The organism is Barnesiella sp. WM24 (genome assembly GCF_004570975.1).
Lineage (GTDB): Bacteria > Bacteroidota > Bacteroidia > Bacteroidales > Muribaculaceae > Muribaculum.
In genome coordinates, this window is sequence record NZ_SPPC01000013.1 from 1 (window position 1) to 57671 (window position 57671).

The 57671-nt window shown below is 44.8% G+C and carries 47 protein-coding genes (1 of these 47 running past the window's edge); 33 read left to right on the forward strand and 14 right to left on the reverse strand.

The features are described 5' to 3' along the window. The first annotated feature begins 643 nt into the window (after positions 1 to 643). A complete protein-coding gene (locus E4T81_RS13075; protein ID WP_123478313.1) occupies positions 644 to 892 on the forward strand; it encodes a hypothetical protein in 249 nt (82 codons plus the stop codon). 87 nt (positions 893 to 979) lie between these two features. Beyond that, complete coding sequence (locus E4T81_RS15790; RefSeq protein ID WP_209308202.1) at positions 980 to 1333, forward strand: hypothetical protein; 354 nt, start codon at positions 980 to 982, stop codon at positions 1331 to 1333. Between the two features lie 134 nt (positions 1334 to 1467). Here E4T81_RS15790 and E4T81_RS13085 read toward each other — a convergent pair whose 3' ends face one another. From E4T81_RS13085 to E4T81_RS13130, 10 genes are all read right to left on the reverse strand, one after another. After that, the gene (locus E4T81_RS13085) at positions 1468 to 1842 is read right to left on the reverse strand and encodes a hypothetical protein (protein ID WP_135045297.1); all 375 of its coding nucleotides are present in this window, start codon (positions 1840 to 1842) and stop codon (positions 1468 to 1470) included. A 62-nt stretch (positions 1843 to 1904) separates the two neighbouring features. Beyond that, complete coding sequence (locus E4T81_RS13090; protein ID WP_135045299.1) at positions 1905 to 2795, reverse strand: hypothetical protein; 891 nt, start codon at positions 2793 to 2795, stop codon at positions 1905 to 1907. Between the two features lie 84 nt (positions 2796 to 2879). After that, entirely contained in the window at positions 2880 to 3389 is a 510-nt protein-coding gene (locus E4T81_RS13095) for a hypothetical protein (RefSeq protein WP_135045301.1), read from the reverse strand. Positions 3390 to 3528: 139 nt separating this feature from the next. Beyond that, complete coding sequence (locus E4T81_RS13100; RefSeq protein ID WP_135045303.1) at positions 3529 to 3972, reverse strand: hypothetical protein; 444 nt, start codon at positions 3970 to 3972, stop codon at positions 3529 to 3531. Position 3973: 1 nt separating this feature from the next. Next, complete coding sequence (locus tag E4T81_RS13105; RefSeq protein ID WP_135045306.1) at positions 3974 to 4987, reverse strand: DUF4249 domain-containing protein; 1014 nt, start codon at positions 4985 to 4987, stop codon at positions 3974 to 3976. After that, positions 4975 to 7386 carry a TonB-dependent receptor domain-containing protein gene (locus E4T81_RS13110; protein ID WP_135045308.1) on the reverse strand — a complete coding sequence of 804 codons (2412 nt, stop codon included), beginning with the start codon at positions 7384 to 7386 and terminating at the stop codon, positions 4975 to 4977. The genes E4T81_RS13105 and E4T81_RS13110 overlap by 13 nt, the downstream gene beginning before the upstream one ends. Beyond that, entirely contained in the window at positions 7383 to 7826 is a 444-nt protein-coding gene (locus E4T81_RS13115; protein WP_135045310.1) for a hypothetical protein, read from the reverse strand. The genes E4T81_RS13110 and E4T81_RS13115 overlap by 4 nt, the downstream gene beginning before the upstream one ends. Positions 7827 to 7903: 77 nt before the next feature. Continuing rightward, on the reverse strand, positions 7904 to 8404 hold the full coding sequence (locus E4T81_RS13120) for an RNA polymerase sigma-70 factor (protein ID WP_135045312.1): 501 nt from the start codon (positions 8402 to 8404) through the stop codon (positions 7904 to 7906). Between the two features lie 60 nt (positions 8405 to 8464). Continuing rightward, the gene (locus tag E4T81_RS13125; protein WP_135045314.1) at positions 8465 to 9223 is read right to left on the reverse strand and encodes a LytTR family DNA-binding domain-containing protein; all 759 of its coding nucleotides are present in this window, start codon (positions 9221 to 9223) and stop codon (positions 8465 to 8467) included. A 13-nt stretch (positions 9224 to 9236) separates the two neighbouring features. Then, on the reverse strand, positions 9237 to 10358 hold the full coding sequence (locus tag E4T81_RS13130) for a sensor histidine kinase (RefSeq protein ID WP_371683051.1): 1122 nt from the start codon (positions 10356 to 10358) through the stop codon (positions 9237 to 9239). Between the two features lie 238 nt (positions 10359 to 10596). Between E4T81_RS13130 and E4T81_RS13135 the strand changes: the two genes are divergently transcribed. From E4T81_RS13135 to E4T81_RS13255, 24 genes are all read left to right on the forward strand, one after another. Then, a complete protein-coding gene (locus E4T81_RS13135) occupies positions 10597 to 11730 on the forward strand; it encodes an efflux RND transporter periplasmic adaptor subunit (protein WP_167761915.1) in 1134 nt (377 codons plus the stop codon). Further along, positions 11727 to 14909, forward strand: coding sequence for an efflux RND transporter permease subunit (locus E4T81_RS13140; RefSeq protein ID WP_135045316.1), 3183 nt, complete (start codon positions 11727 to 11729; stop codon positions 14907 to 14909). Before E4T81_RS13135 ends, E4T81_RS13140 begins: the two co-directional genes overlap by 4 nt. Continuing rightward, positions 14899 to 16257, forward strand: coding sequence for a TolC family protein (locus E4T81_RS13145; protein WP_135045318.1), 1359 nt, complete (start codon positions 14899 to 14901; stop codon positions 16255 to 16257). Before E4T81_RS13140 ends, E4T81_RS13145 begins: the two co-directional genes overlap by 11 nt. 70 nt (positions 16258 to 16327) lie before the next feature. Further along, the gene (locus E4T81_RS13150; protein ID WP_135045320.1) at positions 16328 to 16510 is read left to right on the forward strand and encodes a hypothetical protein; all 183 of its coding nucleotides are present in this window, start codon (positions 16328 to 16330) and stop codon (positions 16508 to 16510) included. Positions 16511 to 16521: 11 nt separating this feature from the next. Continuing rightward, entirely contained in the window at positions 16522 to 17466 is a 945-nt protein-coding gene (locus E4T81_RS13155) for a sigma 54-interacting transcriptional regulator (protein WP_135045322.1), read from the forward strand. Position 17467: 1 nt separating this feature from the next. Then, positions 17468 to 17608: a helix-turn-helix domain-containing protein gene (locus tag E4T81_RS15670; protein ID WP_256371518.1), complete on the forward strand. Its 141-nt coding sequence runs from the start codon at positions 17468 to 17470 to the stop codon at positions 17606 to 17608. Positions 17609 to 18086: 478 nt separating this feature from the next. Next, positions 18087 to 19334, forward strand: a complete 1248-nt coding sequence (locus E4T81_RS13165) for a sigma-54 dependent transcriptional regulator (protein ID WP_135045326.1) — start codon at positions 18087 to 18089, stop codon at positions 19332 to 19334. A 147-nt stretch (positions 19335 to 19481) separates the two neighbouring features. Further along, the gene (locus E4T81_RS13170; RefSeq protein WP_135045328.1) at positions 19482 to 20750 is read left to right on the forward strand and encodes an ATP-binding protein; all 1269 of its coding nucleotides are present in this window, start codon (positions 19482 to 19484) and stop codon (positions 20748 to 20750) included. Between the two features lie 564 nt (positions 20751 to 21314). Beyond that, complete coding sequence (locus tag E4T81_RS13175) at positions 21315 to 22556, forward strand: site-specific integrase (protein ID WP_135045330.1); 1242 nt, start codon at positions 21315 to 21317, stop codon at positions 22554 to 22556. 826 nt (positions 22557 to 23382) lie between these two features. Further along, complete coding sequence (gene mobC / locus E4T81_RS13180) at positions 23383 to 23754, forward strand: plasmid mobilization relaxosome protein MobC (RefSeq protein WP_135045333.1); 372 nt, start codon at positions 23383 to 23385, stop codon at positions 23752 to 23754. 3 nt (positions 23755 to 23757) lie between these two features. Next, positions 23758 to 24963 (forward strand): relaxase/mobilization nuclease domain-containing protein, encoded by a 1206-nt coding sequence (locus E4T81_RS13185; protein WP_135045335.1) that lies wholly within the window; start codon positions 23758 to 23760, stop codon positions 24961 to 24963. 155 nt (positions 24964 to 25118) lie between these two features. After that, positions 25119 to 26255, forward strand: coding sequence for a GyrI-like domain-containing protein (locus tag E4T81_RS13190; protein WP_135045337.1), 1137 nt, complete (start codon positions 25119 to 25121; stop codon positions 26253 to 26255). After that, positions 26252 to 26857, forward strand: a complete 606-nt coding sequence (locus tag E4T81_RS13195) for a hypothetical protein (RefSeq protein ID WP_135045339.1) — start codon at positions 26252 to 26254, stop codon at positions 26855 to 26857. Before E4T81_RS13190 ends, E4T81_RS13195 begins: the two co-directional genes overlap by 4 nt. 4 nt (positions 26858 to 26861) lie before the next feature. Beyond that, a complete protein-coding gene (locus tag E4T81_RS13200) occupies positions 26862 to 28112 on the forward strand; it encodes a sigma-54 dependent transcriptional regulator (RefSeq protein WP_135045341.1) in 1251 nt (416 codons plus the stop codon). A 150-nt stretch (positions 28113 to 28262) separates the two neighbouring features. Continuing rightward, a complete protein-coding gene (locus E4T81_RS13205; RefSeq protein WP_135045343.1) occupies positions 28263 to 29330 on the forward strand; it encodes a Fic family protein in 1068 nt (355 codons plus the stop codon). 109 nt (positions 29331 to 29439) lie between these two features. Continuing rightward, the gene (locus tag E4T81_RS13210; RefSeq protein ID WP_135045345.1) at positions 29440 to 30801 is read left to right on the forward strand and encodes a reverse transcriptase domain-containing protein; all 1362 of its coding nucleotides are present in this window, start codon (positions 29440 to 29442) and stop codon (positions 30799 to 30801) included. A 151-nt stretch (positions 30802 to 30952) separates the two neighbouring features. Further along, entirely contained in the window at positions 30953 to 31570 is a 618-nt protein-coding gene (locus E4T81_RS13215; protein WP_135045347.1) for an SLATT domain-containing protein, read from the forward strand. Between the two features lie 794 nt (positions 31571 to 32364). After that, positions 32365 to 33696 carry an ATP-binding protein gene (locus E4T81_RS13225; protein ID WP_135045349.1) on the forward strand — a complete coding sequence of 444 codons (1332 nt, stop codon included), beginning with the start codon at positions 32365 to 32367 and terminating at the stop codon, positions 33694 to 33696. A gap of 13 nt (positions 33697 to 33709) precedes the next feature. Further along, complete coding sequence (locus E4T81_RS13230) at positions 33710 to 34111, forward strand: hypothetical protein (RefSeq protein ID WP_135045351.1); 402 nt, start codon at positions 33710 to 33712, stop codon at positions 34109 to 34111. 295 nt (positions 34112 to 34406) lie between these two features. After that, positions 34407 to 35429, forward strand: coding sequence for a sensor histidine kinase (locus E4T81_RS13235; RefSeq protein ID WP_135045353.1), 1023 nt, complete (start codon positions 34407 to 34409; stop codon positions 35427 to 35429). 2 nt (positions 35430 to 35431) lie between these two features. Beyond that, entirely contained in the window at positions 35432 to 36178 is a 747-nt protein-coding gene (locus E4T81_RS13240) for a LytTR family DNA-binding domain-containing protein (protein ID WP_135045461.1), read from the forward strand. Between the two features lie 408 nt (positions 36179 to 36586). Next, complete coding sequence (locus tag E4T81_RS13245; RefSeq protein ID WP_135045355.1) at positions 36587 to 37537, forward strand: bifunctional helix-turn-helix transcriptional regulator/GNAT family N-acetyltransferase; 951 nt, start codon at positions 36587 to 36589, stop codon at positions 37535 to 37537. A gap of 17 nt (positions 37538 to 37554) precedes the next feature. Further along, entirely contained in the window at positions 37555 to 37890 is a 336-nt protein-coding gene (locus E4T81_RS13250; protein WP_135045357.1) for a cupin domain-containing protein, read from the forward strand. Between the two features lie 293 nt (positions 37891 to 38183). Continuing rightward, positions 38184 to 41267 (forward strand): efflux RND transporter permease subunit, encoded by a 3084-nt coding sequence (locus E4T81_RS13255; RefSeq protein ID WP_135045359.1) that lies wholly within the window; start codon positions 38184 to 38186, stop codon positions 41265 to 41267. 394 nt (positions 41268 to 41661) lie between these two features. On the opposite strand, the gene E4T81_RS13260 is transcribed toward E4T81_RS13255, so the two are convergent. From E4T81_RS13260 to E4T81_RS13270, 3 genes are read right to left on the reverse strand one after another with little or no spacing between them, the layout of a single operon-like run. Then, positions 41662 to 42132, reverse strand: a complete 471-nt coding sequence (locus E4T81_RS13260; protein WP_135045361.1) for a PepSY-like domain-containing protein — start codon at positions 42130 to 42132, stop codon at positions 41662 to 41664. Continuing rightward, positions 42129 to 42848, reverse strand: a complete 720-nt coding sequence (locus E4T81_RS13265; protein ID WP_135045364.1) for a LytTR family DNA-binding domain-containing protein — start codon at positions 42846 to 42848, stop codon at positions 42129 to 42131. Before E4T81_RS13265 ends, E4T81_RS13260 begins: the two co-directional genes overlap by 4 nt. Beyond that, complete coding sequence (locus E4T81_RS13270; RefSeq protein ID WP_135045366.1) at positions 42845 to 43858, reverse strand: sensor histidine kinase; 1014 nt, start codon at positions 43856 to 43858, stop codon at positions 42845 to 42847. The genes E4T81_RS13265 and E4T81_RS13270 overlap by 4 nt, the downstream gene beginning before the upstream one ends. A gap of 156 nt (positions 43859 to 44014) precedes the next feature. On the opposite strand from E4T81_RS13270, the gene E4T81_RS13275 reads away from it, so the two are divergent. The 4 genes from E4T81_RS13275 to E4T81_RS13290 all read left to right on the forward strand — a co-directional run bounded on the left by E4T81_RS13275 (position 44015) and on the right by E4T81_RS13290 (position 52363). Next, the gene (locus E4T81_RS13275) at positions 44015 to 47143 is read left to right on the forward strand and encodes an efflux RND transporter permease subunit (RefSeq protein WP_135045368.1); all 3129 of its coding nucleotides are present in this window, start codon (positions 44015 to 44017) and stop codon (positions 47141 to 47143) included. 248 nt (positions 47144 to 47391) lie between these two features. Then, positions 47392 to 49737, forward strand: a complete 2346-nt coding sequence (locus tag E4T81_RS13280) for a TonB-dependent receptor domain-containing protein (RefSeq protein ID WP_371683052.1) — start codon at positions 47392 to 47394, stop codon at positions 49735 to 49737. A gap of 16 nt (positions 49738 to 49753) precedes the next feature. Continuing rightward, complete coding sequence (locus E4T81_RS13285) at positions 49754 to 51148, forward strand: DUF4374 domain-containing protein (RefSeq protein WP_135045370.1); 1395 nt, start codon at positions 49754 to 49756, stop codon at positions 51146 to 51148. A 6-nt stretch (positions 51149 to 51154) separates the two neighbouring features. Then, positions 51155 to 52363, forward strand: coding sequence for a PepSY domain-containing protein (locus E4T81_RS13290; RefSeq protein WP_135045372.1), 1209 nt, complete (start codon positions 51155 to 51157; stop codon positions 52361 to 52363). Between the two features lie 91 nt (positions 52364 to 52454). Here the strand turns inward: E4T81_RS13290 and E4T81_RS13295 are convergent, their stop codons facing one another. Continuing rightward, a complete protein-coding gene (locus E4T81_RS13295) occupies positions 52455 to 53474 on the reverse strand; it encodes a PHB depolymerase family esterase (protein ID WP_135045374.1) in 1020 nt (339 codons plus the stop codon). A 380-nt stretch (positions 53475 to 53854) separates the two neighbouring features. Between E4T81_RS13295 and E4T81_RS13300 the strand changes: the two genes are divergently transcribed. The 3 genes in view from E4T81_RS13300 to E4T81_RS13310 are tightly spaced (at most 1 nt apart) and all read left to right on the forward strand, a layout consistent with a single transcriptional unit that may run on beyond the window. After that, positions 53855 to 55168 (forward strand): TolC family protein, encoded by a 1314-nt coding sequence (locus E4T81_RS13300; protein WP_135045376.1) that lies wholly within the window; start codon positions 53855 to 53857, stop codon positions 55166 to 55168. After that, a complete protein-coding gene (locus tag E4T81_RS13305; RefSeq protein WP_135045378.1) occupies positions 55165 to 56199 on the forward strand; it encodes an HlyD family secretion protein in 1035 nt (344 codons plus the stop codon). Before E4T81_RS13300 ends, E4T81_RS13305 begins: the two co-directional genes overlap by 4 nt. A gap of 1 nt (position 56200) precedes the next feature. Next, positions 56201 to 57671 carry the 5' portion of a hypothetical protein gene (locus tag E4T81_RS13310; protein WP_135045380.1) on the forward strand. The gene runs 161 nt beyond the window's last position, so the window shows 1471 of its 1632 coding nt (coding positions 1–1471); its start codon is at positions 56201 to 56203; its stop codon lies off the right edge, out of view.

The following is a 57671-nucleotide window of genomic DNA, read 5'->3' on the forward strand; positions in this document are numbered from 1 at the left end:
CACGCCTTATTCCATGCCTGCGGAGGGTGTTCAGCCCCTCGGTGCTTATATAAAGTTACGAAAATTTCTCGGCAATTACAAACAGCGAGAAAAAATTGAAGCGAAAATCCGATGCTTTATGCCGGATCTTGAGAGCCTATGACTGGCGATAAGAAAAAACTTTGCCCCGGAAATGTTAAAAAATCAGTCCAAAAATTCGGACATAGCCGGACATACTTGGACATAGCCGGACAGAGACTTTTTTCTGCCGACTACCAATCGAATTATATGCTAAACCATCTGGAAAATTATTTGTATCTTTATATAGAGGTTGAGTGACAGATCTATCTTCAAGGAGTTTTAATTACCGGGTTATTTATGAAACTGCCTTTTGAACTATAGATATGCCTATCAATCTGACAGACTTTCTTTATACTTGTCAACTTACAAATCTATTGATTCAGAAATATCATAGGTTAAAGTTCAAATTAATTATAAATCTATGGAACATTCTACCTACCTATTTCTACATTCATACATTTGTATGTTTATTGATAAGTAAATTGAAAAGTCTATATATAATTCAATCGTTCAACCGGTTGTAGCCCTGTGGCCACGTAGCCTAAGGCTATGATCCATCGTTTCACCACTTAAATCCATTTTTATGACTGACAACACCAATGTCAACCATTCCGACCAGACCCGTTTTCGGGAAGTCTATCTCCGTAAACGCGACACGAGCCAGTTCAACCGTCGTTTCTCTGAAATCGGCATAGAACCGCAGTTCGTTCAGGCAATACGCCGTATGCTTCTATCTGAACAATGCCAGCCCTGTTACGTCCGCGACGTGATCAACAACATCCTCGAAAATTTCTTCATGAGCAACAAGGATATTATCGACAGTATTAAGTAAGTATTATTTCAGATAAGCGATATTCTACGACCTTGCACCGCCAAGCTCGAAGCCATCATCGCCAAGACTTGGAACAAGGAGGACGAGTTGAAGCAACTCAAATCCGAACTTGCCGCCCTCGACCGCAAGATCACCGCCGAACTGGCACCCACCCACGAAGTGCCGGACGACCGCATGGGAGTCAACAAGGAGGAGCAGGACGGCGTTGAGAACAAGCAGCAGCCCGATACCCAAAGGGTGGAAGTAAGGGATAACCATGCTCAGGCAACCGGTCCGAAGGAAACAATGGTTGCAGAACCCATGAGTCCGGGATACCGTCAGCAACGTGAACCGATAAGTTCACTCATAATAATCGGAGGGTGCGGAGCCACTCCATCCAGCGGATTCTGCACCAATTCCAATTGGCAAAAAGACAACCGAAGTATTGAGCTGAAATTATAAGCTAAATACAAATAACTACGGATATATAGGAAAGTCTTTCTTTAAGAAATTGCCCCTGATACATTGAATCGTGTCAGGGGCAATTTCTTAAAGAAGAACATTTTGGAGTTGCTATATAAGCTGTTGTTTTAGAATTAGAAATTCGTGTTGAAATGGAAAAATCTATTGTCATCAAGATAGCACCCGGCACAATAGATTGGATAACCATAGCTCCCTTCTGTATAAGGTCTTTCTATAAAAGCATTTAGTGCTTCAAACGATGTCGATAAAGCCGCATTCTGGTCAATCGAAGAATTTGAGATAAGAATAATGGCAGATTTGGATAGTTTTTCTTTTGCATTATCCACAATAGATGGAGTTGACAAGAGCGTCTTTACTTCGTCATAAGGTAGATTGCTGCCCATTATAAAATAGGCGGTAGCTCCATAGGTCATACTTCTTAGATAAACCAACCCTTTCGTTTGGATATTACTGTTCTCAAACAGTCCCTTTTGTCCCGGAGCATCCATTGTTACTGAAAATCCCTTGAACACGACTTCACCAACAATCCAATTCTGAAAATGCTCCGCATTCACCTTCTGCCTTCCAAAGATTTTGCAAGTTTTCCATTATCAGGAAAAATCTTTGATAGGTTTTCAACAGAGCTTATATTTGCCAGTCTATACAAATGTAAATGGGGTTGCTTGTTGCTTTCATATTCCTCAGATTTAATCAAATCTTTCACAAAATGCTGATATGCTACTCCAGAAGGCTGTTTGATTGTCGATACAAACGGATTGCTGAAATCAGTATAGAGTGATATTGGTCTTTTAGCTTCATTCACTTCTTTGTCAAAAGACTTAGCAAAAGTTGTCTCTGGAAAAACCGCTGATGGGTAAATCTGAGGAGGATTGCCGATACAATCCCAATTTTGGATACCAAGATATTGGCTACCTATAAAAATTTCGTTTGCAGATAGCTGGTTGTAAACGATATTGTCCCATTTGATATCGTCTATAGGATTATCCGTGATAGTTCCTTTTTGAATTATCGTGACCCATGCAGTTGTATATACGCTTCCAAATCTAAGGACAAATTCGCGGTCTGAGGGTGATTTATTTTCTGATATTATAATCCTTGTTGTATAAGGATCAGATTTAATCAGTTCAATATGCCCCCATTTACCTGAAACAGCTATGCTTTGGTTGGGGTTTTCATACTCATCTTTATTGAAATAATAGAATTCATCTCCAATTTGAAACTCAGAAAGAAATCCCAGATTCGCATTTTTACCTACTGCAACAAATGTCAGTTCGTTTTCTGCGGGAGAAATTTCCCCATATAACGAAACAGCGTTATTCTGCAATTTCAGTGATACTCCTGTCGTTTCCAATTCAATCAGTTGGAACTGCTCTTCCTCATTACCGCAGGACTGAAATCCCAACAAGAACAAGAGTGTCATAATTACAATTAAAGATTTCATTATCGGGTTATTATTGAATATTGCAAAGTTTGTGATTTTGATTTAATTGGTTGATACTGGGTTATCAATGTTTGCTTTCAGATTTTACAGCTTGCCATCTCTGTTGAACTGTATCCTGAATGTCACAGAGCCTCCACTACGCTTGTAAGTCATGGCTTTGTACTCGACTTCTTCAAGAGAAATCGAGCCACCGGCTGTTGCAGGTGGACGATTGGCGATGTACTTCAGCATACATTTCAACGAAGCTTTTTGCTTCTCAAATCTTATTGTCATTTTAGTGATGCCAGTTGCTTCACGTCGGTCTTTCGACCATTTCATGTCGTTCTGGTCAGGAAGATCTGCTTCAAAGCAGAGCCGATTGTTTCTGATTGTATGTTTGACGATTGTATGGGAATTTTCACCCTCAATCTTGATTTTATCGGTGAATGTTTTATCCGCAAGAAGATTCTCTCCAGTAGCACCGACACACTCAATCTCTATGTTGCATGATTTTGAACTGACCTGCACCGGCAGGTACTCTTCTTTGTCGCACGAAGACAACAAGAAGGCTGAGATAAGCGCGATAACGCTTATCCCCCAAAAAGGAATTTTCATTTTATTATTCTGTTACTTTATTGTTTTGTCGAATGTTACGGTCACTTGCTCGGCTCTGTTGGATGAATCCAATCGTACTGTGGCACAAGAGGATGTCACCGACAGAACCAAGAAGATAACAATACAGGGTATAGCCGTTTTAATTTTGCTTTTCATTGATGATTCTTCCGACAGAGATATTGGTAGAATTCATGTTTTTGCCACTGATTCCTTCCACAATGAATGTGTCATAGATACCTTCTGCCCCGACATCTTCAATCGGAGTGAAAGATATTCTCAACGTATTGTCGTTGACTTTGGTGACAGTGCAACCGGTCGATACGCACTTGAAAGAGCCGTCTGCATTATTGCTCTTGAAAGAGAGTGAAGTGTAGTTAGTACACTTAAGCGTTATCTCCCCAGTATAATCAGGGGATGCGACAACCTGCACCTGATTGATATAATCCGGAGCATAGACAGCGGTTATCTTCTTGTTGTCGTAGTTTGAGAACTCCCAGATTAATTGTGAGGGAGCATCATCGCTGCATGAAGCGAATGAGAGAGCCGAGAAGATTACGGCTGCAATTAAAAGGATCTTGTTCATTTTAGTTGTTTTTTAATATTGTTTTCAAAAAATCTTTCAAATCAACGGTATATTTTGCTGATGACTGAGCTGCTACAACTCCTGCGCCAGTGGAAACATTGCTGTAGCCCCATTTGGATTCAGCAAGACCAATGTCGGACAGGTCGCCGGTTATACCTTCATCGACATTCCATTTATACACCGCCCAGTTATAGTAGCTTTCGGAAACGGTTGTCAGGTAAAGTGTCATCCCACATTCGAGCAACGAATCATCGTATGTCTCATTCTTGATGTTGAATGTATTGTCGGTGAAGTTCAAGTGCAGGGTGTAGGTTCTGCCCGGAAACTGCCTGTCTGTGAAAAACACGAAATCAGTATCTTCTCCGTTGCCCATAACCGTTTCAAAGACACCTACATGTTCCTTGAATATCGGTTCGGCATCGTATTCAAACGTGCCTATTGTAAACGGATCAGGACGAGATGCCTCAAGATTATCGCCCAAATCATCATGCCATGCTCCACTGAACCAATCATATCCGAATTGATAATAATTTTTCGTTCCGGGGGGGTCGTTGACATCCATCTCAATGTTGAGATTGAATGTTATGTCGGCAAGCATCTGATAGTGAAAGAAATCCTCATCGCCCTTCCATATATCTGTGACAGCCGGCGTGAAATTCACTTTTCCTATCGGAGTTGCGTATGGCACAACCACTTCCGCCATTGCATTGCCGTATGTCGGGCTCTCTGCCATGATTCGGATTTTATCTCCTTCTTTGGGGAGATAGTCGCTTCCCACAATTCTCTCATTGGCAAGTATGGTAATCCGGGCATCAGTCACCGCATGATTGTTTTTGCCTTTTTCGTCATTGAACATCCATGTATGCGATACCTTGACTTCTATCGGTTCTCCGGCTGTGATAAGAGAGTTCAGACATAGCACCGGTTTGGTGTCAATCTCCGGATTGAAATCCTCATAGCAGCCGGTAAGGAGGACTGCCGTTAATATGGGTATTATATATCTTAGAATTGCCATGTGTATGAAATGGAGGGGATTATCGGTAAAAGTTTAACTTTCTGGAACACTGGACGATTGGAGTTGGTGTAAGTACGCCTTATCGCCACAGTGTTCATGTGGCAGTATGCGTTGAACAGGCTGAATGTCCAATAGCCTCTTTTGTTCCTGACTGTGCATGAGAGGTCAAGGCGATGGTAGAACGGCAACTGATAGTTGTTTATCCGTGTCTTTAACGGAGATTCGTCATCGGTATAACTGTTGCCGAAGTCGGGGGAATCCCACACTTGTGGTAGCAAAGTGAACCGATTGCCGGAATGTCCTGTCCATGCTGCGTTTACACTGACCTTATCGCTGATGTTCCAGTTAAGCAGAATGTTTATTGTATGCCGGTTATCAAAACGTGCCGGAAAGGTTTCACCCCCGTTTTTATCAGGGAAGGTTCGGTCTGACCATGCAAGTGAGTATGATATATGACCGGTAAGTTTGCCATAAATCTTTTCAAATTTGAAGTCAATACCTTTGGATGTTCCTTTCCCGGAACACAACTGTGCATTCCACATCGCGGTCGGGGGTTGAAGATAATATTCCTCGCGATAATCAATGAGGTTGCGCATAATCTTGTGATACCCTTCGACAGATGCGGCAAACACTTTGTTGTCAGACTGCCAATAGACTCCAAGCGAAATTTTGTCTGCATTTTGGGGTTTGAATCCTCTTGTCACGGGAACCCATTGATCTGTAGGTAGAGACAGATATGTCTGGGACAGCTGATGCACATATTGATTGGTACGAGCATAGGCAGCCTTTATCGCCCAGTTCAAAACAGGACGGTAACTGAATGACAGCCTCGGTCCGAATCCGAAGTCTGTTTTGCCATCAATGTTGAACAGCGACATGTGTAATCCTGCATTCATTCTGAACTTTTCGCTTATGTGCCAGTCATCCTCAACATAGATATTAGCCTCGTTTGCGGTATATGCCCATGTCGAGTCTCTGCTTTGTACTTGCGTAGTCCCGACTGTATAATTCCGGTCGGTTCTTGCCGGTAGGAAAGAATGTAATATATAATTGCCACCGAAACGGACACGATTACTGTTATTAGGTCTCCAATCAAAATCCGCACGTAGTATCCAGTCATTTATGTCATTTTTTGTTTTGGAAACAGAATGGGTCTCCATTATATTTTCAGGTGTTATATCCTTTTGTCGGGTATCTGATTCCATTGTTGAAAAATAACGTGTATAAGCAGTTGTAAACTCTGCTGATAAGTCTGTATTGAACCGATAATTAAATCCGGTTTGGACAACGAGATTGCCCCAGTGGAAATCATACTTGCTTTCATCATACAAACCATAAGATGGTTCGTTCTTGTCGGAAGAACCTGTTTTAAGTATGTCATCACCAAAATATACCGAAGCAAAGGCAGACGCTTTATTAGAAAACCTGTGAGTCACTTTTGCATTCAGATCCATGAAGGCATAACGGAAACGTATTTTCTCCTCGTCATCGGATGAGTTTACCAATGCCAGCATAGGGATTGACAAGACATCAAACCACGACCGGCGCAAAGCCACAGAATATGTCGTTTTTTTACTTATGGGTCCATCAATATTGAATGCGCCGGAAGTAAGACCCAGCCTGAATGAACCGTGGTGACCTTCCAGAGAACCATTTTTAGTACGCACATCAAGATAAGATGACAAACGACCGTCATATTTTGCAGGGATGGAAGATTTGAAAAAATCGATATACCTTATCGCTTCAGGATTGAATGCCGAGAACAAGCCGGCAAAATGATTTACCTGATATAACGGCACATTATCAAGCATGTAAAGATTTTCATCTGATTCACCTCCATGCACGTGCATTCCTGCCATGCCTTCCTGCCCCTCGGAGATTCCGGGCTGCATCTGCAAAGCCTTTATTACATCGCTTTCGCCGAACATTACCGGAGTATTGATTATTTCCTGAGCGGTCAGTTTCTTAGCCCCTATTTCGGACGTCTCGACAGCCGGAGCCTCAAGACGTGACACAACAACGACTTCATCAAGCATTTTTGGTATTTCCAAAGAAGGCATGGCAACTGACAAAGAACTATCTCTCTTTGGTTTGAGTCCTGCATCTTGTTTGAGTGAACGACGTTTAAGGATAATATTCCTGCCTTTAATCTTGTATTCAATATCTGTATTCTTGAACATATCGTCGAGCACATTCTTCAATGGCTTTTTTTGTGCGTTTACCGATATGTGCATATCCTTCAACAATTCAGATGAATATACAAAATTTTTACCGGTCTGTTCTATAATCGACCTGAAGACCACTGCGGCAGGTTGGTTGACAGCCTTGATTGTCACATTCTGTGCAGCTCCGACTGTGTATAGACATACAGCTAAGAAGAATAAAAGAAGTTTTTTCATCTTTCAACTACTATCATTTGAGTGTCTAAAATATCGTTGATTACAGCGATAAGATCTGTTGGAGTTCCCTCATAATGCAACGATAGTTTGTATTCTTCGGGGGTATCGGGGAGATTCCTGACTTCCACGTTGTAAACAGTCTCAATTTTCTCCACTACTTCAGCCAACTGAGCATTTTCAAAGTCGATGACTTTTACCTCAGCCAACGGACTTACAACAGGAGTCGAAGTTTCCTGTCGAGAATTATCAACCATATGGTAATCCTTATATATGATTGTGGCTGTTGCCGAAAGTATTACAGTGGCAGCGATAGCAGCAGCTACCCTGTACCGCTTCCAAATTGACACTGAAGCCACTCCAAGACGTCGCCAGCCTGCATCGGCTGAAAAACGATTTTTTCGGTATCGTTGGGCTATGAAGTCTATATTATTTTGTTTCATGATGAATGAGTCTTTTACTCTAAAGACCCATCATCAGCAAAATAGTCCTATGCAGAAACAAGAAAAATATATACGTATTATAAAAAAGGCAGAAAGAAAGGTTTGTGACCATCTGAAAGAGCCTCCCTCAAGCGACTGAAAGCCTTGGTCATCTGGTTCTTTACGGTCTTAATAGAGATTCCCAGTTCATCTGCGATTTCCTCATTTGTAAGCCCGTCGCGCTTACTCATAAGAAATATCTCACGGCACTTTTCAGGCAGTTTATCAATGGCTTTCCAAATTCTGGCATCTCTGAATGAAGTGTCGATTTCTTCTTCTCCGACATCAGGAATAGAATCTTCACCAAGCAACACATGCCTGTCTCTAAGATATTTAAGACAGGTATTGCGGAGGGTAAAATATATAAACGATGTGAAATTATCTATCTCATTTCCATTCTCATTATATATCCATGCTTTCATGAAAGCATCCTGTACAAGATCTTCGGCAACATCCGCATCATCGACAAGACGAAGAGCATACATGCCAAGTGGCATGTATAATCTTCTGAAGCATATTTCAAATTCTCGTGTTGTCATTGTCTCAGATACACTTTAATATAGGAATTACTGAGATAGGCATCAAATACCACTACCTGCTTATCTGTCGAGCCATTGTTTGAGGCGGACTACTTTTTCCCTGCCCACAACAACCTCAATATCGGGATACTCGGCTACTATAATCTTTATTCTACGATTGAACCAGTTGGATACGCGACGTACAGAACTGATATTAACTATCTGCTGACGCGTGGCACGAAAGAACTGCGCCGGATCCAACTGCGCGTCAATATCATCAAGCGACATTTCTACGGTGTATTGTTGCCTGTCTTTCATAAACAGGCGCGCTATTCCGGACTCGGCGGAGATATAACTTACTTCCGAAACGGGAACAGTTATATAACCGTCGCGGTCAGCGATAAGGAATCGTTGCCTGTATGCTTCGGATTTATTCTGCAACAGCCGGTAAATCTCTGCTATTTCCTTTGTGGCTGAAGTCGGTGTGAACATCAGCCGGCTTTTCTCGATAGCCTCGACAAGCTCATCCTTTTCAATCGGTTTGAGCAGATAGGCGATACCATTATAATTAAATGCCTTCAAGGCATATTCGTCGTACGCCGTGGTGAAAATCACAGGCACATTGTCCGGGATGTCCTGTAATCCGTCAAAGCTCAGTCCGTCGGTAAGCCTGATGTCAGCGAGTATAAGGTCTATCGCAGGGGCTTTCCGAAAGAAACCGCGTGTTTCAGCAACACTTGCCAGAGGTCCATGCACACGCGCATCTTCAACAGTGTCTTCAAGCAGCCTTATCAGTCTGTCGGCATTATGTTTTTCGTCTTCTATGACAAGAATGTTCATATCTGTTTTGTGTTTATAACAATGGCAGACTTACCGAATAATAATGTTCGGCGTCCTCAATCTGTATTTCCTTATCGCTAAGCAAGGCATAGCGATTTATAATATTGGTCTGACCTATGCCTGTTGATTCCACCGGCGGGGACACCAGCGGATGCTTGATATTTCTTATCACCATACGGTCGTTGTCAAGCACTATATTTATCATAAGCGGTTTTTGTGGCGAAATGGCATTATGCTTTATTGCGTTCTCGACCAGCAGTTGCAGTGATGCCGGAGGTATTTTCCCGGTTGATTTCCGGAGATTCGGGTCGATGCTTATTGCAATGCCATCGCCATGCCGCAGTTTCATGAGATAGATGTAGGAATCAAGAAACTTCAATTCATCCCTGACATCAATCAGATTGACGTTGAGATTTCTGACAATATGCCTGTAAACCTTTGACAGATGCGACAAGAAATCGCAGGCGTTGTCGGCCTTACTTTCGATAAGTTCATACAGAGTACTGAAATTATTGAAAAGGAAATGCGGGTTTATCTGCATTTTCAGAGAATTCAGCTGCGACTGCAATGCAATCTCCTTCTCTTTCATCAAAGCCAGCTCAAGAGCCTGTTTTTCATTACGGGCCTCAATGATTGTCCTCATATAAAACGCATTGGCATATACGCTTGATATGAAAGTGGATATCATGGCGAATGTATAGCAACCTTTCATATTCATCAGTTCGTCAGTCAATGTGTTCCCGCTTCCGCCCCATATACAATCAAACAACTTCACCATACCGAATGCGACAAGATTGTTGAATAGCAGGATGCATCCGGCAAGTATAATCATCCAATGGTATGAGACTTTGAATGGAGAATAACGGAACAGCAGATAGCAGAATCCCAACGATGTATAGGTGAATACGAAACACAACAATATATCAAACAGGAAATCGCTTGCCATCATCGTGCATATCTGACTGAATGTATTGGTGTCAAGAAACATCCATATGAGCATATACATGACGTAAGAGACGGCAGACAGGATCATACCGTTTTTCCAGTTCAGTATTTTTGTGGTTTCAGTTATCATCTCAATGCGGTATATCAGATTTTCGTTTTGCAAAGTTACATCATAAAAGGTCGTTGTCATAGATAAAACGGCGCGAACCCGCCAAAACAAGGATTAAACCAGCCAAAACAGAGGTTGAACTGTACATGAGTGGCTACCGGTATATTGTAATCCTCCGAAAAGAGCTATGTACAGTTCAACCCCGAATATGTACAGTTCAACCCCCAATTTGCACGGTTCATTCAGAAAATTCTTTCCGTAGCTGAGGTGTCGAAGTATTTTTGCACCCTGAAAAGAACATATTGAACTAACTGATAAAATGAATTCATCAAATCACACGTGGACAAAAAGGCTTTGTCCACTGCTGGCCGCCGGCTGTATGTTTGCGGCTGTCGGATGCAAACAACAGACAATGCAGGAGGAAACGCGTGAACTGCCTGTAATGACGGTTTCCCATACTGATTCCGTCACAATCAATGAAAGCTATTCCGCCACAATAGAAGGGCGGCAGGATGTGGAGATCTATCCGCAGATTTCGGGTAAGATCACGCGTATATGCGTCAGGGAAGGACAGGAAGTGAATGCCGGGCAGCTTCTTTTCGTGATTGATCAGGTGCCCTATCAGGCTGCTGTGCGAATGGCGACTGCCAATGTCCATGCTGCCGAAAGTCAGGTTGCCACGGCGCGACTTGAAAGAGACAGCAAAAAGGCTCTGTTTGACGGTAAGGTGATTTCTGAATATGAGTTGCAGACGGCGCAGAACGCTCTCGCCACCGCCGAGGCGACGCTCGAACAGGCGAAAGCCTCGCTGGTCGATGCCGGCAACAATCTGTCATACACCGAAGTGCGGAGCCCGGTAAAGGGGGTGGTCGGCACCCTTCCTTACCGTGTCGGCACTCTCGTGTCGCCCCAGATGACACAGCCACTCACATCGGTGAGCGACAATGCCGAGATGTGGGTGTATTTCTCCGTTTCTGAAAAAGAATTGCAGGGGATGATGCGCAGGCACGGTTCCCGCGACAAGGTACTTGCCTCATTTCCTCCGGTTTCACTTACTCTTAGCGACGGAAGTGAATACCCGCACAGCGGACATGTCGAGACACTGAGCGGAGTGGTGAATCCCCGGACCGGGGCAGTACAGGTGAAAACGGTGTTCCAAAATCCCGACAGGCAGCTTCTGAGCGGAAGCGTTGGCAATGTAGTTATGCCACACAGCGAACGGAATGTTATCGTTATTCCCAAGAACGCCACATACGAGGTGCAGGACAAGGTATATGCCTACCGGGTGAAAGACAACACAGCAGAGTCAGTTGAAATAAAGGTAGCCGCGTTCAACGACGGCAATGAGTACATCGTGCTTTCCGGTCTGGAGAACGGAGATGTGATAGTGACAGAAGGTGTCGGCTCATTGCGCGACGGTCAGGCAATAAAGACAAGGGAGGATAAGAGATGAATCTGAAATTCTTTATCGACCGACCTGTGCTTTCAATAGTCATTTCGGTCACAATCGTGCTTCTCGGCTTTGTGGGACTTGCCACATTGCCGGTGGAACAATATCCCGACATCGCTCCTCCCACGGTAAACGTATGGGCGAACTATCCCGGAGCCAACGCCGAAACGGTGCAGAAAAGCGTTGTCATTCCGCTGGAGGAAGCCATCAACGGTGTGGAAGGCATGACATACGTGACATCGGAGGCTTCAAACGACGGAAGTGCATCCCTCATGATATATTTCAGACAGGGAACGGACCCCGACATGGCGGCGGTGAACGTGCAGAACCGTGTGGCTACGGCGCAGAGTCTTCTTCCAGCTGAGGTAGTGCAGATAGGCATAACAACCGAGAAACAGCAGAACGCCGAACTCAAGACATTTGCATTATATGACCCCGAAGGCCGCTATTCCAAGCAGTTTCTCAACAACTATATCAAGATCAATGTAGAGCCTCGTATCAAACGTGTGCAGGGTGTGGGCAAGGTGCAGCTCTTCGGTTCACAATACAGTATGCGCCTTTGGCTTAAACCCGACCGGATGGCTCAGTTCAAACTGATACCTGAGGACATAGCCACCCTTCTTGCCGGGCAGAACATCGAGGCGGCTACGGGCTCGTTTGGTGAGAACCACGACAACGCCAATGTGTACACCATGAAATACCGAGGACGGTTCACGACCGCCGAACAGTTCGGTGATATTGTCGTGAAATCACTTCCGAACGGCGATATTCTTCGGCTTAAAGATATTGCCGACATTGAGCTTGGCGACGAGGATTACAATTTTGAGAATATCATCAACGGCAAACCTGCGGCTATGATGACCATCTATCAGACTGCCGGATCCAATGCCTCGGCTGTCATAAATGAAATAGACCGGGTTTTGGAGGAATGTTCAAACGATTTGCCTAAAGGACTGGAGTTCGTGACCATGAGCGATACCAACCGCTTCCTCTATGCCTCGATACGCGAAGTGGGCTGGGCATTGGCTGTCTCGATATTGCTGGTGGTTCTTGTCGTATATCTTTTCCTTCAGGATTTCAAGGCGACATTGATTCCTACCGTTGCCATATTCGTGTCTGTCATAGGCACTTTCGGGTTTATGGCCGTTGCAGGATTTTCAGTAAACCTGCTGACACTGTTCGCCCTTGTTCTCGCCATCGGCACAGTGGTCGATAACGCCATCATCGTGGTAGAGGCCGTACAGTCGAAATTCGACTCAGGCTACAAATCGTCGTATATGGCTACAAACGATGCTATGGGTGGCATAACCTCTGCAATCGTTGTCTCGACAATAATATTCATGGCAGTCTTTATCCCTACCTCCATGATGGGCGGCACATCGGGCACTTTCTACAAACAGTTCGGTATAACTATGGCTGTCGCTGTGGGACTATCCGCGGTAAACGCACTTACATTGTCGCCGGCTTTATGCGCTCTTATGATGCGTCCGGCTGACGGTGACAAAGGATTCTCGGCAAAAGTGCGCAAAGCATACGATGCCGCATTCAAGGTATTGGTTGAACGGTATAAAAACGGAGTCCTGTTTTTCATCCGGCGTCCGGTAATGGCTTTTGCTGTTCTGGGTCTGGGTATCGGCCTGCTTGTATGGCTGATGCGGATAACTCCTTCCGGTTTTGTTCCCGATGAGGATACCGGCACTGTGATGGTGTCGCTCAATACCAAGCCCGGCACATCCGCCAAAAAGACATTGCAGATAATAAACGATTTTGACCGTCAGCTTTCCGGCATTCAGGGTGTGGACTATCGCGGCGGTGTAGGTGGCTTCTCTTTTTCAGGCTCAGGCCCGACTTCCGGCATATTCTTCCTGTCGCTGAAACACTGGGATGAACGTAAGGATCCATCCGAAAGCGCGGGAGCAATTATGGGACAGATATATGCACTTGCCGACTCTGTGCCCGATGTGGAGTTTTTTGTCACGACACCTCCCATGATTCCCGGATATGGCATGTCAAATGGTTTTGACCTTTATCTTCAGGATAAAGCCGGCGGAGACCTTAATTCCTTCAAGGCTGTTGCGGAAGAGTTTGTCGATGAACTTAACAGGCGTCCTGAGATTGAAAGGGCATATTCAGCATTTGACACACGTTATCCGCAATACTGGGTTGACATAGACGCCGCGCAGTGTGAGCGCGTCGGCATAACCCCGGCGCAGGTGTTGTCGACAATGGCGGGGTATTTCGGCGGCAACTACGCTTCTAATTTCAACCGCTTCAACAAGCTGTACCGCGTGATGTTGCAGGCTGACCCGGCAACCCGTGTCACCCCGGAGTCGGTAAAGCATTTCTATGTGCGCACCGGTAACGACGAGATGGCTCCGCTGTCGCAGTTTGTCACCCTCACCAAAACCTACGGACCTCAGTCGATTTCGCGCTTCAACCTCTACAACTCGATTGCGGTCAACGGTACACCTGCTGCCGGATACAGTTCCGGCGATGCGTTGCGTGCCGTAGCGGAGACTGCCGAAAAAGTGTTGCCGAGAAACTACGGTTACGAACTCGGAGGCATAAGCCGCGAGGAGTCTGCCACAGGAAACAATGCCATTATAATATTCGCAATCTGCGCGACGCTGGTGTTCCTTATTCTCGCCGGACTTTACGAGAGTCTGCTCCTGCCGTTGGTAGTCATAATCTCGATACCCTGCGGACTTATGGGCAGTTTCCTGTTTGCAAAACTGTTCGGGCTTGAAAACAACATTTATCTCCAGACCGGGCTTATCATGCTTATCGGTCTTCTTGCAAAGACCGCGATTCTCATCACGGAGTATGCCGGTGAGCGTCGCAAGAGCGGCATGTCGCTTAAACAGGCGGCTGTCGGTGCCGCAAAAGCACGTCTGCGCCCGATTCTGATGACGGCACTGACAATGATATTCGGCATGCTTCCGCTGATGTTCGCATCGGGCGTGGGTGCAAACGGCAACTCCACTCTCGGCACCGGTGCTGTCGGCGGTATGGTTGTCGGCACACTGACACTGCTTTTCCTCGTGCCGGCACTGTGGATGGTATTCCAGAAGATTCAGGAACGTTTCAGCCCTGTCGAACCTAAGAACCCTGACTGGGCACTGAGCGCGGAGCTTGAAAGGGTTGCCAATCTCAAAAATCAGAATAAAGAAGATGAAAAATAGATTGTTAATATGTATGGCTGTCGCAGGAGGTCTGCTCACCTCCTGCGGAGCTTACCGCAAATACCAGCCGGTATCATCCGTGCCCGACAACCTGTACGGAGTGGAGATTACGCAGACCGATACGGCATCCATAGCGTCATTGGACTGGAAAACGCTGTTCAACGACCCCTGTCTTCAGTCGCTTATCGACACAGCTCTTGTCCGAAATACCGATTATAATGTAGCCGGATTGCGCACCCGTCAGGCTCTTGCCTCTCTTGGCGCGGCTAAACTGGCATATTTCCCGTTACTGAATTTTGGTGCGGACGGCAATGTATCCAGCTATGACGGACTGACGACAAAGACATACAACATCGGAGTCAACGCGTCGTGGGAGATTGACATATTCGGCAAACTGACAGCCGCAAAACGCGAGGCTGCGGCTGCTGCGGTGTCGGCATCGGAACAGGCTCAGGCTGTAAGGACACAGCTCATAGCCACTGTAGCCACATCCTATTACTCTCTGCTGATGCTTGACCGTCAGGTGGAGATAGCAAAATCGACGCTCGCCAACTGGGACGAGACAATCCGTGTTATGGAACTGCTGAAAACCGCAGGCATGGCGAATGAGGCGGGCATACTTCAGACCAAAGCCAACAGGGCCGGGTTGCAAGCTGATATAGTGGCGATGGAGAAGAGCCGGAAGGAAGTGGAAAACTCTCTGTCGTCGCTGATAGCACAGACTCCCGGCGAAATCCGACGCGGCAGTATGGATGAGATCTTTTTCACCGATAATCTTTCGATCGGACTCCCTGTACAACTGCTTTCCAACCGTCCCGACGTAAGAGCCGCTGAAATGGAAGTGGCGAGGACGCACTATGGCATAGGCATGGCACGCGCATCGTTTTACCCTTCGCTGAAACTCGGCGGCACAGTGGGATTCACCAACAACGGCGGTGTCGTGGTAAATCCCGGACAATGGCTTCTCAACGCGGTCGGACAGCTCGTGCAACCGATATTCAACCGTGGGCAACTTCGGGCGAATTACAAAATAGCCGAGGCTGAACGAGAGATAGCGTTATTGCAGTTCAACCAGTCGCTTATCGATGCCGGAAACGAGGTGAACAACGCTCTGAGCGACATCTCGGCGGCAAGAGAGCGAAGCGTGCTGATAAAGGAACAAATCGGATTGCTGACCGATGCTGTAACCAAAACAGAACTCCTGATGCGTCATTCCCCGACAAACTACCTCGAAGTCCTGACAGCACAACAGGCATTACTCGCCGCCCGCCAGACAGAGGTGCAATGCCGATACGATGAGATTGCCGGAATCATCACTCTTTATCACGCTCTCGGAGGCGGCAGATGATATAACTTGAAACTGAAATTACAATAAAAATGTATACCCATGAACATACCCCAATATTAATAAATATTAGATGAACAAGGTGTTAATTGTAGATGCCTCCGAATCAGACCGTCGGCTTATGGTGGGCTTGCTTGTCAAGCACAGTTATGAGCCGATTGCCGTCGAGACGATGGAGGCAGCAAAGGACGAGGTGGCATTATCGCCTTGGCGCTCTCAGCGAAGCGTAGAGAGAAACTGCCACCCGGCGCAGTGATTGTCGCGGCGATGAAATTCGTCCGTGGCACAGCACAGGAGTTAATCAACTGGCAGAAGACAGAGGGATACGGATTTCCCGTAGTCGCCATAGTGGACAATCTCAACCCATTGGATATTGCCGATGTGATGAAAGACGGTGGTGCCGTCAACATCATTCAGCGTCCGGCAATGGACAAGCAGCTTGTCGAAACAGCGGGCAGGTATGCAAGACCGGGCAGAACAATGCTGTTGCTCCCTGATGAGCTTATCCCACGCCAAAGCGAGGCATTTGCCGTGATTGAACGGGCAATAAGAAATATTTCCGCAACGGATGTCAATGCCGTTATCTTCGGCGAATGCGGCTCAGGGAAAGAGCAGATTGCAAAAGAAATTTACAGGCTCAGTTCGCGGTCACAAAAACCATGCACCGTCATAGAAGCCGGCGGCGCGGCACTTGTCGGCAACCATGACCCTGCAAATTTGCGAAGTGAAGTGCTAAACCGTATGGAAGGGTACTTCAAAAAGGCTGACGGCGGTACAATCATCATCAAGAACGTGCAGTTGCTGAACTTCGAGAAACAATCGGTGCTTCTGCACATACTTGAAAACGAGCATCCGAATGTGAGGGTTATATGCACCGCAGATCCCGAACTGCGCCGTATGGTGTCTGAAAAGACATTCCGCCCTAATCTGTTCTACATTCTACGTCCGGTTGACGTAACAGTGCCGCCATTACGGGAGGTGACCGAAGACATCGTGCCGTTGTCAGACTATTTCCTGACACGTTTTTCCCATCGCAGAGAACAGCACAGGAAAAAGCTCGATGCCTCCGTTGAAGCTGCACCCGTGGCCCGGCAATGTAAGGGAATTGAAAGATACCGTCCTCTATGCTGCATTCCATTCAAAAACCGATGTAATATCGGCAGCCGACATCAATTTCAGCCAGTCGGAGCCGGATGCCGACAACGGATATGAGTTGCAAGATCCGGCAGTTGAAAAAAACAAAATAATGGCAGCATTGAAACAGGCTAATGGCAACAAGACAATGGCTGCCAAGCTGTTGAAAATCGACCGAAGCACACTCTATGTCAAGATGCGTCAATACGAGCTGACGTAAAGGGATGGCAAATCTCGCTGAAAATTGCTAACTTTGCATTTGAAATAGACATAATCGCGTTCGAAGAGTCGGACGTTTTGAACATACTACATAACATAACACCGCATTTAAGATTGGATAAAATCTGGTAAATTTTTGACTATTAGATTGAATGCGTGATGATTATGCTATGCACCTGCATAGCGTGCCGTCACGTTTCTAATAGAGGTCTTACCAGATACCTTACCAATAAGCGTGTTCGGCGCGCTTTTTATTTATGTCGGGCAATAAGATTACTCCTAATTTGTAGAAAAATCCGACAGGTATCTATTGTTTCTACAACCTTATATTTTTATCCGCTGCTAATACTGTCAGCATATTCCATTATCTGCAAGCGTATTACAAATTTATTTTATTCAAAATCATCCATTAAAAGTAAACATTCGGTTATAATATCGCACGGACTGACTCCGGCAATTCATTCAAAATATAACCGAAAATGGCACGACAAATAATCATAATTGATAATAACGTATCCGATTCCAATGAGATAAAACGCCTCTTATCCGGCTTCGGAGCCGACATAATTCAGGCTTTGCGTATCTGCTCAGCCAAAGAACTGCTGACGAAATTCAAGACAGGCGATATTGTAATCTGCGATTTCAAACTGGCAGACGGTAACGCAGTAGAATTGATGGAGTGGCTTGACCATAAGAATATCGGATGTAATGTATTCGTTATTACCGATGTTGAAACTGTTGCGGATGCCGTTACGTCGTTCCGTGCAGGGGCAAAGGACTACATCAACAAGCGTCTTATCCGCGAACTGCTTATACCGAAAATCAAGACATTAATCGGCAGAGATGATGATGACAATTTCCCGTTGTTGTTCTCCCGAAAAAGCGACGGATATCTGCGGGCTTACAGTGCAGCCAATGTTGTCGCACCCACCAATCTTAATGTGATGATAATCGGTGAAAGCGGTGTCGGGAAAGAGCCTCTGGCACATGAAATTTACGATATGAGCCAGCAGTGCGACAGACCGTGCGTGTTGATGGACTGCGGTACGCTCCATTATCTTGCGTTGAACAACAACACGAAACAACAGCCTACGCTATTGGATGCCGTTGCATCACAATTCCGTAAAGCTCAGGGTGGTACAGTGATACTCGACAATATTCAGCAACTCTCGACGGATATGCAGTCCATAATGCTCCATGTCATTGCCAACTGTAAACAGCCTCCGCGCATAATCGCTACCGCCTCTCCCGATATTTCAGAGATGGTGATTGGGGGCGGCTTTCTCTCGGCATTATTCTATAAAATAAAAGAGTTTACAATTGCCTTACCTCCTCTCCGGGATTGTCAGGACGACATCATGCTGCTCGCCGATTTTTACTTCCGGCATTATAACCAAGAATTTCACAAACAGGTAAAGCGTTTCGACGCTTCGGCACAAAAGGAGATGCGTGTACATTCATGGTCGGGAAATATCCGGGAACTGAAACACGTTGTCCGTGTCGCCGTACTGAAATCACGCGGAGAAATCATCACCCCGAAAGAGCTGGACTTCGACACGCCCAAAACCGGCGCACATATTCAGTTCAAACTAAAAATAGACGACGAAAAAAGCAAAATCACATCAGCCATAGTCCATGCCAACGGCAATCTCACCCAAGCAGCCAATCTCCTCGGCATATCACTCAGAACCCTTCTGGTGAAAAGGAAAAAGTACGGACTAAAATAAAGCAGCCGGACTTATATATTTCGAGGGAAGATATCCATCAACTCATTCATAGTCATAGCTTGGAAAAGCAAATTGCCGCCGTACAGTAATATCGCATTTGGCTGTATTCCGAAAATGTTGTAATTTTGCAGTAAATTCGGAATAGGAATGAGCAACGACAAATACATACAACGAGATTCTTATCTCAAAAAGCTGATTATCAGAAAAGACAACGGTGAAGTAAAAATTATAACCGGCCCCCGCCGGTGTGGCAAATCTTGGCTATTAAGTCATATATACCGGGATTATCTCACCGATCAAAGAGTACCCTCTGAAAATATCATTGCTTTGGACTTTGACAAGGATGACGACAAATATGATTTCGACATTCTTGATCCAAAAGCTGTAAAGAATCATATCTACTCACAGATAACGAGCGATACCGAGAACTACTATATCTTTCTTGACGAGATACAGGAACTTGAAAATTTTGAGCGACTTGTAAACGGTCTTAACGGTCACGACAATATAGATGTGTATGTGACCGGAAGCAACTCCCGTTTCCTGTCAAAAGACATACGGACTATATTCCGTGGCAGGGGTGATGAAATCAGGGTGTTCCCTTTGTCATTCAGGGAGTTCTATCAGGCATTACACTATGACGTTCGTGAAGCATGGAAAGTGTACTCAACTTTTGGTGGAATGCCGCGTCTTATCCACTACACTGATGATGAGCAGAAGATAAATTATCTTCAGAACTTGTGGGACAAGACTTATATTGATGATGTGGTAGAGAGAAACAAAGTAAGAAATGAACTTGCCGTTTCTCGACTTGCCACCTCGTTATGTAGTTCCATTGGCTCGCTTACCAATCCGGCACGCATAGCCAATACCCTCGAATCGGTGCAAAAGATGAAGATTGATTCCAAAACAGTATCGTCTTATATTGACTATCTTGAAAATGCCTTCCTGTTTGAAAGCGCGGAGAGATACGATGTCAAGGGCAGGCGTTATTATGAAACCAATAAGAAATACTACTGCATCGATATCGGTCTGAGAAACGCAAGGTTGAATTTTCGTCAGCAGGAGCCGACGCATATAATGGAGAATGTTCTATATAACCATCTGCGTGTTCTCGGTTATCTTGTTGATGTGGGCATAGTGGAAAGTCGTGAAATGAAAGACGGCAAAATGTCATATTCGCAGCGCGAAATAGACTTCATCGCTAACAAAGGAAGCCGGAAGTATTATATTCAGTCCGCTTACTCGATACCGTCCGAAGAAAAGCGAGAGCAGGAACTCGCATCTCTCCTGAAGATATCCGATTCATTCAAGAAGATTGTGGTTGTAGGCGACGAGATAATGCCTTATACCGATGACAATGGTATATACTTCACAGGCTTATTTGATTTCCTGTTGAAAGATGAATGGCTATAATGCAGCCAACAAATTTTAATAGGCATAATTAGGAATAACGCCTGAAAAACACTAATTTTGTATTGCCCTAATGGAATAATGGGTAAGAACATTGAAATAATGCCGTGTGCAATTCGTGAACAACGGAAAGTGTGGCATTACAATATTCTGAATACTACTTAGTTACAACGATAAACCTCGGCTTCTCCGGGGTCACTAGACAAAGCATCAAAATGCAGAAAACCTCTGAAATCCAGACGATTTCGGAGGTTTTTCGTTATCCCCAATCGGCGTTTCTACGCAGAATATTGAAGTGGCGGGGTGTCCCAAAAGGGTACATCGCCAGCAGGAGCGGAGATTGTACCCTCGCAAGAGTTCTGAAAGCTATCGTTCAAGAGTTTACACCGTTTCCAGACCTCTCAGATTATAGTGTCGAACCAGCCTTTGAGGGTACATCTTTTTCATCGGATACCCGATTGTACCCTCGAATACTCGTACTGATGTGTTTTTCAAATCGTTGCCTTGAAGTTTGCAAAACTGAGAATTTTTTTGTAACTTTAATGTAACACTAAACCACATCAAAGTATGAAGAATCAGCAATTCTTTAATGCGACCTTTATCGCACGAAAGGCGCGGGTGCTACGCAACGGCGAGGTGCCGATTATCCTGCGTATCTCAATCGCGGGTCAACGTGCGGAACTGAACATCAACCGGACTGTCAAACCCGATATGTGGGTTGCGGCAAAGGGTATGTCCAAAGGCAAAAGCCGAGCCGACATCGAACTTAACCGATATCTTGAAACCGTCAGGGCAAAGCTCCTTGCAATCCACACCCAAATGGTGGCAGAAGGAGCACTAATCAATCCGGACACTATGAAAAAACGCTTTCTCGGCGTTGACGAAAAAGTAAAAATCCGGATGTTTCTTGAAACTTTCCGCGAAAACAATGAGAAATATCGTAAGCGGCTGGAACTTGGCGACATCTCAGAGGGCACCGTTCTTCGCTGGGAGCGTTGTGTAACCTATCTAAAAGAATACCTCAAATCGCACAAGAAGGCCGAGGACATTCCCTTGCGTGATGTGACGCTCCCTCTGATTGACGATTTCGAGCTTTGGCTACGCACAGAGAAGAGGTGCGGGCACAACTGCGCGATTCGCTACATAAGCACCATAAGGAGCGTTATACGCGATGCAGTCAACTATAAATGGCTTGACGTCGATCCGTTCTACGGCAAGACCTATTCAAAAAAGAAGACCAATCGCGAGCATCTTAGCGAAGCGGAACTCAATGCAATCATGTCGCTCGACCTCAAAGTGCTCCCACGACTGGAGGCCGTGCGTGATTTGTTTGTGTTCTGCTGCTTCACCGGACTGGCATTCTCTGACGTATCAACACTTACCGCAGACAAGATTGTGACCGATGCCGACGGCGAACTCTGGATACGGAAGCACCGAGAGAAGACTGACGAACTCAGTTCGATACCACTGTTGGAAATCCCACGCCAGATTATCGAAAAATATTCCGACCACAAGAAAATAATCGGCACAGACAGACTGCTGCCCGTATTATCGAACCAACGATGCAACGGCTACCTGAAGGAAATCGCCGACCTTGCGGGTATCACCAAAAAGCTGACAACGCACGTCGCGCGCCACACTTTCGCCTGCCTTTCGCTTGACAACCATGTGTCGATAGAAACCATCTCGAAGATGCTCGGTCACTCGAATATAAAAACCACGCAGACCTACGCGAAAATGCAGGACAAGACCATTTCGGAGGATATGGTTAAAATGCGCCGCAAATTTGATGGTATAGTTATGGCATGACCGGATTATCGTACATTTAATTGTTAAAAATTCAGTTTCTCAAATCGGACATACTTGGACATAGCCGGACATATTCGGACAAAATGCTGAAATGCGGAATTATGAATCACCTGACGATTTGAAAAACTGGATTTTTATTTGTATATTTAAGTAAGGATTGACAATCTTGCCTGCCTTCAAGGAGTTCAAACCACTGTTGATATCCCGGAACAACCATTGAACTGCAAGTATGATTTTCAGTCAGTCATGAGAACACGAATATTATTGAAAGGCACATCTATTCATAGACAGATTTGTATCCTTCCTTACAGTTCAACTTATAGATATGGAAATGGAACTGCTTAATGAACGATAATGATATTGTCTTAAAGATTGATTTACCTACAATATTCTATATTGTTTGATTGACAAATCTATTTATCTATAGTTCAAGGCTTCATGACCTCATAACCTCAGGGCTATAGAGACATAGCTAACTACTTGGCTTCCACTATTAAAACAGAGATTAAAAATGAGCGACACATTTAGTTATCCAATCAGATTTGTTCCAGCCTTCCGGGCAAAGGAGGAGGAACGCTATCTCTGGCAACAATCGTGTGCCGAAACAGATGCCTACCATAGTATCTGAAGTATCTGACTTTGATTGGTTAGACTGTTTCAGCATTGCGAACCGCAGGATTTGCCGCCAAAGGGCGGCAACCACCGTAATGATAATGGAGGGGGAGCGAGTTTAGGCTAAGGTAATACCTAAGCCAATCGAGTACCTCGCCATCCCCCTCCATCATCACCCCAACCCACTTTATCCACTTAATCATTATAGCCATTTATGAGAAAGCAACTCGATTCACTCCCGCTGTCGGGATACAATAAGACGGACATCCTGGATATCCGCAATATAGTAAGGAGTATTAAGTTCTCCTGCAACGACCTCACTGCCGTGCGAGAACGAATGAGGAAAGCCGGTTATACCAGCATCTCCACATTCGGGCGAGACTGCATACTGAATACAGCAATCATCGAGCGTGTCTCCAGTGAACAGATGGCCACTCTCAACGAACTTATTCGCGAAAGAAACAATCTCAACCAGATTGCGAGAGCCTGTAATGCCGGACGATGCTGGAGCGTGGCTAATGAGGCATCGGCTCTAATCCGAAAATTGGATGCGGCAATCAGTCTGTTCAACGAAAATAAGCCCTAAAATATGATTGGCAAAATTAGTCACGGCAATTCTTTTAGCGATTGTCTGGATTACCTTACCCGCGTGAAACAGGACAGGCAACCGCCGGAAAAGCGAGTATGGAATATTATAGACAGCGACGGTGTAAGACTTAACATCGGCGAAGACGGTTGGCGTAAGATGGCAGCATCGGATGTGGAAAGGCCAACGCTCACAAGGTCTAAAATCAAAGACCCGTGCGGACACATTTCACTCGGTTTTTCTCCGAATGACAGCAACCGAATGACCGATGATTTCATGCTAAGAATTGCGCATGAATATATGGAGAAGATGGACATAACTGACACGCCGTATATCATCGTCAGGCATACGGATAAGGAACACCCACACTGTCATATCATGTTCAGTCGTGTCAACTACAATGGCAAAATCATCAAGCCTGTCACCAACCTATATCGCAACAAAGCGGTCTGCGCCGATATCACTAAGCGACATAATCTGACCATGGGGACAGACAGTCTTAGTCTCGACACCTCAAAACTTCGGGGGGCGGAACGCAGCCGCGTGGAGATTATCCAAGCTGCTACCGAAGTGTTGCGTGATGTTACTATCACCGACTGGCCTATGTTCAGAAAAGCCCTTGCTCGACGGGGTATCATCGCCAATGCTCTTTTCAGCGGAGAGGGCGATGAAAGAAAACTGAAGACCATCATCTATAAGAAAGGCCGTCATTCTTTCGTCGCTTCAAAAATCGGGAAGAGTTTCACTCCGTCTGCATTGGTTCGCGAGTTCAAATTCCGCAGTGAGCAAGCAGAACAGCAGAAAATGGCTAACACACCCGACCCAGCCAATAGATGGGTTCATATTGACGGAACTCCGATCGCCCCGACAGAATTCGGAGGAATTCAAATCACTCCCGAACAGCAGCAAGATTACATCAAGGGAAGGACAATCCGCGTAAACGACGCATACATCTGGTTTGACTACGAGACAAAGCAGCCGCAAGTGTCGCGGTTCAATCCCGATATGTTCTCCGACCGTGGATGTGGATTGCCTTTATCACCCGGAGCCGACCCAGAATATGCGGCATTTTACGGCGACCTGTCGGAACAGTTCCGGCAGGAGTTCCGACGCTTCCGTAAGCGTCACCCATCGCTGACCAACTCCGAGGCAATGCAGCTGTTCAAGGCTAATTACGGAAATTTCCGACATATAGGTCACCGACTGTAACTTTGCTTCCCAACATAAGGCAAAATGATTTATCATGATAATTGATACACTTGACAATGGCATTGAAAGTATTGTGTACATTTCAAAGATAGCTATTTATGGTAACTTTTTTAGTCGTAAATTGAATAACTTTGCTCTCATTAACAAACTCTACAATGGTATCAAATAAAGAAACCGAGTATTGCCAAAGTTGTGGTATACCATTAGGCCTTGAGGGTATTTCAGAATATGGTACAAATTCTGATAATACACTCAATCAGGAATTTTGTTCCTGTTGCTTAAAGGGCGGCCAATATCTTTTTGATTTCTCTAAGGAATACCTTATTTATCTTTGGGGACTTTTTCCAAATGCTTATAATCAAATTGCTGGTACTTATTACACAAGTGACGAACTGAGAGATGTGTTATTCGACAGATTATCTCAGTTAAAGCGATGGAAACAAAAAATAAACACCGCTCATGTACATTATTACCATATTATAAAAATTCAAGAATACATAAATCGGCATTTATTTGAGGACTTAAATTCCAACAATTTATCAAATATCGCCTGTATGTCGAGATACCACTTTCGCAGAGTATTTAAGGATGTTGTAGGTGAAAATGTCGGAGATTATATTCAAAGATTAAGGTTGGAATATATTGCTTTTAAGCTTATTTCAACAGACAAGAAAGTGTCAGAACTGCTTGAACATATAAATTTCCAAAATAAACACACTTTATCAAGAGCGTTTAAGAAATATTTCAAAATGTCCATTCCAATTTTCAGAAAGACATATTCAAATATAGCCCATGAAAACAAAACGATAAAACTCCCTGATTATTCAATCAAGAGGCTTGATGGGATTAAAGTTGCATATTTGAAATTTGAACGGACGCATTGGAATAAGGATGCATATTCTATCTTGTGGAGACAGATCATAGAATTTGCGACAAAACACCACCTGATCGATAAGGGCTTCAAATATATTAGTATAAGTTTAGACAGCCTTGATATTACAGAGATAAGCAAATGTAGATTCTTAATAGGGGTAACAGTTCCTATTTCAATGGAGATCCCTAAGGGCTTTGGAACTTTTGATATACAGTCTGGGCTATACTCGGTATTCACTATCAATGGTTCTTACAATGAATTAAACCAGATATATCGTTATATTTATCTTGATTGGCTCTCCAGCAGCAAGTATCGACTAAAAAGTCAAATGACATTTGAAATATACCCTGATACTCCAGATAGAACCAACATAAACAACTTGACAACAGAAATTTATATACCGATTGAAACAAAATGAAAGATGAAATAATTCAGTTTTTAGAAGATCATATATTTGGCAAATTATTGATTACAAGCACTCTCTATAAATTGGAGAATAACACTTTGGAAGGCGTATATAACGACAAAATGACATTCTCAAATTTAGTGAGAACTAACTCTGGCTTCAAGTTTGACATGACAACTGTAACCCAAGAATTGGTTTACAAGTTAAATAGTAGCGGAGCAAGAACCTCTATAGTCAAAAATTACACAGGAACCAGTGTGTTTCGATATGAGTTGGCCATGCGAAAAAGCACAAATCAACTCACTGGCTATATGCGCTGTATTTCTACAACAGTTCAAGATTCCACAATGGACGCAATTGTTTGTGGGATATTTGATGTTTCTTTTGACGGAAAAGAGCTGAAATGGCAGGAACACCAATTGCTATACAGAGATAATCCTATCGAAGAAAATCTGTATAAGCCCGTGGCTTTTAATTCTAAGATTCGCTTTTATCTTAGTGAAGGGAAAGCCGTATTTGAGTATTTACCAACACTGTGGGACATATCTCCTGATACTTTGGAAAAAAGATTGTCTAAAGATGATTATCCTCCATATATATCAAAGGAACAGTAACTAAATGATGCGGCAGATACTCATAATTGACGACAACGTATCGGATTCCAACGAGATAAAGCGACTTTTAGCCGGGTTTGGTTCGGAGATTTATCAGTCATTGCGGATAGGCATGGCAAAAGAAGATCTGATGAAATTTGATAGAGGCGATATCGTAATCTGTGATTTCAAACTGCCTGACGGCAATGCAATTGAGCTAATGGAATGGCTAGACCGAAAGGATGTCGGGTGTAGTGTATTTGTGATAACTGATGTCGAAACAGTTGCTGATGCTGTTGCATCATTCCGTGCAGGGGCAAAGGACTACATCAATAAGCGTCTTATCCGCGAACTGCTTATACCGAAAATCAAGACCTTAATTGGTAGAGATAACGATGACAACTTCCCATTATTGTTTTCTCGCAAAAGCGACGGATGCCTGCGAGCGTACAGTGCCGCCCACATAGTGGCACCCACAAACCTTAATGTGTTGATTGTCGGGGAAAGTGGTGTAGGGAAAGAGCCGTTAGCGCAGGAGATTTACGACGTAAGCGCGAAAAGCAACAAACCTTGTGTATTGCTTGACTGCGGAACTCTCCACTATCTGCCATTAAATCATAATCCCAAACAGCCAATGACACTGCTGGATGCAGTGACGGCGCAGTTTCGTAAGGCTCAGGGCGGAACGGTGATACTTGACAATGTGCAACTGCTGTCGCAGGATATGCAGTCGATAGTTCTACATATTCTGGCAAACAGCAAGCACGACACTCGGATTATAGCTACCGCAACACCAGATATTACCGAAATGGTGGTTGAAGGGAGTTTTCTCTCGGCGTTGTTCTACAAAATTAAGGAATTCACAATAACGCTTCCGCCTTTGTGCGAGTGTCAGGATGACATCCCGCTGCTTGCCGATTTCTATTTACGGCATTACAACACCGAATTTGGCAAAAACGTAAAGCGGTTTGATAACTCCGCACAAAAAGAGATGCGCCTACATTCATGGCCCGGCAATATCCGTGAACTTAAACACGTTGTTCGAGTGGCAGTACTGAAAACACGTGGCGATATCATCACAAAGAATAATCTTGAACTTGACACACCGGCAAGCCTTGTGAAAATGAACTTTCGTTTGGATGACACCAGCTTCGAAAAAGCAAAAATCACCGCAGCAATAGCCCATACCGGCGGCAACATGGCACAAGCCGCCAGACTACTCGGCATCACAGAGAAAACGCTCTTGATCAAACGGAAAAAGCATGGACTGAAATAATGTACCACTTCTTAGGTGGTATATTGCGATGCAAGTGGTATGCTCATATTATATTCAGATAAGAGCCTCACAAAACACGAAAAAGGTTATATCTATACAACCTTTTCAGAATTTATTATTAACTTTGTACGGATGTAACACGAATTCCGTATGAAGTATCTCAATATAAAGAAGGCACTTGCCGCTTGGCAGAATATACAGCCACTAACAGAGAAAGACAAGGAGAGGCTTAGCCGTCGTTTTACTGTTGATTTTAACTACAATAGCAACCATATCGAGGGTAACACCTTGACTTATGGGCAGACGGAAATACTGTTGCTGTTCGGCAAGGTAATCGGCGAGGCCGATGTGCGCGATGTTGAGGAGATGACAGCAAGTAATGTCGGTCTGCGTATGATGACGGAAGAAGCTGCGGTTAAGGATATACCATTGACACAGAATTTCATACGGACATTGCACAAAACCCTTTTACGCGAAGATTACACAGTCTATCGTAATTTGCCGGGTGGCGTACAGACAAGCTATGTTATACACGCAGGGCAATATAAGACACGCCCCAATAGCGTAATCACAAGATATGGTGACAGATTCGAGTACGCTTCACCTGAGGAAACACCCGGACTTATGGCAGACTTAGTCGACTGGTACAATACAGCTGAGCAGGAGGGAAAACTTTCTCCCGTTGAGCTTGCTGCATTATTCCACTATCGCTATATCCGCATACATCCCTTTGAAGATGGCAACGGACGTATCGCCAGACTGATGGTGAATTATATTCTTACCCGACACAACTACCCGATGATTGTAGTACGCAGCCGCAAGAAAAGCGAATATCTCGAAGCGCTCCATCAGGCAGATCTCGAAGTAGGTCCAGTGCCGAGCGACGGCGCCCACGCAGACATCAAGGATATACGCCCGTTTCTAAAGTATTTCAACGAACTGGTCGCGACAGAGGTGTATAACGATGTATTGTTTGTAAGTGAAAAAGATGAGAATGTCTGGTGGTATGATGGAGAACGGATTGCTTTCCGCACGCCCAACTATACTAAAATCCTGAATGCTATGCGCACCCGGCCGACACTGACACTTGCAGACATGCAGGAAGAAACCGGCATCAGCATTACCGCCATCCAAAAATTGCTTGACAAACTCATTTCAAAAAAATATGTTGAGCGCGGCGAGAAAGAAGGAAGCTGGCGAGTGTTCCTGACGCAATAATATCAAGGAATTGTTTACTTAATTATCTGCTAAAGATTGTAGTCCTGAACCACTTTTTGTTGTACTTTTGTAATAAGTATAGAAAGATTCTTATTTTGATATTTATATAATGAATATATCATTCTCCCAATATATCTCTGAGATTGATTTTCTCAGTTATTTTGATAAAGAAATTCTGCCTAAAAAAGGTGGAGGTAGGGATCATATGTCTCCATCATCTTATCGCAAGACCTTTATCAATGAAATAAATTGGTTGAAAGAGAAATGTATATTGGGAGAATATAAATTTTCTCCTTATCAAGAAAAATTAATTTTAAAAGGAAAAGGTAGATTACCTCGTGTACTTTCGATTCCAATTGTCCGCGATCGTTTCGTCCTTTCAATGCTAAACGACTACTTAACAGAGGTAATAGGATTAAAATACGAAGCTCCGAATAGGTATATATATTATATCATCAAGTATCTTCAAGAAAATCAGCATACATCTATTCGCTTTTTTAAAACAGATTTAGCGTCCTTCTATGACAATATAAATCATTCTGTTTTAATTAGACAGCTATCCAATAAAGTCGAAGGCTCTGTATTAAAACTAATTTTGAATGCAATCACAACTCCTACTATATCCAATTCAACTGACACAAATCAGATTAACACAAAAGGTGTCCCACAAGGATTATCCATCTCAAACATATTGGCGGCAACATATATGGAAGAATGCCACAATGCAATGAAGAGTTCTTTTGACAGAGGACTCTTTTTAAGGTATGTTGATGACATTCTGGTATTAACATCGGATACTATTGATATAAAAAGCATAATAACTAATCAGATTTCGCGTTTTAATCTTGGATTAGAGTTGACAGAGGGAAAAACAAAGTCCGGTCAAATATCAGAAGATAGCTTTGATTATATTGGCTACCAAATAACCTCAAGCAAAATCTCTATCAAAAAATCAAATCGTGACAAATTCACCGATCGCATTGTCAGGCGTTGCTTTCAAGCCAAGCTGCAATATTCTGACGCTCTACTACGACCACGATTTATCAAAAATGATGATGAATTTTGTGAATATACCGAGGCTGATTTAAATTTGATGATTTCAGGCTTTAGAGTTGCCAATCATAATTATGGTTGGATTGCATACTTTCAGCAGATTACGGATTTATCAATTCTTTACCAGATTGATGCATTAATAAAAAAATCTATCGGAAGAGAATTATTTGAGAAACTTAGAATAAATTCGATTGTGCGTACATACTTTGATATTAAACACAATGATGGACGCTCAATATTAGTCGACTTCGATAAAATTTCCAATAGAGGAGAGCGAATAGCTTATCTTAAAAAGTTTGGCTATTATAAAAAAACAGAATCGGAAGACATTTCAGATGAAGATGTAAATAGACGATTCAGTAAGATGTTACAAGACTTTGTTAGAAAAAGTGAAATTGACATTCGAGAGTTATCATAATCACAAGAAGGAAGGGATGGCTGCATATGCAGGACTGGCATTTGTCAGTATTGGTAAGACTATCCTTTTTCATAAGGACATTTGGCCGTTTATACGGAATCGTTTCGCGTTTTAATTTTATTCCCTTCCTTCTTTTTAAATACAACAAAATATGAATGAAATGCTAAATAAAATGGCTGAAAGATGTTGGAAAACAGCCATAGCCCGCTTCGAATCTGCAAGACGGATGAAACGTTGTCATAATGCATCTACACTATGCATTGCAATGGTATCGTTGGAGATAATTGTAATAAACTTGTTGATATTCATAAAACAGCTTGAATTAAACGAGGTCATTATTACGATTACTACTGTTGGACTGTCAATGTTTGTACTTGTTCTGTCGCTGATTGTTTCGCATCTAAAATATGAAAAACGAGAAGAGCAATATCACGAATGCGGATTAGAACTTTCAAATTTAGAAAGGGATATCAAAATCTATCTTACCTGTGGCACTGAAATCTCGCATGAAACATTGAAATATTATAATGATCAGTACAATTCCATTCTTCAAAAATGGAATTTAAATCATTCTGACACTGACTTTGAGTGGGCAATTTATAAGAATGGCAAGTTACACAAAGAAACTCCAGAAAATGTTAATTGGAGAAGGAATACATTTTTAGAAGTAAAATGGCATATTCTAAGATCGGATAGTATTTACCATCTTATTACAGCGTTGGGTTTTATAGCCATCATTCTTATAATTGCATATAGCCGACCTGTATAAATCCCCACAAAAGACTCTAAAAATCGATCTGTATAAACTCGGAATTTGCAGATATATAAGAATATATCGACTAATGATACGATATCAAAATGTAATGAATTTTCTAACATACAAAATTTTAATATCAATATTTGACAGATACTCATATAGTTTTACTATCTTTGCAGTAGAGTTTTTGCAGCGGCAAGGCAACAGATTATTGAAAATCGCAGAAGCAGAGAGGTGTCCCAAGAGGGTACGGTCTGCATTTTGGCTAAGATAAACGTATTGAACCCCAGTGAGTTGGCAAAATATTCAAAGCCTCTCCGGGGTCACAATCAAAAATGGCAAAACGCCGAAAAGCACTGAAATCACTTGATTTTCAGCGCTTTTTCTTTTTACCAAAATCGAGGAACACTGAAAAATATTACGGTCGGCTGTGAGTGATGTGTGAGTGGTCACAATTGTGAGCGATTCCACTCACAGTTGATTATTCTTGACTGTGAGCTGACTGAAGCACACGATGTTACCATCATATACCAGTTCACAAAGTGGGGTTTTGATGTTTGACCTTGATGTGCCGGGTATGCTGGAGCATTTGCGAAAGATAAGAGAAGCCGTGTTACTGCTCCCCAATCCCAGTATCGAATATATGAATTGCCAAAATTTAGAATGGCTATTTATCTGTGGAACTGCAATATAGACATTCTGTAGGCTAACATTTTGAGAATCACCCCATATTTGCAGTAAAAACATTTTGAGAATCACTCTATTATTTGTAGCTTTGCGCCTGAAATACAAAATATTACGTTTATATGATATTCAAACGCAAAATATATAACGAGTTACTTGACTGGAAAAATGAGGACAACGGCACAACGGCTATATTGATTAAAGGGGCGCGTCGTGTCGGAAAATCAACCATTGCCGAGGAATTCGCCAGGAACGAATACAGTTCATATATACTGATTGACTTTACAAAATGCTCTGCAGAAATACGCAGTTTATTTGATGATGTTTCTGACTTAAACAGGATATTTCTTAAACTACAACTTGAATATGGAGTGACTCTTGAAACAAGAAAGTCAGTCATTATCTTTGATGAGGTGCAGTTCTGCCCAATGGCACGGCAGGCAATCAAACATCTTGTGGCAGACGGAAGATATGACTATATTGAGACCGGATCTCTTATATCTATACGAAAAAATGTTCAAAATATCCTAATTCCAAGCGAAGAGAATGAAGTAAGCATGTATCCAATGGACTACGAGGAATTCAAGTGGGCCATGAATGACCATGCCACTATTCCGCTGCTGAAACAATGCTTTCAGGAAAAGAAACCGTTGGGAGATGCCACTAACCGTAAGTTAATGCGCGATTTCAGGTTGTATATGGTGGTAGGTGGTATGCCTAAGGCGGTTGCAACTCTTATTGAAACCAATAATCTCGAAAAAGTGGATCGTGTAAAAAGAGGAATCATCAATCTCTATGAAAAAGATTTCAACCGCATAGATCCGACAGGCAATGCATCAAAGATATTTCATCAGATTCCAGCGCAGTTGACGGGTAATGCCAACCGATATATGACATGGCGGGCGACTGAAGGTGTTGCCCAATCTTCATTGAACGAAATCATTTCTGAAATGAAAGAGTCGATGGTTGTCAATATCGCTTATCATGCGAATGATCCAAATGCAGGAATGGCACTCCATCATTCTACGGACAACTTCAAGATGTATTTAGGTGACACGGGGCTGTTCATAACACTTGCATTCTGGGATAAAAAATTTACTGACAACGTCATTTACCATAAACTTTTAAGCGACAAACTGGCCGCAGATCTGGGTTATGTATATGAAAATGTCGTATCACAGATGCTTAAAGCCACCGGAAATGAACTGTATTACTACACCTTCCCTACAGAAAGCGGCAAGCACAACTATGAGATTGATTTTCTGATTGCAGATGGTGACAAGATAAGCCCGATTGAAGTCAAATCATCCGGGTATAAAGCACATGCCTCTCTTGACGCCTTTGCCAATAAGTTTTCGAGCAGGATACGTAGCCGTTATCTTATATATACCAAGGATTTGCGGAAAGAAGCCGACATAATTTGTTTTCCTGCATATATGACAATGTTTTTATAGTAATGCAGCTGCTGTGCTCTTCGGAAAAGATTTCACCGATTATCCGCGGTGCAAGTTGCGTCTTGCCCGCTTTAAGGGTACAACCAAACGGGATTTCATCGACAATCAGCAAGAGGAGGGGAACATCTTTCAGTTAGTTGACGCGGCAATGTCCTTCTTTTTCAAGCACCTTAACCTGTCAGGCACGACACACAATCGACTTTACCGGGAAGATGAGCTTGAAATTCCATATGATGCGCTGCGCGAGAGCATTGTCAACGCATACTGTCACATGAATTGGGGATATGAGGTTGCCACTGTCGGACTTGCAATCTATGATGACAGGATTGAGATTGAGAATGCCGGCAGGTTCCCGGCTCGTATATCTCCGGATGCTATGATGAGGAACGAGGAGATAGAGATGGAAAATCCATGATTTTCAAGAATTATAAAGTATTGATAGCCAACAGACTTAACCCCTGCCGAGATAAATCTCTCCGGGGTCACAAGCCAAAGCGGCTAAATGTTTAAAAACGCTGGAATCACTTGATTTTCAGCGTTTTGCTTTTGCTAAAATCGCGGAACTCTGAAAAATATTCCGGTTGGCTGTGAGTGATGTGCGAGTGATCACGATTGTGAGCGATTCCACTCACAGTTGATAATTCTGGGGCAGCGGATTTTCCCGGTGGGCGGAGTGGGATGTCGGAGTATTGTGTTATCTTTGCAAAAAAATGAAAGAGCTTGATTTATATACAAGTAAGAACCGACGGATTGCGATAAGTTTCCTGTGTATGTTCTTCATCACGTATCCGAATGTGATGTGGATTCCGTGGAACATTGCCAATCTCGCACCTGATGCGAGATTAGCGTTCTGGTGCTCTTTCGGTTTCAGATGTATCTTTTTCTTCGTTCTGTTCTACTATCAGATTGGCTATAATATCCGCCGTATCAATAATTGTGGCTTTGCGGGGCGATTTTGGAGAAATATCCTGTTTTCCATCATTGCCGGCGTTGTTTTTATTGCCATATCCTATCTGGTGCCATTATTTGGAATCCAGTCAGGCACAGTGGCAAAGCACTTGACTTTTCAGTTTCTTGTAGTCAGTCTATTATGCACGTTCATCGGCTATATCTATGACCTGAATAATGCCAAGCAACAAAAGGAAATGCAGATTGAGCGATTGAAAATCGAGAATCTGCAAAGCCGCTGCAATGCTCTTGTCAATCAAATCAATCCTCATTTCTTTTTCAACTCGCTCAATGGAATATCCTCGCTGGTAAGAAAAGGCAATGACGACAATACTCTTGAATATGTGTCGCAGCTATCCGACATTTTCCGCTATATTCTTCAGAGCGACCGCCGGCAGATGGTCACGCTTGAAGAAGAAATAAGTTTTGTCGAGGCATTCTCGCATGTCATGGAGGTTCGTTTCGGTGGTAAACTACATTTTGACATAGCGATAAGCGATGAACATAAGGCGATGTCTCTGCCGGTATTGTCGCTGCTTCCTCTACTCGAAAACGTGACAGTCCACAACCGCATAGACTCAGACCACAAGATGACAGTGACAATCCGCTCTGACAAGGATAATGCTGTAATAATAGAGAATCCTGTGTTTCCCAAGACATCCGCCCCAGACACAAACGGTACGGGAATCGACAATCTGCGAAACCGATTCAGGCTTCTCGCGGGGAAGGATATCAATGTCAGCAGTGATAACAATACGTTCCATGTAACCTTACCTTTGACATAATGATGAGAGTATTGATTGTTGAAGACGAGACAGCGGCAGCCGAAAATCTTGAATATCTGTTGCGCAAGGTCGACCCGGATATTGAGGTTGCCACTAATACAGAAAGTGTGGAACAGACCGCGCGTTGGCTATCGGAGAATACTGTTGACCTTATTTTCATGGATATACACCTTTCCGACGGTTCGGCATTCAGTTTGTTTGACAGCGTTGATGTGAAGACTCCGATAATTTTTACAACTGCTTACGACCAGTATGCGCTTGACGCATTCAAAGTCAACAGCATTGATTATCTGTTGAAACCGATAAAGCCATCTGACCTGCAAAGGGCTCTTGATAAATTTCATCGGCTCTCACTGCCTGATATAAGCCAATATCTTGCCCGGTTAAATTCGCTTGCATCCAAGCCCAAATACGTGTCACGGCTTCTTGTCAGCGAAAGAGACAAGATTATCCCCATCTCAGTTGACAGTATCGCCTGTGTATATTGCACCGAGCGCAAGACAGACATTATCACAAATGATGGCAAGTCAATACGCTATAACCGACCGCTTGATGCTATAATGGCAGAATTGAATCCTGCGAAATTCATCCGAGCCAACAAGCAGTTCATAATATCCCGTGATGCGGTAGCTGACATCACTGTATGGTTTGACAACCGTCTCCGCGTCAGACTCTCTGTCGCCACTCCAGAAGAAATTTATATTGCCAAAAACCGTGTAAGTGAGTTCAAGTCATGGCTGACTGAATGATAAAAATTGTATGATGAATATTCAAAATTTTATATCAGTTTTGATGAATCGCATTTTGCTGATTTGAGAAAACGTATTGCCGAAACTCGTTAGTCCGAAGGCGTATCTTTCAAAGGATGGAAACATGGTACACACCTATTGAAGCTATCCGCGAGATAATGGAGTATTGGAATAACTTCATCTATACCGAAGCCTTGGATTGAGCGCAATTGCCCCCTTGTCCAGTTCTAGAAGATGCCCTGCGGAGTACATTTCAATATCATGGATGCACCCGAACCATTTGCCCTGGCACTGAGAGAGTTTATCAAAAGTTTATGATGTCGGAATAAAACAACTGTTTAAATTTATTTTGTCAGCTCAAGAATTATCACTAATTTTGTGTAATCAATTACGCAAATAATTACCTATATGATATTCTTCGATAAATCCGGCATTGTGGCGATGGGCAGCAGACTTCGCTGGCTTGCTGATGAAATTACACGCGAGGCTACCGAAATCTATAAGTTATATGGCATTGATATAAAGCCTAAATGGTTCCCGGTACTGTTTATGCTTTTTGATGGCTCGGATTGTAGTATTACCGGAATTGCAAAGGCTATCGGACAGAGCCATCCTTCGGTAAGTAATATTGTTAAGGAGCTGAAAAACGCAGGATTGGTAACTGAAGGCAAATCTGATGAGGATCGCAGAACGACAATTATATCTCTGACTGAAAAAGGATTGGATTTGAAAGATAAACTTATCCAAGTTTGCAAATATGTAGAAAGTATTGTCCAGACGATAGAAATACAGTCTTCTGATAAACTTTGGCTGGCTCTTGACAACTGGGAAAAAGCTTTGGCAGAGAAGTCGCTGTTGAAAAGAGTACAGGACGAGAAAGCTCTGAGAGATAAACAGGTTGTAGAAATTGTTGACTATCGGCCGGAGCATTTTATGACATTCAAGAGGCTTAATATAATGTGGATAAACAGCCACTGGTCGCTTGAACCGCATGACCTCGAAGTGCTTAATGACCCTGACTGTTCGATACTTTCAAAAGGGGGCCACATCTTTGTGGCACTTGTCAATGGTGAGCCGATGGGTGTCGTAGCCCTATGTAGAATGGAAGGGACAGAGTATGATTTTGAACTTGCAAAGCTGGCTGTTGATCCCGAAGCTCGCGGACTTGGAATCGGAGAGAAAATATGTCGTGAGGCACTTGAATTTGCCCGAAAATCGGGTGCCAGGAAAATATTCCTTGAAAGCAACACACTTCTGAAGCCTGCAATCAATCTCTACCGTAAACTCGGTTTTACAGAACTTGCAGAATATCATCCTGCATATGAGCGAGGTGACATACAAATGGAATTAACACTATAACAACCAATAAAATAACTATGCAGAAAATCGTAGTAAAACGAGAGGAAGCCCTTAAACGTGTCTTCAAGGGTGTCAGCCTTGACTCGCTCGCTGTCGGCGAGAAATCAATGGTCACTAAAATGAATTACGTGAAAGGCAATTATGCTTCCACCCATCAACACCCTCACGAGCAGTGCGGATATGTGATTTCCGGTCAATACCGTCTGATAGTGGAAACTGAGCCGAGAATTGATGTTATCCTGACTGTCGGAGATTCATACGCTATCCCAGGCAACACTCCTCACTCCTTTGAAGTGCTTGAAGGAGGTGAAGTGGTGGATGTCTTCACTCCTCAACGCGAGGATTATCTTTAACTATACAATCCGTAAGTTAGTGTTAAAGTAGTATCATTAGCCGATGATACTACTTTAACGCCTTATAAAAAAGACTATGGAATCTTTCCTCCTTTTCGACGTTTCCGCAGAATATTTCATGATTCATAAGTTCGACAATAATTCTCCAATTCCAGCCGGAACTATGACTTATTCATCAGCTCGACATATAGTCCTACATTCGCTTTAAGGTATGCGTTTTTCGTGATAGTACACCATCAGTCTCGGCATGGGCATCTTTGACGTAATTTTGCTGTAATAATTATTTTACAGCAATGAATATCAAGACTTTTATCGACCGACCGGTATTGTCGTGTGTCCTGTCAGTGTTTATAGTTCTTCTCGGTGTAATTGGTCTGTCGCGCCTACCGATAGAGCAGTTTCCGGAAATCGCACCGCCTACCGTGCGTGTTTCCGCAACATATACAGGAGCCAATGCAGAGACACTCCAACGCTCTGTCATCGCTCCGCTTGAAGAGGCGATAAACGGAGTCGAGGGTATAAATTACATGACCTCTTCCGCCAATAATAATGGGCAGGCTACTGTTACGGTCTATTTCCGACAGGGTACAGACCCGGACATGGCGGCGGTAAATGTGCAGAACCGTATCGCTCAGGCGCAGGGGCTTCTGCCTGCCGAAGTGGTGCAATCCGGTGTTAATGTCCGTAAAAGCCAGAACAGCACCGCCAAAATCGTGGCACTCTACAGCCCCGATGACCGATATGACCAGAAGTTCATATTCAACTACTTCAAGATAAATATTGAGCCTCGGCTGGCGCGAGTGCAGGGAGTGGGTGATATTACTCTTTTTGGATCGGACTATTCGTTGCGGATATGGCTGAATCCCGACAAAATGGCGATGCATGGACTTGTGCCTGCCGATATAGAAGCGGTGCTTGCCGAGCAGAATATCGAGATGCCGACAGGCACACTCGGAGCGGATGGCGAAAGCACTTTCCAGTATGCACTGAAATACCGTGGCAGGTATGAAACTGAGGATGAGTTCCGGCAATTGGTCGTGAAATCCACTCCCGACGGAGGGATATTGCGCCTTGGAGAGCTTGCCGACATAGAACTTGGACAACTGAGTTATTCCGTGAAAAACGAACTTTCGGGACATCCCGGCACAAACTGCATGATAGCCCAGATGCCGGGTAGCAATGCCAATGAACTTGTCGAAAAAATTGACGAGGTAATCAAAGCCGCCTCGGAGGATTTGCCTGAGGGTCTGGTGTTGGTCGACCTGATGAGTGTAAAAAGTTTTATGGACGCGTCAATCTCCAATGTATTGCATACACTGATTGAAGCCATTGCGCTTGTGATACTTGTGGTAATGCTTTTCCTTCAGAATTTCAAGTCATCGCTGATTCCGGGAATAGCAATCGTCGTTTCACTTATTGGCACATTGGCATTCCTCTACTTTGCAGGGTTTTCGTTGAATATGCTGACATTGTTTGCTCTGGTGCTCGTAATCGGTACGGTTGTCGATGATGCCATTGTGGTGGTCGAGGCCGTGCAGCCGCAGTTTGACGTAGGAGAACGCTCTCCGTATCAGGCAACAGTAAAAGGAATGAAAGGTATCACACGTCCGCTTGTCACAACTTCGCTGGTATTCATGGCGGTGTTTATACCTGTATGCTTCATAGAGGGCGCGACAGGCATATTTTACCGTCAGTTCGGACTGACAATGGCTGTGGCGGTATTGATTTCTACATTTAACGCGCTTACCCTCAGCCCTGCGCTGTGTGTCCTGATTATGAGACCTGTTGACAAGACCGCTCGTTTCACCAAAGCATTCAATGCCGCATTTAATGTGATGGGAGATAAATATACTTCTTCGCTTTCTATATTTTTTCGGCATAAATGGATTGTGGCAGGTCTTATTGTAACTTCAATTGCCGCATTCGTCCTGTTGCTTCACACAACAAAGACAGGGCTTGTGCCTGACGAAGACACAGGCACAGTAGTGGTGGATATTCAGGTCGCTCCCGGCACATCGCGAGCGCGGACTGAGCAGATTATGGCTGATGTGGAATCAAAGATAGCCGACATACCTCAGTTTCAGATATATTCAAAATCCATCGGAATGGGAATGCTCGGAGGTCAGGGCGCGTCAAACGGCACATTCATAATTCGCCTGAAACCGTGGGAACAACGAAAAGGGAAGCATGACGACAACAAATCGGTCATTGCGGAAATATATCGCCGCCTTGCCGATATAAAGAATGCACGAATAATGTCGTTCGCACAGCCTATCATTGCCGGTTACGGCGTGACCAACGGCTTTGAGGTACACATACAGGATTATTCCGACAAATCCGTCAAGGAGTTGGAAAACATTGCCCAAAACTTCATATCCGAGCTTACGAAGCGGCCGGAGATAGCGAGGGCGCAGACGTCGTTCAATTCCAACTATCCGCAATACCGGGTAGAGGTCGATGCCGCCATGTGCAAGCGAAACGGAGTGTCGCCCGTCGAGATGCTGCGCACTTTGGGGGCATACGTCGGAGGTTCGTATTCTTCAAATATCAACCGCTTCTCGAAGTTGTACCGCGTCATGCTTCAGGCTCCTGCCGAGGGGCGAATCAACGAAGAATCGCTTCGTAATATCTTTGTTCGCAATTCGTCCGGTGAAATGTCACCGATATCCAATTATATCACACTTTCAAGAGTATATGGAGCGGAGTCGCTGACGCATTTCAACCTGTTCCAGTCTATCGCAATCAACGGAGCTCCTGCCGATGGTTACAGTTCCGGCCAGGCGATAAAGGCGATTGAGGAAGTGGCACGCGAGATGCTGCCGTCGGGCTACGGCTATGAGTTCGGGGCTATGACACGAGAGGAAGCCGAGACTGGTGACAGCTCGACATGGATATTCGTAATCTGCGTGGCGTTCATATATCTTATACTTGCGGCTCTTTACGAGAGTCTGCTGATACCGTTCGCCGTCATATTGTCCGTACCGTTCGGTCTTGCCGGAAGTTTTCTGTTAGCGTGGATATTCGGACTTGAGAACAATATCTACATGCAGACCGGGGTGATAATGCTGATAGGTCTGCTCGCAAAGACAGCAATTCTTATTACCGAATACGCAGTCGAGGCACATCGTCAAGGCAACGACATAAAAACATCGGCACTATTGGCCGCCCGCCACCGTCTGCGACCAATCATAATGACATCCGCCACAATGATACTCGGACTTCTTCCAATGATTTTCGCAACCGGCGTAGGCTCCAACGGTTCCAGATCACTCGCTATCGGTGTAATCGGCGGCATGATTTTCGGCACAATAGCATTACTGTTCATCACCCCTATTCTATTCACTCAACTGAAACAAAAAAGGTACGGACTGAAATAATGTACCTCTTCTTAGGTGGTATGTTGCGGTGTTAGTGGTATACTCATATTACCTATATTCAGATAAGAGCCTCGCAAAACGCGAAAAAGGTTATATACATACAACCTTTTCAGGAATTGTTTGTAAGTGAAAAAGATGAGAATGTCTGGTGGTATGATGGAGAACGAATAGCTTTCCGCACGCCCAACTATACTAATTACCCAAAAATCATACCGTTATAGGTAATAAACTATATTTTTAGGTCAGCAGTATTTGATTTCCTGTTGAAAGATGAATGGCTATAATGCGGTCAACAAATTTTAATAGGCGAAAACACATAAAGTCTCTGAAATCTTCTGTATTTCAGAGACTTTAATTATGAGTCAACGGTATTTCCACGCAGAAAATACGGACTTTATCGACGGGGACGGTTACCGCGCTGTCCGCTGCGATTTTCGGTAAACGGCTTGGCGTCTTCGGTGAGCTTGAGTTCAGTGCCATTGGAAAGTTCTACCTCATATCCGCCGCGCTTGCGTGATATTTCCACAATCTCCTGACCGGGAAAGTTTTCTGCGACAAATTTGGTGATTGCCGACGGAATTATTGCTGACGGAACCACCTTGCCTTTTGCCGCCTTTACCTCTTTCCAGTCGCCATTGTCGCGGAAATCGACCTCCGCTCCGCTCGCGAGGTCAACCTCGTATTCAGCACCACGTCGCCCCTGCTCTTTTTCTGCTTTTCTCACATTGTCGCCGGGAAAATGCTTGCTGAGAAATGTCTGTGCCGCTTTGGGAAGCTCTGACTGATTGATTGGTGTTCCGGCAAAGAGTGTTGCCGAGAATGATGCTGCGATAGCCACAAGCATCACGGTAAAGATTCTTTTCATAATTTGCTGTTATTACTTTGTTTGAAAATATTGTAGAGGTTATTAAATGACTCGGTATATGTGCGCCCGACCGGTATATGTCGGTCTGACTTCTTTAGGAATATCTGCCGGTTAGAGAATTTTTCTATCGCCTGAAGTGACACGATGAATGACCGGTGAACCCTGATAAAGCGGTCAGCGGGGAGCATTGTCTCCATCTCTTTCATCGTGATCTGCGAGACGATTGTACTTTGTCCGCTTCTGAACACCTTAACATAATTGTCCATTGCTTCCACATAAGAAATGTCGTCGACGTCAACCACGACGGTCTTATATTCCATTTTAAGCGTTATTGTGTCACGTCTTCTTGTTGGCACGCCCTTGGCATCCAGCAATACCATCGCCTTTTTTATCGCATGCTCAAACCGCGGATAAAACACGGGTTTATGCAGGAAATCCACCGCATCGACATTGAATCCGTCAAGCGCATATTGCGAATAAGCGGTAGTAAAGATTATGCAGGTTTCAGGCGGCATCTCTTTTGCAAGCTCCACTCCGTTATGGGAATTCATCTCTATGTCCAGAAAAACGATGTCGGGGCGTGTTTCCGTCACACACGCCATCCCCTCAATCGGCGATGTGAAACATTGCAGTTCAACGCCGCCAATTCGTTTGCAGTATTCCTGAATGATGCTGAGAGCGATCGGCTCATCATCTATCGCGACACATTTAATCATGATTTTAGTTTTATTTTAAGCGACACATTGTAAATATCATTATCATTCCTGATCGACAGCTCATACAGTCCGGGGTAAAGCAGATCAAGGCGTTTGCGACAGTTATCGATGCCCATATGTTCGCCGATTCTTTTTACGGGAAATATCTTATTGGAAGTTTCAAACAACAGATTGCCATCACATTCCGAAAGATTTATGAGTATTGAGCTATTCGCCACCGGCGACACCCCATGCTTAAAACAATTCTCGACAAAGGTCACCAGAAGCATTGGGGGAATCATGAGACCGTGATTTCTCACGTCTATACTCAGAGCCACTGCTGTCATTTCGTTCAGCCGGAGAGACTGAACTTCCACATATTCCCTGATATATTCCGCTTCCTCCTCCAGAGGGACGAGGTCACGATTGGAAGATGTGTGTATATATCTCATCATCAAGATAAACTTTTCGAGCGACGGCAGTGCATTTTTATTTCCCGTCAGAAACAGTCCATAGAGAGAATTTAATGTATTAAACATGAAATGAGGCTTTATCTGAGCCTTGTAAAGCTCTATCTCCGCCTTGTCGCGTTCAGCCTCAGCCGCCCTGCGACGAGCCTTCTGGATATTGGTCTGGACAAGCAGTCCTACAGCAAAGCTGAATGCCTCAACAATCATAAACAATGTCCACAAAGCCTGCTGATATTGAAGTATCTGAGGCAGGAATCTTACTATCCCGTTATCATACACGCTCGGTTTGGGAATATACAGCTCTATGCCTGAAAGAATAAATGTCACTGCAATAGACAGCACAATCATTGCTATTCCACAAAGCTTCTTTTTCCTTCCGCCAAACAAAAACGGAATCGTAAAAGCCCGATTTATGAAATACACAAAATACAGCCATATTCCGGCAAAAACCATATATGCCGTAAAGTTATGAACCCATCGTTCGACAGGCGAAAGCGCCACCATTGCAGGCAGCACAAAAAGGCAAAACGCAAGGTCTATGTATAGAGCAAGATTCTTCATCACTTAATCACATCACAAAGTTAACTATTTTATAGTTAGACAGATAATCACACAAGTGTTGTTAACCACCACTATTGCGCAGTTGGTCATTTAGTAGTTTGACTAATATAAGACGCAAAGGTTTAATACCTTAAATTTGCCATAAATTGAACGATAATGACAGTAAAAACCTTTATAGACCGCCCTATTCTGGCCGGCGTCATCTCAGTGCTGATTGTTGTGCTTGGCACTCTTGGACTTGTTCAGTTGCCGATAGAACAATTCCCCGACATAGCGCCCCCCACAGTGCGCGTATCAGCGACCTACACCGGAGCAAACGCAGAGACCGTACTGAAAAGTGTCATTGTGCCGCTTGAAGAATCGCTCAACGGTGTAGAGGATATGATGTATATGACATCTACTGCCACAAATACAGGCACAGCATCAATCACTATATATTTCAAACAGGGCACTGACGCGGATATGGCAGTAGTGAATGTGCAGAATCGTGTGGCTTCAGCTCAAGGTCTGCTTCCCGCCGAAGTAACAAAAAGCGGAGTGACTGTAAGGAAACGTCAGAACAGCACATTAAAATCAATAACTCTTTATAGTCCTGACGACACATACGATTCCAACTTCCTCACCAACTACATGAAAATCAATATCGAACCGCAAATCTCCAGAATTGCGGGAGTTGGCGAGGTCAACATATTCAGTGCCGAATATGCAATGCGTATATGGCTTGACCCGGCAAAGATGTCTCAGTATGGACTTGTTCCGGCAGATATTGACAAGGTTCTTGCAGACCAGAATATAGAATCTCCGACAGGTACACTTGGTGCGGAATCGCCCAATACATTCCAATATGTCCTTAAATACAGGGGCAGGCATGAGAATGAAGAGGAATATGAAAATCTTGTGGTCAGAGCATTGCCCGATGGGAGTGTGCTGCGTCTTAAAGACATTGCCAGGGTTGAACTTGGAGCAGTCAATTACGCGATGCTGAGTCAGACAAGCGGACATCCGGGAGCAAATGCCATGATTGCGCAGACTGCAGGCTCCAATGCAAATGAAGTTATTGTAGAAATCGACAAGACACTTGACGAAATCCGGTCAAGCCTGCCTAAGGGGATAGTGCTTACCGACATTTCAAGTACAAAAGACTTTCTTGATGCATCAATCAATAAAGTTATAGAAACGCTGATAATCGCGCTCATTCTTGTTGTATTTGTCGTGTACTTTTTTCTTCATGACTTCAGAGCCACGTTAATCCCGGCATTGTCCATAATAGTATCACTGACAGGTACATTCGCATTTATTTACGCCGTTGGCTTCACGTTGAATATGCTTACTCTCTTTGCGATAGTCCTTGTTATCGGCACGGTGGTTGATGACTCGGTAGTGGTCGTCGAGGCTGTGCAGGCAAAATTTGATGAAGGAGAGGAAGATCCTTATAGCGCGACTGTTTCTGCCATGGGAGGTCTCTCAGCCGCTCTTATCACAACCACAATAGTATTTATGGCGGTATTCATTCCGGTCTGCTTTATTGGCGGCACGTCAGGCACATTTTACAGGCAGTTCGGACTTACGATGGCTGTTGCGGTCGGCATCTCACTCATAAACGCCATGACACTATGCCCTGCGCTAAGCGCACTGCTGATGAGACGAAAAACGCTCAACGGCACCAAGGCGACCTATATCGAGCGATTCCACTATGCGTTTGACAAATCTCTGAATGCAACCATCGGTCAATATCGCGCAGGGGTGACCTTCCTGTTCAAAAACAGATGGATAGTGTTTGTTCTCTTCCTGCTCTCGGTTGGAGGATTATGGTGGCTGATGTCAACGACCAAAACCGGACTCGTACCGCAGGAGGACATGGGAACCATCAGCCTGAATGTTCAGGTCGCACCGGGCTCAAGCCTGGCGGAGACTGACGCAATAATGACCCGGATTGAAGATGCCATAAAAGATATTCCGGAAATAAGCATATACTCGAAAGTATCAGGAAAGAATGCACGTCACGACCAGTCGTCATCGGCAGGTTCATTTAATATCAGGCTAAAAGACTGGAGTTTAAGAAAAGGGGTTGAACATGATATAAATTCCGTCATCAAGGAAATTTATAAACGGACATCGACTATTGCGTCAGCACAAGTCAGAGCTTCTCAATCTCCTATGATTTCCGGTTATGGAACCGGTAGCGGATTTGAGCTATATGTTCAGGACCGAAAAGGAGCTACAACTCAGGAATTACTTGATGTAACCAACGCATTCATTGATTCATTAAACTCACGTCCGGAAATATCAAGAGCCTACACAACTTTCGACACCAAATATCCACAGTATATGGTGGAAGTTGATGCCGTAAAATGTTTGCAACATAACATATCACCATCTGACGTACTTTCAACATTGTCAGGGTATATCGGCGGTAGCTACTCATCAAATCTGAATAGATTTACCAAACTGTATCGTGTTATGGTACAGGCATCTCCTGATGACCGCCTCGACACCGAAGCCCTGAAACGGATATTCGTCAGGACATCGACAGGAGAAATGACACCTATTGACAATTTCATCACCCTGACGAGAGTATATGGATCAGAGAGTCTGTCGCGTTTCAACTTGTTCCCCTCGATTTCGGTTTATGGCGAACAAGGCGAGGGATATAGTTCGGGGGAAGCAATTGCTGCAATCAAAGATGTAGCAGAGAAATATCTTCCGACCGGTTTTGGCTATGAATTTGGAGGCATGTCGCGTGAGGAATCATCCTCCGGAAATACCACAGTGTTGGTTTTCTGTATATGCCTTGCTTTTATATACTTGATACTATGCGCGTTATATGAAAGTCTTACCATTCCTTTCGCCGTCATAGCCGCTGTGCCTTTTGGTCTTGCGGGAAGTTTCCTTTTCGCCCGGTGGTGGGGATTGGAGAATAATATCTATATGCAGATTGGGTTGATAATGCTAATAGGTCTTTTGGCTAAGACAGCGATACTTCTGACCGAATATGCTACGGCTCGCCGCAAAGAGGGTCTTGGGCTTATCGCTGCGGCAATATCTGCGGCAAAAGCACGTTTCAGGCCGATAATCATGACTTCAGCAACAATGGTGTTCGGTATGCTTCCTCTGATGTTTGCATCGGGAGTCGGCGCCAACGGCAACATTTCAGTAGGAGTCGGCACCGTCGGCGGTCTTCTATTCGGAACCATAGCACTCCTGTTTATTGTGCCGGTCCTCTTTGTCTTATTTCAGTATATCCATGAAAGAATAACCCCGAAACGCAGAAATAAGGTATTGTGATAATCATTTTTTGTGACTGGCGGCCGGTTGCCCTCCGGCAATCGGTCTGTTTACCGTCAAAAATGCGCACTTTACCATTTTGACCGAAACATATAACTTATACAAAACACTGAAATACATATTATTACACAAGCCATACTTAAATTTAGGTATTTCAAAAATATGGCAAAGTACCGAACTTTGCACAAAATTTTTCATAATAACCGATTCAATATATGGTATCATCCAAGAAATACATTTTGGCTATAATGACATTCTGCTTATTATCACTAAACCTGTCGGCAAGGGAGATAACCGGCATGATTTCCGGAAAAGTGCTTTCAACTGACGGTGAACAGATTGATTATGCCAATGTCTCGCTAAAAGGGACAATGTATTCCGCGACAACCAATGACAAAGGCATATACCACATAAATGCCCCTGCAGGTGACTATACTGTAGTGTTTTCATCGGTAGGTTTTGAAAAGGTGGAGCTGAAAGCGACAATAAAATCCAATGAGCGCACAAAATTAAACGTGAAATTAAGACCGGCGACCCAACTGGCTGAAGTCATAGTCGTAGGCAATACATTGAGCAAGGTCAAAAATTCAGCGTTTAATGCAACTGCAGTTGACACCAAAGAGCTGGTTAACACCACTAAGACTCTTAGCGAAGCTCTGTCCAAAGCCCCGGGAATGAAAATTCGCGAGAGCGGAGGCGTCGGGTCAGATATGGCAGTCACAATGGATGGTTTCAGCGGGAAACATGTAAAAGTGTTTATCGACGGGGTGCCGCAGGAAGGTGTAGGCAGTTCGTTTGGCATCAACAATATCCCTGTGAACTTTGCCGACCGCATCGAAGTGTACCGTGGAGTCGTTCCTGTCGGGTTCGGTTCCGATGCAATAGGAGGAGTCATAAATATCGTCACTCCAAAGCGCCGTCGCCGATGGTTTGTCGATGCATCTTACTCTTTCGGCTCTTTCAACACCCACAAGACATACATCAATTTCGGACAGACCCTAAGCAACGGATTCAAATATGAAATCAACGCATTTCAGAATTATTCCAACAACGACTATTGGGTCGACTCTCCGGTAGAGGATTTTGCGACAGGCGCCATAAACAGGAATAAACTTGAACACGTGCGCCGCTTCAACGACACCTACCACAACGAGGCGATAATTGCCAAAATAGGATTTGTCGATAAACCGTGGGCCGACAGGCTTATCGCCGGATTTACCTATTCCCACATGTATAAGGAGATGCAGACGGGCGTAAGGCAAGAAATTGTCTATGGGCAAAAACACCGTCACGGTCACTCGCTCATAGGGTCGCTGGAATATGGCAAGCGCAACCTGCTTACCCGCGGGCTTGACGTGGCATTTAATGCCAACTACAACCGAAACGTCACAGTAAACGTAGACACCGCGTCAGTCAAATACAACTGGCGGGGAGAGACTGACCGGCTAAATTCGCCGGGTGAACAGTCTTATCAGAACTCGCGTGCCAACAACAATAACTGGTCGGCGACATTCACCGCCAATTACCGTCTTGGCGAAAAACATCTCTTTACTGTCAACGATGTGTTTAACACATTCAACCGCTCTAATGACAATCTGCTTGCAGCTATTGTAAGCAGCGATGAAATAGGTAAGGTCACAAGCAAAAATATCGTGGGGCTATCTTACAGATACATGCCAAACACCAAGTTTAATTTTACCACATTCGGTAAGCAATACCACCAATACGTGTCAGGTCCGGTCGCCACGTCGGCGGCGCAGGACTCCTATATAAAAAGTTCACGTTCGGTAGATGCATTCGGCTATGGCGCGGCCGGGACTTGGTTCATGCCTCTTGGCTTTCAGCTAAAAGCGTCTTATGAGAAAGCTTACCGCCTGCCTACAATCGAAGAGATGTTTGGCGATGAAGACCTTGAAGTAGGCGACATGGAGCTGAAGCCGGAATCAAGTCACAACATCAATCTCAATCTCAGCTATAACGCAACTTTTGGCAACAATACATTTTATGTCGAGGCAGGGTTTATATATCGCGACACCCGCGATTATATCCAGCGCAACATCATGGCTTTAAGCGGAGGAAAATCTGCCGCGACCTACGTCAACTATGGAAAGGTCGACACTAAAGGAATCAGCATCTCTGCCCGCTACAATTTCTCAAAATGGCTGAGCCTCGGGGGCAATTTCACTCAGATGAATGTCCGCGACAATATGAAGACCGCAATGGGAAGCACCGTAGCTAATGTCGCATACCGGGAGCGAATGCCTAATCAGCCTTATATGTTTGCCGATTCCGATATAAACTTCTACTGGCATGGCTTGGGCGGAAAACGCAATGTCCTAACCGTGACATATGACAATCAATACACCCATAAATTCTGCTACTACGCCTCCAACATAGGCTCAAACAACAACGATTACATGGTGCCTGACCAATTCGCCCATAATCTCACAGTATCCTACGGCATTAAAAACGGCAGGTACAACCTTTCATTCGAATGTCGCAATTTTACCAATGAACGTCTCTATGACAATTTCAGCCTCCAGAAAGCCGGGCGGGCATTCTATGGTAAAGTAAGAATATATTTTGGTAACTGATAAAATAATAATAGAAATGAAGAGAACAATTCTGTTTGGCGCATTAACCGCGCTCGTAGTGCCCGTGGCACTGACCTCATGCTCCGAGTCCGATGAACCAAATACCGGAGGTACAGAAGCTGATGGCGAAGGTAAATTTGTATTTGCCACAACCGTACAAGGCTCCAATGCTACATCCTACGTGTTGCTGACCGGAGAATCGCTTGACGAGGGCACCCTTTCGCCTATCAACAACGGATTACTCAACGACGGAGCCACACAGTGGGTATTTCACAAAAATTATCTCTATGCCCTCACTTACAATCAGGGCAATGCCGGAACCACCCGCAGCTATATCCTCGGTGACGACGGTGAAATGAAAGCACGCGGAACGGAATACCGTATAAGCCGATTTTCATCATATGGCGCTTACGACAATGACATTCTTACAATGGCTACTGGAGAGTCGGCCGACGTCGTTGATGGCAACGGCTATCACGCCAAAATGCTCAACGTGACTTATCTTGATGTAGTAAACGAGACTTCCACTACCAATCACGCAACGGCAGAACATCCTTACCTGATGGAAAATTTCCTCGGCAATGGCGAGTATGTGACTCTTGCCGGTGCTGAGCAAAGCGGTTCAAGGCTATATTGCGGAGCAATCCCGATGGGGCTGAGCCAATACGGAGCCGCCTATGACAACGGGAAGTGGATTCGCGACGGTTATGAACATCTGGTACATGCCGAGGCGGGAGGTTCAGGCTCGGGTTCATACAAAGCCGGAGAACTTGTCGGCACTCAATATCCTGATGAATGTTGGGTGGCAATCTACGACAATGATGACTTTCTGAACCCCACACTTGCAAAGACCGACCGCATCAGCTCTCCGGCAGGACGCTACAGGTCACAGTATTACCAGACAATATGGGCAGCGGATAATGGCGACATCTATGTATTCTCGCCCTCTTACGCCAAAACCATGACCGACCCGCTTCAGAAGACAAGGCTCAATGCCGGTGTGTGCCGTATCCCGGCAGGCAGCAAGCAGTTTGACGACTACTACTGCGATATCGAGTCACAAGCCGACGGCAAGTCGTTCATGCGCTGTTGGCCGGCGGGAGGCAACTATTTCCTTATGGTGATGTATGACCGTCCTCTTACCCAGAGCGGATTTGCCGGCACTGACCTTGCTATCTTTGACGCCACCGCAAAAAAGCTGACTTATGTCAACGGTCTGCCGTCCAATATCACATCATTGGGTAAGACGGTTTATACCCGTAACGGCAACGTTTACATCCCGGTCAACGTTGAAAACGGCTATCCTACGATATATCGCATAGACCCGTCCACCGCCCTGGCAAGCAAGGGTGTAGTTATCGAAGGAGCGTCAGATATAACAGGTTTCGGATTTCTTGAAACCGTAAAATAACCCGGCATGAAAATATTCCGCAAAATACATCTCTGGCTTTCTGTCCCATTCGGCATACTTATCACTCTGATATGCTTCTCGGGAGCAATGCTCATTTTCGAGCCGGAAATAACCCGCAGTATCAAAAGCGATGTTTACTATGTAGGCTCATCGGATAGTGAACCGCTCCCGATGGAAGAACTGATGGAAACGGTCAAGGCAACATTGCCTGATTCCGTTTCCATTACAGGAGTGACAGTATTTGCCGATAGAGAGCGCACCTACCAGGTTAATCTCTCCAAACCGCGCCGTGCCTCATTGTTTATTGACCAGTATTCAGGCGATATAACGGGACGATATGAGCGCATCGGTTTCTTCTCGACCATGTTCAAGCTACACCGCTGGCTTCTTGACAGCGCCAATCCTCATGGTGATGGCGTCAAGGCAGGCAAACTTCTCGTAGGCATATCCACGCTTATATTCGTGATTGCACTGATAACCGGCGTGATTATATGGGTGCCCAGGGCGCGCAAGAATTTCCGGCGCAGCATGTCTATTTCCTTCAAGGACGGCTGGCGTGGCTTGTGGAAAGGGCTGCATGTGGCAGGCGGAATGTATGTGCTTGTGTTCGTCCTTGCCATGTCTTTGACCGGGCTTACATGGTCATTCAACTGGTATCGCACGGCTTTCTACGCTGTATGCGGAGTGGAACACACTCCAAGAAACTTCACTCAGGCGTCAGGGGAAAAGACTAATGGTGACAGTCGCCGTAATGGAGAAGGTAGCGGCAATCACAGAGGAGGCCGACGTGGAGGACATGGAGAAGGCAGAGGCGAAGGTCGCCGCCACCATTCGGAATTCGGACGCTGGCAGCAGGTCTATGAAGAGTTGAGGGCACAGAATCCCGATGCGCCACAGATTACCATCGGCTCAGAGACAGCCTCTGTCACGTTAGGCACAACCGGAAACGGACGTGCAGCTGACAAATATGAGTTCAACCGCAGATCAGGCGAGATAACCCCTGCCACAAAATATGCCGATTCCCTACCCGCCGACAAACTCCGCGGCTGGATATATGCAGTCCACACCGGAAGCTGGGGCGGTATGCTGACAAGAATCCTGTGGCTTTTAAGCGCTCTGCTCGGAGCATCACTCCCGCTTACAGGCTACTATATATGGATAAAGCACCTCGGTAAGAAAAAACATGGACGCCACACGATGGCACGTCAACAATAGCTTAGTGACTTACAGGGCTGTACATAAAAGAGACTGTCTAACAAAGGTTTGGGCAGTCCCTTTTCTATAAACAATCTTTTACCTTAAATTTTTATTTGACCTGCTTGAAAAGCCATTCTCTTACCGGAGTAAGGCGATATGCGTAGTCAAATGAGTACATATGCTCACTGCCTTTGCCGTCATCAGGAAGAACAGATTTAGATGTAAAATTGATTATCGTTATCGGCGCTCCTTTTGCAAGCACGGCACTTGCGAGAGAATCCTGCTCAGCCTGAGGTAATTTAGCGCTGAAATCAGTGTATTCATATTTTACTCCCGCATCTTTAGCCGCTTGCTCAAGTAAATCGAAGGCTCCCGCTTTGCCCGCTGTGATAAATACAAATTTGTGTTTTACGAGTTCAGGAAATGTCGCGCTGTCCCAATGACAATCCACAAAGATTGAAGCAGCGAATAAATCAGGATAAGCCGAGTTGTAATACATTGAAATCATTCCGCCCATCGACTGTCCCGTGGTGTAAAGCCGGTTGTTGTCAATCGGATTTTGTGATGCGACTTTTTTCACAAGCCGCGCCACCATATCAACCTCTTCTGTATGCTCATAAGCGTCATTTACAGCGACTCCGGAATATTGCGGGACAAGGACATAGCAGGGATGTTGAGCCTGCCATTGGTCAGTAGCCCACACCAATGCTCCATATCCTTGTGTCAATGGGCGAGTAACATCTGTGCCGGGCGTACTTGCATCAGCCATAAACAATACGAGAGGATATGTCTTGCCCTCTTCAATATTTTGGGGTGAATACAGATTATACATCATCGACTTTCCGGTCTCGGAATCGGTATATTCAAGTTGTTTGAAATATGGCATTACGTCCTTTATCATGGATTGCAATGTGGCGTCGTCAGTCTTGTCAATCGCCGGTCCTCCTCCGGGCTGACCTAATTGCGGACCACCGCGACGTTTCTCCCCGCGCATTTTGTCGGAATCAGTCCTGACTATAGTTTCCGCTGATTTCCTATCAGATTTGTGTGCGCATCCTGACAACGGAACGCTAAACGAGGCAAGGCATAGACCAACGGTAATGTAACCCAAAAAAATCTTGATATTCATTTTTGCTTTAATTTATCTGTTTCTATAAATTAAGACGATTGAGGAAGAATAAGTTTAGTCTTGATGGCGAATAACACTGAATTGACGGTTAATGACATCTCGAACACTCCACTTGTATCGCCGACTAAAAAAACAGAGCCTTAAAAGACTCCCTGTTTCAACAATTTTTAGTAATTTTGCAGTGCAATTCACAAAGAGTTGCTTATAAATGAACAGTATATCAATAGCCAACGAAACATCGTCCCCGTCAGTAAACAACTGGGGTTATCTTGAAAACTGGAAAAGCACAGCTCCGGTTAATGCACTTGTATAAACCTACCTTTCTCAGCAAAATCGGCTGAGACAATCATAATCATCAGCAATTTTATAAATTTCACATTATGAACAATCTTCGATTGCTCACAGGACTGCTGTCAATCGTCCTGTCGAGCGGCGGAGTGTGTGCTTACGGTCAGGCGGTCATAACTCTCGAAGAAATTTTCGAGTCAGCTGAGACCAATAGTTCCCAACTCCGTCCGTCATTTACAGCTCAGACAGAAGCCGAACGGGAAATAAGCGTTGCCCGTGCAGGTCGTCTGCCCGACATCAACGCCTCGCTGTCATTAAGCTATATCGGCGATGGCTTCACGACCAAACGCAACTTCAGCGACTATCAGAAGGCTCCAATCCCTCATTTCGGCAACGCCCTGTCGGTCAACATCACCCAACCGGTCTATACGGGCGGGGCGGTGACGAGCGCGATTGAGCTTGCCGAACTGAAATCGACAGCAGCCCGGTATGCCACTGACTTCCAGCGCGACAATATACGCTTTCAGCTTACCGGTTTTTACCTCGACATCTATAAGTATGACAACTTGAGAACTGTGGTAGAGGGAAACATCGCAGCTGCCCGCAAGGTGCTTCAGGAAATGAAAGCCCGATATGAACAGGGCACTGCATTGCAGAATGACATTACCCGATATGAATTGCTCGTTTCCAATCTTGAACTACAACTCATCAGAATCAACAATACAATCGACATACTCAACACAAATCTGGTCACAACCGCAGGACTTCCGCAGGGCACTGTTATTGTCACTGACAGCACCATTCTTGCTCAATCACTGCCGAAGGAAAGCGCCGCATGGTGGCAGGCAGAGGCTGTTGCCAACTCCCCGTCATTGAGTCTCGCCCGTTCAGGTGTCGAAATAAGCCGGAAGGCAGAGTCGCTTGTGCGCTCGGAGCGTCTGCCCAAGATAGGACTACAGGCCGGATGGAGCATGGACGGACCTATACTTGTCGAAGTGCCCCCAATTGACCGCAATCTCAGTTACTGGTATGTAGGCATCGGCATAAACTATAACATTTCATCGCTATACAAAAGCGACAAGTCGCTGGCAAGAAGTCGCGCGGCAACCCGAAAGGCTATCGAGCAGCTCGACGCCACGCGTGAGACTGTAACGCTGGCAGTCAACGCAGACCACGTCCGTTACCTCGAAGCTTACGAAGAGTTGAAAACCCGACAGAAAAGCGTGGAACTTGCAGAGCGTAACTACCACACCACCTCCACCCGCTACTCTGCCGACATGGCTCTAATCACTGACATGCTGGATGCAGCCAATGCTCGGCTCGATGCGGAGCAACAGCTTGTAAATGCCCGCATCAACATCATCTACTATTATTACAAACTCTTGTTTATCACCGGAAAAATATGAAACATCGCAGCAAAAAGATACTCTCCTATATTATCACAATCGCAGTAATCGTCGTAGCAGCAATCTGGGTAGGCTCCCGGTTCATTCACCTCGGGAATGTCGAGTTTACCGACAACGCACAGGTAAGTCGGCAGATAGTTCCTGTCAACAGCCGTGTGCAGGGTTATATCAAGGAAATACGCTTCAACGAGTATGAGCCGGTGAAAAAGGGTGATACACTCGTGATTATTGACGATGCCGACATGAGGCTGAATGTAGCGCGAGCACGTGCCGATTATCAGAACGCCCTCGCCGGACTTGATGTCGCTGACCGTTCGGTCACTTCGGCATCAGCCAATGTTGCAGTCAGTGAGGCGGCGATTGCCGAAGCAAAAGTGCTTATGGAAATGGCGTCGACAGATCTTGCCCGTTACGAAAAGCTACTGGCTCAGGATGCCGTCACTCGCCAGCAATATGACGGTGCAAAGACCGATTATGAAGCAAAAAAGGCTCGTTATGAAATGTTGTCGCGCCAACGCTCGGCTACTTCGGCGGTGGTGGATATAAACCGCAGGCGCATATCTCAGTCGGAGGCAGGCATCGAATTGGCGAAAGCCTTGCTGGAGACTGCCGAGCTAAACCTCAGCTACACAGTGATTACCGCGCCCTGTGATGGTTATGCCTCACGAAAAGAGATACAGACAGGACAACTTGTTCAGCCCGGTCAGACTCTGCTTGACATAGTTGATTCACAGGACATCTGGGTTACTGCCAATTATAAGGAGACCCAGCTCCGTCATATCGCGCCCGGCAGCGATGTAGAGATAAAGGTGGATGCACTGCCTGATGTCACCTTCACCGGCAAAGTAAAGTCAATCTCCTCCGCTACCGGAGCATCCTTGTCGCTGCTGCCGCAGGACAACTCGGCAGGCAATTTCGTCAAAGTGCGTCAGCGCGTGCCGGTAAGGATTGAATTCAGTGCCGATAATAAGCCCGGGGATATGGCAAGACTGAGTGCGGGAATGAATGTCGAATGTAGCGTGAAATACTGATATGGCAGACTGGCACGCACCGCAGGATCCGTTTGACATACCGGATGTACCTGATTATGTTCCACGGCGGTTAAAACCGTATCTATTCATATTCTTTGTCCTGATTATACAGTTTTCGGGCGGTGTCTATCTCGCCGCCGCATCCGACATGGTCGGGACAACCGCACTGATGCAGGAGGATATTCTTATGGCTGGTTACGCCTCCCTTATCGGGCTGGCGATAAACTTTGCCGTGATGTTCCGCATTAAGTTCCGGTTCTCGGCCCGCACTCAACTTCTTGTGTCGTGCATGGTGCTGATTGCCGCTAACGTGATATGTGCCTGTACGACAAGTGTCCCGCTTCTGGTAATCACTTGTTTCATCGCCGGATGGTTCAGGATGCAGGCTACATTCGCCTGTAATTCCACTATACAGCTGTGGCTTACCCCGGTCAGGGATATGGCAATCTTCTTCTGCTACGTATATATAATAGTCGACAGCGTAATTCAGCTTAGCGGCATAGCCACAATATATACGGCATTTTTCTCTCAGTGGGAATATATGCACTGGACAATGACCGGACTGCTTGCCCTTATGATGATAGTGGTCATGATACTTGTGAAGCCTGTAAGAGGACCGATGTTCATCCCCCTGCTCGGCATTGACTGGATTGGCGCATTACTGTGGGCAGGCTTCATGATGTGCTTCACTTTCATTTGCGTATATGGCAACTATTTCGATTGGTGGGATGCCGCCGAGATAAGGGGAGCCGCGCTTATAGCACTCGCCTGTCTCGCAATCAACCTTTGGCGGGCAACTTTTCTCCATCATCCATATATCAGTTTCCGGGCGATGAAAAACCGCAATGTAATCCGCGCTACCGGAATATATCTTGTTTTCTTCACGCTCATAGCCACTGAACATGTATTTGAACACAGCTATGCCGCAAATATCCTCGGTTTTGACGAGACAAACCTGATTGACCTCAACTGGTATGTTTTTGCCGGCATTATTGCGGGATGTGGCTTCACATATTTCACATTCGCCTTGCGCAAATGGCGTTACAAGACCATGACCGCCATTGCTTTTACTCTGGCTATAATATATCTCGCATATTTCTACTTCTTCATAGACTACGGGGTTGAGAAAGAGATGCTTTTCATTCCGCTATTTTTCCGTGGAGCGGCGGCGGTGATAATCTCAATAGTGTTTCTTACGTCAATCGTGCAGAGCGGACTGCCTTTTCAAGTATTTCCTCAGGCACTGACAATCAATGGTTTCACCGGTGCGGTAATGGGTGCCACACTCGGTCCCGCCATAATCGGAGAACTGCTGCGCCACACTATGGCTAAAAATGCCGCATTGCTTGGAGCCAACATATCAAATACCAATCCCGACATAGCCTTTGCCCCGCTCGGTCAGCTATACGGAATGGTGCAGACTCAGGCACTGGTCGTGTCCATGAAAGAGATTTACGGCTGGTTACTCATTA

Bases quoted from the DNA above. Each gene is read 5' to 3' on its own strand.
- E4T81_RS13105 (WP_135045306.1), bottom strand. From the start codon at position 4,987: ATGGCAATTCTAAGATATATAATACCCATATTAACGGCAGTCCTCCTT.
- E4T81_RS13085 (WP_135045297.1), bottom strand. From the start codon at position 1,842: ATGGATGCTCCGGGACAAAAGGGACTGTTTGAGAACAGTAATATCCAA.
- E4T81_RS13250 (WP_135045357.1), top strand. From the start codon at position 37,555: ATGCAGAAAATCGTAGTAAAACGAGAGGAAGCCCTTAAACGTGTCTTC.
- E4T81_RS13280 (WP_371683052.1), top strand. From the start codon at position 47,392: ATGACATTCTGCTTATTATCACTAAACCTGTCGGCAAGGGAGATAACC.
- E4T81_RS13155 (WP_135045322.1), top strand. From the start codon at position 16,522: ATGAAATTCGTCCGTGGCACAGCACAGGAGTTAATCAACTGGCAGAAG.
- E4T81_RS13285 (WP_135045370.1), top strand. From the start codon at position 49,754: ATGAAGAGAACAATTCTGTTTGGCGCATTAACCGCGCTCGTAGTGCCC.
- E4T81_RS13195 (WP_135045339.1), top strand. From the start codon at position 26,252: ATGAAAGATGAAATAATTCAGTTTTTAGAAGATCATATATTTGGCAAA.
- E4T81_RS13270 (WP_135045366.1), bottom strand. From the start codon at position 43,858: ATGAAGAATCTTGCTCTATACATAGACCTTGCGTTTTGCCTTTTTGTG.
- E4T81_RS13275 (WP_135045368.1), top strand. From the start codon at position 44,015: ATGACAGTAAAAACCTTTATAGACCGCCCTATTCTGGCCGGCGTCATC.
- E4T81_RS13260 (WP_135045361.1), bottom strand. From the start codon at position 42,132: ATGAAAAGAATCTTTACCGTGATGCTTGTGGCTATCGCAGCATCATTC.
- E4T81_RS13305 (WP_135045378.1), top strand. From the start codon at position 55,165: ATGAAACATCGCAGCAAAAAGATACTCTCCTATATTATCACAATCGCA.
- E4T81_RS13130 (WP_371683051.1), bottom strand. From the start codon at position 10,358: ATGACAACGACCTTTTATGATGTAACTTTGCAAAACGAAAATCTGATA.
- E4T81_RS13185 (WP_135045335.1), top strand. From the start codon at position 23,758: ATGATTGGCAAAATTAGTCACGGCAATTCTTTTAGCGATTGTCTGGAT.
- E4T81_RS13245 (WP_135045355.1), top strand. From the start codon at position 36,587: ATGATATTCTTCGATAAATCCGGCATTGTGGCGATGGGCAGCAGACTT.
- E4T81_RS13300 (WP_135045376.1), top strand. From the start codon at position 53,855: ATGAACAATCTTCGATTGCTCACAGGACTGCTGTCAATCGTCCTGTCG.
- E4T81_RS13075 (WP_123478313.1), top strand. From the start codon at position 644: ATGACTGACAACACCAATGTCAACCATTCCGACCAGACCCGTTTTCGG.
- E4T81_RS13235 (WP_135045353.1), top strand. From the start codon at position 34,407: ATGAAAGAGCTTGATTTATATACAAGTAAGAACCGACGGATTGCGATA.
- E4T81_RS13205 (WP_135045343.1), top strand. From the start codon at position 28,263: ATGAAGTATCTCAATATAAAGAAGGCACTTGCCGCTTGGCAGAATATA.
- mobC (WP_135045333.1), top strand. From the start codon at position 23,383: ATGAGAAAGCAACTCGATTCACTCCCGCTGTCGGGATACAATAAGACG.
- E4T81_RS13295 (WP_135045374.1), bottom strand. From the start codon at position 53,474: ATGAATATCAAGATTTTTTTGGGTTACATTACCGTTGGTCTATGCCTT.
- E4T81_RS13215 (WP_135045347.1), top strand. From the start codon at position 30,953: ATGAATGAAATGCTAAATAAAATGGCTGAAAGATGTTGGAAAACAGCC.
- E4T81_RS13115 (WP_135045310.1), bottom strand. From the start codon at position 7,826: ATGAAACAAAATAATATAGACTTCATAGCCCAACGATACCGAAAAAAT.
- E4T81_RS13125 (WP_135045314.1), bottom strand. From the start codon at position 9,223: ATGAACATTCTTGTCATAGAAGACGAAAAACATAATGCCGACAGACTG.
- E4T81_RS13145 (WP_135045318.1), top strand. From the start codon at position 14,899: ATGAAAAATAGATTGTTAATATGTATGGCTGTCGCAGGAGGTCTGCTC.
- E4T81_RS13135 (WP_167761915.1), top strand. From the start codon at position 10,597: ATGAATTCATCAAATCACACGTGGACAAAAAGGCTTTGTCCACTGCTG.
- E4T81_RS13090 (WP_135045299.1), bottom strand. From the start codon at position 2,795: ATGAAATCTTTAATTGTAATTATGACACTCTTGTTCTTGTTGGGATTT.
- E4T81_RS13140 (WP_135045316.1), top strand. From the start codon at position 11,727: ATGAATCTGAAATTCTTTATCGACCGACCTGTGCTTTCAATAGTCATT.
- E4T81_RS13170 (WP_135045328.1), top strand. From the start codon at position 19,482: ATGAGCAACGACAAATACATACAACGAGATTCTTATCTCAAAAAGCTG.
- E4T81_RS13265 (WP_135045364.1), bottom strand. From the start codon at position 42,848: ATGATTAAATGTGTCGCGATAGATGATGAGCCGATCGCTCTCAGCATC.
- E4T81_RS13210 (WP_135045345.1), top strand. From the start codon at position 29,440: ATGAATATATCATTCTCCCAATATATCTCTGAGATTGATTTTCTCAGT.
- E4T81_RS13150 (WP_135045320.1), top strand. From the start codon at position 16,328: ATGAACAAGGTGTTAATTGTAGATGCCTCCGAATCAGACCGTCGGCTT.
- E4T81_RS13100 (WP_135045303.1), bottom strand. From the start codon at position 3,972: ATGAACAAGATCCTTTTAATTGCAGCCGTAATCTTCTCGGCTCTCTCA.
- E4T81_RS13165 (WP_135045326.1), top strand. From the start codon at position 18,087: ATGGCACGACAAATAATCATAATTGATAATAACGTATCCGATTCCAAT.
- E4T81_RS13225 (WP_135045349.1), top strand. From the start codon at position 32,365: ATGATATTCAAACGCAAAATATATAACGAGTTACTTGACTGGAAAAAT.
- E4T81_RS13255 (WP_135045359.1), top strand. From the start codon at position 38,184: ATGAATATCAAGACTTTTATCGACCGACCGGTATTGTCGTGTGTCCTG.
- E4T81_RS13290 (WP_135045372.1), top strand. From the start codon at position 51,155: ATGAAAATATTCCGCAAAATACATCTCTGGCTTTCTGTCCCATTCGGC.
- E4T81_RS13190 (WP_135045337.1), top strand. From the start codon at position 25,119: ATGGTATCAAATAAAGAAACCGAGTATTGCCAAAGTTGTGGTATACCA.
- E4T81_RS13175 (WP_135045330.1), top strand. From the start codon at position 21,315: ATGAAGAATCAGCAATTCTTTAATGCGACCTTTATCGCACGAAAGGCG.
- E4T81_RS13120 (WP_135045312.1), bottom strand. From the start codon at position 8,404: ATGACAACACGAGAATTTGAAATATGCTTCAGAAGATTATACATGCCA.
- E4T81_RS13110 (WP_135045308.1), bottom strand. From the start codon at position 7,386: ATGAAAAAACTTCTTTTATTCTTCTTAGCTGTATGTCTATACACAGTC.
- E4T81_RS13240 (WP_135045461.1), top strand. From the start codon at position 35,432: ATGAGAGTATTGATTGTTGAAGACGAGACAGCGGCAGCCGAAAATCTT.
- E4T81_RS13095 (WP_135045301.1), bottom strand. From the start codon at position 3,389: ATGAAAATTCCTTTTTGGGGGATAAGCGTTATCGCGCTTATCTCAGCC.
- E4T81_RS13200 (WP_135045341.1), top strand. From the start codon at position 26,862: ATGATGCGGCAGATACTCATAATTGACGACAACGTATCGGATTCCAAC.